Genomic DNA, 57,671 nt, shown 5'->3' on the forward strand with positions numbered 1-57,671 from the left:
ATCCGAGGACACCAAACCAGAACATGTACAGAGTCACACCACCGCTGCTGCCGCACCGCCGATAGGGTGAACCCATGCAGACGCTGCTCGAGCCCCACGTCGATGCCGCCAACCAGCTCACCCGGCGGTGGTGCGGGGTGGCGGCAGACGATGATTTCGTTGTCTCCGGTGCCGGTGTCTGGCCATTGCTCGGCCTGATGGCCGCGGCCGCGGACGGACCCGCGCGGGCTCAACTCGAAGCGGCGGCCGGAATGCCCGGCAGCACGGCACTTTCGGCGGCTCTGCGCCTGATGGACACCATGGGCCAGGCCGTCGATCTCTCGGCCGCGCTCGGCGTGTGGGTCAATCGCAGGCTGCCGCTGAACGACCAGTGGCTGGGCAGCCTACCGCCGGGCACGGTCGATCTGCTCACCGATCAGGCTGCCCTCGACACCTGGGCCGACCGGCATACCCGCGGTCTGATCAGGAAATTTCCACTCCTGATCGATGACTTCACCGAGCTTGTTCTGGCGACCGCGCTGGTAGCCCGCACGATGTGGCTCAATCAGTTCCGCGAGACGCACATGACCCCGGAATCGGGCCCTTGGCAGGGTTCGACCGTGATCGCGTTGTCACGCACCACAGCCGCCCTGTCGGATGCGGCGATACTGGACGAGCCCGATCCGGTTACCCGCGTCGTCGTGCAGGGCACCGCCGATGTAGACGTTCATCTGCTGCAAGGATCCGGAACTCCCGCCCAGGTGCTCACCACCGGGTTGGACGCGCTGTCCGGAGCGATCGAAGCACGTACCCAACTCCCGATCGGCACCGTCGGCCCCGGACTCACTGTGCGCGAGGAGACCTCGCTACGGAATCGGCACCAGCTCCGGCTCAAACTCCCACCCTTCGACGTCCGCTCCGAGCACGATCTCTGCGGCCCGGACCTGGCCGCCCTGTTCGGCGTGACCGCGGCGATGACACCAGGGCACCACTTCCCCGGAATCTCCCCGGCTCCTTTGCGGATCAACAAAGGCGCACAGGACGTGCTGGCTCGCTTCACCGCCGACGGATTCGAAGCCGCCGCGGTCACCGCGTTCAGCATGGCTCCCGGCAGTAAACCTCCCCCGCCCACCGAACACCGGATCACCGTCTGCACCGCGACTTTCGACCGCCCCTTCGGTTTCCTCGCCGTGCACCGCCCCACCGGCCTCGCTATCGTGGCCGGCTGGATCGCCTCCCGGCCCGAGGAGTACCGGCCTCCCGCACGTGAGCAGAGCGCTCCGGTGCCCGGCCATCGGCGTCTATCGCCTGCACGACCGGAACCGGCACCCCGCCACCCACATTCGGCTCCACCACAGCCACATCCAGCACCACCCCGGCCACATCCGGCACCGCCCCAGCCATATCCAGCACCGCCCCGGGCACCGTTCGGGCCGGCCGTGTCCGCACCGCCGATCCCGGCCCCACCACGACCGTCGCCCGCCCCGCCGACACCCCGGCCATCGGCTCGACCCCAGCCACCCGCCCCACCGTGGCCACCGGCGGAGGACTCACCGACGACCCCGCTGCGCCGCCCACCTGCCGACCCGAGTCCGCCCAATTACCAGTGAGACCACCTGGTCGATCTCACGGCATCACGTAGCCGGGCCGTGTTCTTCACGCATCAGTACTCGCCGCGTCCGCATGTGGCAACCGGCGCGGACCGGGCCCCTCATCGCTGAGTGAATCGCCCGGATTGAGAACCCAGCAGGTCTGCAACGACAGACAGCCGCAACCGATGCAGCCGGTGAGTTCGCGTTCGAGGGCTTCGAGTTCGCGTCGGCGCGCGGCCAGGTGGGATTGCCAGCGCCTCGAGATCCGTTGCCAGTCGCGTTTGCTCGGCATCCGGTCCTCCGGCAGCGAGGCGAAGACCTCGGCGACCTCGGTGAGCGGGATCCCGAGGCGCTTGGCGACCAGGATCAGCGACAGCCTGCGCAGCACGTGCCTGCGGAAGCGTCGCTGATTTCCGGAGGTGCGAATCGAGGTGATCAGCCCTTGGTCCTCGTAGAACCGGACCGCGGACGTGGCGATTCCCGCGCGGTGCGCCACCTCGCCGACGGTCAGCAGGTCGGTCGGTGCCGGTTTCCCCATCGGACTCCTTGACTTAAAGTGAACTTGAAGTTCTAGCGTAGCTGCTCGTGACCTCTACCTCGCTCGATGAGCACGAAAAGCCCTCCGATAACGCCACAGTGACGACGAATCCGCCCACCGGCGGCTGGGGTGAGTTGTTGTCCCGCAAGCATCTCGCGAGCGTGGCGATCCTGGCGGGCGGTGTCGCGCTCTACGCGATGAATCTGTATTTCACCGCCGCGCTCATGCCCTCGATCGTCGACGACATCGGTGGCGCCGACTATTACGCGTGGGTCGCTACCGGATTCCTGATGGCGGCGGTCATCGCCTCGATGCTGGTCAGCCGGGTTCTCGGCAACCGTGGCGTCCGGGGCGCCTACCTCGTCGGCTTTCTCACCTTCGGGGCCGGTGCCGCGGCCAACGCGCTCAGCCCGACGATGGAATTGCTGCTGGTCGGGCGCGTCATCCAGGGCTTCGGCGGCGGATTGCTGGCCGGGCTCGGCTATGCGGTGATTCGTGCGGCGCTACCCAGCCACCTGTGGGCCAGGGCCGCGGGGCTGGTCTCGGCGATGTGGGGCGTCGGCACACTCGTCGGCCCGACCCTCGGCGGCGCCTTCGCCCAGTTCGGCGCGTGGCGCTGGGCCTATGCTCTGCTCATGCTCGCGGCCGCGGTGCTGGCGGTGCTCGGTTATCGCGCCTTGCCGCCGCGCGCTGCGGCCCCACCTTCACACAGCCGGTTGCCGCTGCTGTCGCTGGCGCTGCTCACCGCCGCGGCAGCGGTGTTCAGCATCAGTTCGACGGTATCGGCGGGCTGGCCCACCGCGGGATGCATGGCAGCGGGTGCGGTGCTGCTCGGCGTGTTCCTCGTCGCCGAAAAGCGTGGCGGGCCTTCGGTTCTCCCGCGTTCGACCTATCAGCGCGATAACTCGCTCAAGTGGGTGTACCTCACCGTCGCAGCGTTGTGCGCGGGCGTGATGACGGAGAACTTCATTCCGCTGTTCGGCCAGGAACTCGGCGATCTGGCACCGTTTGCCGCGGGCCTGCTCGGCGCCGCGCTCTCCGTCGGATGGGTGGTGTCGCAGTTGTTCAGTGTGAACCTCGGTCCGGCCGCGGCGCGGCGGGCCATCCGGACGGCGCCGGTTCTGCTCACGTGCGGCCTGCTCGTCTACGGATTCGCGCAGACCGACGACGCGGCCGTTGTTCTCGTACTCCTGTGGGCCGCAGCGCTTTTCGTGGCGGGCGTCGGTATCGGCCTGGCTTTCCCGCATCTGAGCGTGGCGGCGATGGCCAGCACGACCGACGAGCACGAGGGCGCCAAGGCTGCGGCGGCGCTGAGCACCACCCAGCTCATCGCCTACACGGTGACCTCCGCCGTCGCCGGCACATTGGTCAACCTCGGCGGGGATTCGGTGCTTGATTCCTCGCGGCTGATGACCTTCGGGATCGCCGCGATCACCGTCGCGGGAACGTTCACCGCGTGGCGGGCGACACCGCGCGGCCGCTGAAACGACTCGGTCCCGGCCGAACTCGGAAGTTCCGGCCGGGACCGTCTCGTAGTCAGCTGATCGTCAGCCGGTGATCTCCCACTCGTAGACCGTGACCTCCGAGGCGCCGGTGGTGTGAACCGGATCGGTGTAGACGATCTCGCGGGCCTGGTCGAGGGACTCGGCCAGCACGATGTAGGCGCCGCCGGTGCCGTCGGTGAAGCGGCCGGTCTCCTGCAGCATGCCCTTGTCGCGCAGCTCGGCGAGGAACTGCTTGTGCGGTTCCACCACGGCCGGATCGAACCGGGGTGTGCGCATGACCATGACCAGGTACTTGTGCATCACTGCTCCGGTTCGGGACGCGGTGCACGGGTGGCCGCCGCGGCGGCACGGACCTGCGGCGCCACCAGCACCACCTGACCGAGCACGCCGTTGACGAACGACGGCGAGTCGTCGGTGGACAGCTCCTTGGCCAGTTCCACCGCCTCGTCGACGGCCACCACCGGCGGCACATCGTTGGCGTGGAACAACTCCCAGACCGCGATCCGCAGGATGGCGCGGTCGACGGCGGGCAGCCGCGACAGCGTCCAGTCCTGCAGGTAGGACTCGATGGTGCCGTCGACCCGGTCGAGGTCGTCGGCGACGCCTTCGACCAGGGTGCGGGTGTAGGCGTGCACCGGCGCGACGGCCTGATCGGTGACCGCCAGCTCGACCCGCTCGTCGATCAGGTCAGCGGGATCGATATCGCGGGCCTCGGCTTCGAACAGCAGATCCACCGCCCGGCGCCGGGCCTTGTGGCGCGCGCCGAGTTTCTTGAATGCGGGCTTTTTGTCCGCGGGCTGGTCCGCCATGCGGCGTCAGGAGTTGACGCGGCTGATGTAGCTGCCGTCGCGGGTGTCGATCTTCAGCTTGTCGCCCACGTTGATGAACAGCGGGACCTGCACCTCGGCACCGGTCTCGATGGTGGCCGGCTTGGTGCCCGCGCTGGAGCGGTCGCCCTGCAGGCCGGGCTCGGTGTGGGTGACCTCGACCTCGATGGAGACCGGCAGCTCGATGAACAGCGCCTCGCCCTCGTGCATGGCGATCTGCACGCCCATGTTCTCCAGCAGGAACCCACCGGCCTTGCCGACGATGTTCTCGCCCAAGTGGATCTGGTCGTAGGTCTCGCCGTCCATGAAGATGTAGTCGGAGCCGTCATGGTACAGGTAGGTCATATCGCGACGGTCGACGGTCGCGGTCTCGACCTTCACACCAGCGTTGAACGTCTTGTCGACGACCTTGCCGGAGACCACGTTCTTCAGCTTGGTCCGCACGAAAGCGGGGCCCTTGCCCGGCTTGACGTGCTGGAATTCGACGATCTGCTGGAGCTGATTGTCGATCTTCAGCACGAGGCCGTTCTTGAAGTCGCTGGTGTCCGCCACTGTCTTCGGATCTCCTCGGTTCTCGGCGACCGGCGTCACTCGACGACGGTCAGGTCTTTGCTGGTGCGGGTGAGCAGTTCCGGGCCCCCTTCGCGCACCACGAGCGTGTCCTCGATCCGGACCCCGCCGCGGCCGGGAAAGTACACACCTGGTTCGACGGTCACCGCCACGCCAGACAGCAGTGTACCCGTGCCCGCTTTGGCGATTCCGGGCGCTTCATGGATCCGCAGTCCGACCCCGTGCCCGAGGCCGTGCACGAACAGCGCGCCGTGCCCGGCGGCGTCGATGACGGCACGGGCGGCGGCATCCACATCGGCGACCGGTACACCCGGGCGCAGGGCTTCGCGACCGGCCGCCTGCGCCTGGCGGACCAGCTCGTAGACCTCGCGCTGCCAGTCGGTGGGCGGGCCGAGCACGAGGGTGCGGGTCATATCGCTGTGGTACCCGCCGACGACGGCACCGAAGTCCAGCTTGACGAAGTCGCCGGCCGCCAGCACCGCATCGGTCGGACGATGGTGCGGGACAGCGGAATTCGCCCCGGCGGCGACGATGGTCTCGAACGCCACCGCCTCGCCGCCGTGCTCGAACATCGCCCATTCCAGGTCGCGGGCCACCTGACGTTCGGTGCGGCCCGGCCGCAGCGCACCGCGTTCGAGCAGGGTGGCGAGCGCGGCATCACCGACCGCGCAGGCAGCGCGCAGCCGTTCCACCTCGCAGGCGTCCTTGACCATGCGCAACTGCTCCACGAGGCCGGGCGTGGCGACCAGTTCCAGGCCGGTGCTCAACTCCTCGAAGCCGCGGTGCTCGTCGACGGTGACCACATGGCTCTCGTAGCCGACCCGGCCCAGCTGCCATTCCCCGGCCAGCTCCATCACCCGGCGCGCGCAGGCCCGCACGATCTCGGCGTGCAGGTCCGGCACCTGTTCGGAGACCTGGGTGCGGTAGCGGCCGTCGGTGCTGATGACGGTGCGTTCCTCGGCATCGCGGGCGTCCCAGGACGAGACCAGCAGCGCGGCGTTCGAACCGGTGAACCCGGTCAGATATCTGATGTTGACCAGGTCGGTGACCAAGAGCCCGTCGATCTCGTTCTCCACCAGCAGACTCCGCAGCGCGCCGCGACGCGCCGCGTAGTCGGGCCGCAGCCCCGCAGCATCAGCAGACATGGATCAACGCTACCGCCGTCGTGCGGGAGGCCCGACACCCGACCAGATTTTAGGAGTACACTTCGAATTACTAGTTCACTCTCAAATAGGTGGTGTCTCCTATGTCAGTGCTGCTCTATCGGCTGGGAATCGGAAGTTTCCGCCGCCGCGGCCTGGTCGTGGTGGTGTGGTTGGCGGTGCTGGCCGGGGCGATCGCGGCGGCGGCCGCGCTGTCCGGGCCGACCTCGGATACGTTCACCGTCCCCGGCACCGAATCGCAGCGGGCCATCGATGTGATGACCGAGCGTTTCCCCGGCATGGCCGCGGGCGGCGCGGTCGCGCGGGTGGTGCTGGTCGCGCCCGAGGGCGCTCGTCTCGCCGATGCGACGCAGACGATCGACCAGGTCCGCGACCGGCTGGCCGCAGGACCGCACATCGCACAGGTGGGCGAACTCGGCGAGGACGCGATCGCCCCGGACGGGCGCACCGGCCTGATCGAGGTGAATTACCGGGTGAGTCGGGAAGAATTGAGTGCAGCCGATCGCGACGCCGTCGCCGAGGCCCTTACCGTCGCCCGGGAAGCCGGGTTCACTGCCGAAGCCGGCGGCGACGCGGCGGCCCCGCCCGACGAGGGCGCGGGCGAAACCATCGGCGTGCTGGTGGCGGCGGTGGTCCTGCTGATCACTCTCGGATCCCTGCTCGCGGCCGGATTGCCGTTGCTGGTGGCGGCCGCGGCACTCACGGTCGGGCTGGCCGCGATCAGCGCGGCCAGCGGATTCGCCGACCTCAACACCGATACCTCGGCACTGGCGCTGATGCTGGGCATCGCGGTCGCGATCGACTATTCGCTGTTCATCATCCTGCGCTACCGGCAGCTGGCGGCCTCCGGCTACCCACTGTCCGAGGCGGCAGGCCAGGCGGTCGGGCGGGCCGGATCCGCGGTGCTGTTCGCCGGGCTCACCGTCATCATCGCGCTGGCCGGGTTGACGGTGGTGGGGATTCCCGCACTCACCCAGGTGGGTCTGGCCGCGGCGTTCACCGTCGCGATGGCGGTCATCGCGGCCCTGACGCTGCTGCCCGCCTTGCTGGGCTGGGGCGGCGAACGACTGGCCCGCGGCACCCGCCGGGACACCACGCCCACGCGCATCACCATGGGCCGGCGATGGGCCGCGGCGGTGGTGGCCTACCGGCTGCCGGTCATGCTCGGCGCGACAGCGATTCTGCTGCTCGCCGCGGTGCCCGCGCTGGATCTGCGGCTCGGCTTCCCCGACGACGGCACCGCACCCGCCGACACCACCCAGCGCAAGGCCTACGACCTGATCGCCGACGGATTCGGACCCGGGGTCAACGGGCCGCTCACCGTCGTCGTCGACGCCGGCGCCGACGGCACCGCGGCCGCCGCGGCGGCTCGGGTACGCACGATCATCGACGGCATCGACGGTGTGGCCGCGGTCGCGCCGCCGGTTCTCGATGCCGCGGGCGCCACCGCACTGCTGGCGGTGATCCCCGAACACGGCCCGGCACATGCCGAAACCGGGGACGTCCTGGCCACCATCCGCGACGAGGCGGGCAACGCCCTGCCCGGTGCGGCCCAGGTCATGGTCACCGGCCAGACCGCCCTCGATATCGACTCGTCGGCGAAATTGCGGGCAGCGCTGCTGCCCTACCTCGCCCTGGTCGGCGGTCTGGCGTTCGTGCTGTTGATCCTGGTCTTCCGGTCCGTGCTGGTGCCCCTGGTGGCGGCGGCGGGCTTCCTGCTCAGCGTGGCGGCCACCTTCGGTGTGGTGGTCGCGGTGTTCCAGTGGGGCTGGTTCAACGATCAGCTCGGGGTGCAGTCCTCCGGCATCATCGTCAACCTGCTGCCGGTGATGCTGGTGGGCATGGTGTTCGGGTTGGCGATGGACTACCAGGTGTTCCTGGTGACCCGGATGCGCGAGGAGCATCTGCGTGGGCAGCGCACCGATGCCGCGATCATCGACGGATTCGCCGCCGGTGCCCGGGTGGTGACGGCGGCGGCGATCATCATGATCAGCGTCTTCGCCGGATTCCTGTTCTCGGCCACGCCGATGGTGCAATCCTTCGGTTTCGCGCTCGCGGCCGCGGTGCTCTTCGACGCCTTCCTGGTCCGGATGACGCTGGTCCCGGCGATGATGTCGCTGCTGGGAGCCCGTGGCTGGTGGCTGCCCGGGTGGCTGGACCGGATACTGCCCGAGATCGACGTCGAGGGGCGCAAACTCGACGAGCTCGCCGCACCCGCTGTCCCCACGGCCGTGGTGCCCGCGCGCGGCGCGCAGACCGTGGACGCGGCCGCTGTTGCAGAATCGAGTCAGCCGCCGTCGCGGGATTGACACAGGGAGTGGGGTACACGGTGAGGTCGTCGGTCGGAGATCAGCAATCCGCAGCTGCCGGAAAGCAAACCTCCCGGCCGGCGGCCGGCCGGTCCCCCGCGCCCGCCGGCACCACCAAGCCGGCGCGCGGGCTGCGTGAGCTCAAGAAGGCCAGGACCGCGGCGGCCATCCAGCGTCATGCCATGAATCTGTTCGAGGCCAACGGTTATGACGCCACGCCGGTGGAGGCGGTCGCGGCGGCGGCCGAGGTCGCGCCGAGCACCGTGTATCGCTACTTCCCCACCAAAGAAGATCTCGTCATCTCCGATGAGTTCGACAACGTCCTGTTCACCAAGCTCGCCGACCAGCCCGCCGATGTGGGCGTCGTGGACGCGGTGCGCGCCGCCTTTCACGGTGTGACCGCGGAGATGTCGGAGGCCGATATCGCGCTCGGGCGCCGCCGCACCCGGCTCATGCTGCAAGAACCGGGCCTGCGCGGGGCCACCCTGACCAACCTGATGGCCATCGAACGCGCGATCGCCGAGCTGGTCGCGCAACGCACCGGACGCGACGGCGACGACCCGGAGATCACCTGGTTCACCGGAGCGGTCGTCGGCATCGCGCTCGGCTACATGCGCCGCTGGGTCGACAATCCGGACCTCGATGTGGTGGCGATGTTCGAAGACGCACTCGACCGGCTCGCCGCCGGCGTGAGTTTCTGACACCGGCCGAAACAAGCTCTGTTCACAGCAGGCGCGGTTATCCACAGACGGGCCGATCCGGGCCCTCGGCCTGCGCTCGAGCTGCGACAGTCGAGGCATGGAAACCTTGGCGTTCGTCATCTTCGGTGCCTGGTGTATCGCGTTGAGTGTCAGCGATATTCGGAGTCGGCGGCTGCCCGATCTGCTCACCGGACCGGGCGCCGTGGGCGTGCTCGGCTACGCGCTGTGCACCGGCGGGCTCACCGGGGCGCTCATGGGAGCTGCCCTGCTGACCGTCCCCTATCTGCTGGTGCATCTGGTGCGGCCGGCCGCGTTCGGGGCGGGCGACGTGAAGCTCGCCGTGGGGCTCGGGGCGGCCGCGGGAATGCACGGCGGGCAGGCGTGGGTCTGGGCTGCGGTCGGCGCGCCCGTTCTCACCGCTGTGTTGGGCGCGGCCGTGCTCATGACATCCGCTCCGATCGACGTGCGGAGCGGATCATTCGTCACGCGGCCGGCACCGTGGAGCGGTAGCGATCCGTTGTGGCGCCGCAGCCGAGCACCGGCGGCCACGACCAGGGCCGGTCCGCTCACCGTGCCGCACGGTCCGTCGATGTGCCTGGCGACGGTGCTCGCCGTGGGGTTCGGGTGACCGCGCGGCAACCATTCGGCGCAGGCGAGGAGGGTGCCGCTGATCACGGTGGACCGGTTTCCCGGCCGGGAGCGTCCACATGGGAAGATGGACGGCGTGCTGCGCTGGATAACTGCTGGAGAATCCCATGGTCCCGCTCTCGTCGCCATCCTCGAGGGGATGGTGGCCGGGGTCGAGGTGACGTCGGACGAGATCTCCGCACAATTGGCGCGCCGTCGCCTCGGGTACGGGCGCGGCGCCCGGATGAAGTTCGAGGCCGACAAGGTCACCATCGTCGGTGGTGTCCGGCACGGTCGCACCATGGGCGGCCCGGTCGCCATCGAGGTGGCCAACTCCGAATGGCCGAAGTGGACCACGGTGATGTCCGCCGATCCGGTCGACCCGGCCGAGCTGGCCGATCTGGCCCGCAATGCCCCGCTCACCCGTCCGCGTCCCGGTCACGCCGACTACTCGGGCATGCTCAAGTACGGCTTCGACGATGCCCGCCCGGTGCTCGAGCGCGCCAGCGCCCGCGAGACCGCGGCCCGGGTCGCCGCGGGCACCGTGGCGCGTGCGTTCCTGCGCCAGGCGTTCGGGGTGGAGGTCGTCTCGCATGTGATCTCGATCGGCACCGCCGCCAACACCACCGGCCACGTCCCGACCGCGGCCGACCTGGACGCGATCGACGCCAGCCCGGTGCGCGCCTTCGATGCCGACGCCGAAGCGGCGATGATCGCCGAGATCGAGGCCGCCAAGAAGGACGGCGATACCCTCGGCGGCGTGGTCGAGGTCGTGGTCGAAGGACTTCCGGTCGGTCTCGGCTCGTTCACCAGCGGTGAGAACCGCCTCGACTCGCGACTGGCCGCCGCGCTCATGGGCATTCAGGCGATCAAGGGTGTCGAGGTGGGCGACGGTTTCGAGACCGCGCGCCGGCGCGGCAGCCAGGCTCACGACGAGATGAAGCCGGGCCCCGACGGTGTGCTGCGCTCGACCAACCGGGCCGGCGGGCTCGAGGGCGGCATGACCAACGGCGAAGCCCTGCGGGTGCGTGCGGCGATGAAGCCGATTTCCACGGTGCCGCGGGCGCTGTCGACGGTCGATATGAGCAGCGGCGAGGAAGCCGTGGCGATTCACCAGCGTTCGGATGTGTGCGCGGTGCCCGCGGCGGGTGTGGTGGCCGAGTCGATGGTGGCGCTGGTGCTCGCGCAGGCGGCGCTGGAGAAGTTCGGTGGCGATTCGCTCGCCGAGACCGCCGACAACATCACCAGCTACGTCAAGCGCATCAGCTCCCGTCCGCATGTGGCGCCGACCGACGCGGACAGTCGGGCGCGATGACCTCCCAGGCCGACCCGCGCGCTCCGCGTGTGGTGCTGGTCGGACCTCCCGGGGCCGGTAAATCGACCATCGGCCGCAAGCTCGCCCGCGAACTCGGAGTGCAGCTCTACGACACCGACGCCGGTATCGAAGAGCAAACCGGACGCACCATCGCCGATATCTTCGCCACCGACGGCGAGGCGGAGTTCCGCAAGATCGAGGAGCAGGTGGTGCGCCGCGCCGTCCTCGACGAACCCGGTGTGGTCTCCCTCGGTGGCGGCGCGGTGCTTTCGGAGAACACCCGGGCGCTGCTGCGCGAGCACACCGTGGTGTACCTGGAAATCAGTGTGGCCGAAGGACTTCGCCGCACCGGCACCAGCAATGCTCGTCCACTGCTCAACGGTGCCGACCCCGGGGCCAAGTATCGCGAGCTGATGCGGCGCCGCCGCCCGCTGTACCGCGAGGTCGCCACGGTGCGGGTGCGTACCGACGGCCGCAGCCCCGGCCGGGTGGTGAAGATGATCATGGGCAAACTGTCGCTGGAGTCGGTGCGCCCGGCCGCGGGCGAGGCCGGCGAGCAGCAGAACCGGCCCCGCAGCACCAACCCCCAGGGCAGCAGCAGATCCCGGGCCCGGCGCAGGTCGAGGGCCAGGGCGGCGGCCCGCCGAGCCGCCCAGGCCGCCGCCAACGGGCAGACCGGTAGCACCGAACAGAACGCGAAGACCACCGCACAGACCACGAAGACCACCGGTCAGTCCGGCGCGGCCGCCGGTCAGCACGCCGCGACGGCGGGTTCCTCGTCCACCGGGCGGTCTCGCCGTGCGCGGGCACGGCGGGCACGCGCTCGCGCACGCACCCAACAAGAACGCACAGAATCGGAGCAGAGCACGTGACAGAGCCGAGTCGTCTCCAGGTCCGCACCGCCGACCCATATCCGGTGATCATCGGCCGCGGCTTGCTCGGCGAGCTCGTCGAGTCGGTCACCGGCGCCGGTTCCGGGGTGCGCACGGTCGCGATCTTCCATCAGCCGCCGCTGGCCGAGACGGCCGAAGTGGTGCGCAAAGCACTGGCCGACACCGGGATCGACGCCCACCGCATCGAGATCCCGGACGCCGAGGCGGGTAAAGACCTGGCCGTGGCCGGTTTCTGCTGGGAGGTCCTCGGCCGCATCGGGTTGACCCGCAACGACGTCATCGTCAGCCTCGGCGGCGGCGCGGCCACCGACCTGGCCGGCTTCGTGGCCGCCACCTGGATGCGCGGGGTGCAGATCGTGCACGTGCCCACCACGCTGCTGGCGATGGTGGACGCCGCGGTCGGCGGGAAGACCGGCATCAACACCGAGGCGGGGAAGAACCTGGTGGGCTGCTTCCACGAGCCCGCCGCGGTCCTGGTCGATCTCGCCACCCTGGAAACGGTGCCACACAACGAGATCGTCGCCGGCATGGCCGAGATCATCAAGGCCGGTTTCATCGCCGATCCGGTGATCCTGGACCTGATCGAGACCGATCCGAAGGCCGCGCTCGATCCCACCGGCGAGGTGCTGCCGGAGCTGATCCGCCGGGCTATCGCGGTCAAGGCGGAGGTGGTGGCCGCCGATCTCAAGGAGGCCGCACTGCGCGAGATCCTCAACTACGGCCACACCCTCGGTCACGCGATCGAGCGCCGGGAACGCTACCGCTGGCGTCATGGCGCCGCCGTTTCCGTCGGCCTCGTCTTCGCCGCCGAACTCGGCCGGCTGGCCGGTCGCCTCGACGACGCCACCGCCGACCGGCACCGCACCGTGCTGGAAAGCGTCGGCCTGCCCACCACCTACGACGCCGACGCGCTGCCGCAGCTGCTGGAGTCGATGCAGACCGATAAGAAGACCCGATCGGGCGTCTTGCGTTTCGTGGTTCTGGACGGCCTGGCCAAGCCGGGCCGGCTGGAAGGTCCCGATCCGACACTGCTGGCCGCCGCCTATTCGGCGATCGCCCGCGACCCGGAACCGGGCTCGGGCGGCGCGATCCTGCTGTAGGGCGCCGCTGATCCCCCGGAGTCCGGCTCCGGGGGATCATCGAGTCAGGACGCTGCGGCTACCGGCTGATGCGGACCGGTCGCGGCGGAACCGTTCTTGCCGCCGAGCCTGCGTCCGAGCGCGATGCCGGCCAGGCCCGGGATGAAGATCAGCAGCACGATGAACGACGCGCCCGCCGTCATTTCGAACAGCAGTCCGTTGTCGTCGAGCATGAATCCGGGCACCATGTCCAGGATCCAGCACACCAGGCCGCTGCCGAGGCCGCCGGCCACCGCGGCCTTCAGCCACGGGATGGTCAGATCGGCGCCGCCGTCGGCGTCCGGGTGCGCGGCCCGGTCGCGGCGGCCATCGAGGAAGCCCCATCCCACGCCCGCGCCGATGATCACCACCAGGCACAGCAACCGCATCCACGCGCCCTGCGTCGGCCAGTTCACCATGCCGAACCCCAGCAGGACCCGCAAGCCGACGACCAGCGCACCGAGCACTGTGGCCCGCAACACCCAAGCTGTCATGCCGACCACCATAACCCTCGGCCCCCTCCCGCAAAACTAGAACCCGTTACAGGAGTGGTGCGTGTCTTGCGCGGGGCGATAACCACCAGTTCACTGCGGCGTTTCCCAGTGATGGTGAAGTGGTCGCGGCACTGGTAGAGACTTCCTGGTCGGTTCTCGACTGTGGAGGCGAAGGCTCGATGGTTCTCGATCTCGGTGTGCAGCCGGCCGGTCGGCACGAGGTATATCCGGACGAGAACGGCAGATTCGGCGCATTCGGCGGACGTTACGTTCCCGAAGGCCTGGTGCCCGCACTGCTCGACCTCGAACACGCCTATCACCAGGCCCGCACCGATCCGGCCTTCACCAACCGGCTCGACACCCTGCTGCGCGAGCGGGTGGGTCGCCCCACCCGGCTGCATCAGGTGCCCCGCTTCGCCGCGTCGCTCGGCGTGCCCGGCGTGCGGGTGTATCTCAAGCGCGAGGATATGGCGCACACCGGCTCACACAAGATCAACAACGCGCTCGGCCAGGCGCTGCTGGCGGTGCGGATGGGCAAGACCAGGATCGTGGCCGAGACGGGCGCGGGTCAGCACGGCGGCGCGGTCGCGGCCGTGTGCGCGATGCTCGGGCTGGACTGCGTGATCTACATGGGCACCGAGGACGTGCGCCGCCAGCCCGGCCCGGTCGCGCGGATGCGGCTGCTCGGTGCCGAGGTGCGGCCGGTCGAGACCGGGACGGGCCGGGTGAAGGAAGCGATCACCGCGTCGGTCCGGGACTGGGTGGGGAATCTGGGCGAGACCCACCTGCTGCTCGGGACAACTGTCGGGCCCGCGCCGTATCCGCGGATCGTTCGCGATTTCCAGACCGTGATCGGCACCGAGGCCCGCGCCGATATCCTGCGCGCCGAAGGCCGGCTGCCCGATCTCGTGCTCGCCTGCGTCGGCGGCGGAAGCAATGCCCTCGGGCTGTTTCATCCGTTCACCGCCGACCGCGAGGTGGAACTGGTCGCGGTCGAGGCCGCGGGCCGGGGCCGGGCCGACGGCGAGCACGCCGCCACACTGACCGCGGGCAGCCCGGGCGAAGTGGACGGCGCCTTCAGCTATCTGTTGCAGGACGCCGACGGCCAGATCCTGCGCACCCACAGCATCGCCGCCGGCCTCGACTATCCGGGCGTCGGGCCGGAGCTCAGCTACCTGCGCGACAGCGGCCGGGTGCGCGCACGGACCGCGACCGATGCCGCCGCCGTGCGCGGACGGCGAGCGCTCGGCCGCACCGAGGGCGTGCTCGCCGGCCTCGAATCCGCCCATGCGGTCGGGCATCTGCTGGAGCGGGCCGAGCGCGGTGAACTGGCCCGCGACTCACTCGTGGTGGTGTGCCTGTCCGGCTCCGGTGACAAAGACCTGGCGATCGCCGCCGACCGGCTCGACCCGAGCGCCTGAGAACCGGCTCAGCCCAGGCCGTCGAGCGCGGCGGCCATCGCGGCACGCGGCGCCGGATGTCCGGTGAACTGCTCGACCTGCCCATAGGCCTGATTGATCAGCATGTCGAGTCCGCTGACGACGGTGTGCCCGGCCGCGGCTACCGCCTCGGCGAGCGGGGTCGGCCACGGGTTGTAGATCGCATCCAGCACCACCGGTGCGGTGGACACCGCCTCGGCCACCGCGGCGGCGGCCGCGGGCGGCACGGTGCTCACCGCGGCACCCGAGCGGGCGGCAGCGGCGCCGACCTCGGCCGGGTCGAAGCCGATGACGGTGGCGGTGAGTCCGAGCCGCTGCGCGAGATCGACCGCGCTCGCGGCCCGACCGGCGTCGCGGGCCACGATCGTCACCGTCGCGGCTCCCAGTTCGGCCAGCGCGAGCAGCGCCGGCCGGGCGGTACCGCCGGCACCGAGGACCACGGCTTCCGACAAGGCCTCGACCCCACCGCCGCGCAGGGCGCCGAGCACCCCGTCGACGTCGGTGCAGTCCGCGCGCCAGCCGTTGTCGATGCGCACCAGGGTGTTGGCCGAGCCGACCAGCTCCGCGCGCTCGGTGCGTTCGGTGGCGTAGGCCAGCGCGGCTTCCTTGCCCGGCATCGTCACCGACAGGCCAACCCATTCCGGGCCGAGTCCGTCGACCAGGCCGGGCAGCTGGTCGGCGGTGCATTCGATGCGCTCATAGGTCCACGGCAACCCGAGCGCACGGTAGGCGGCCAGATGCAGCTGCGGCGAACGCGAATGCGCGATCGGACTACCCAGCACCGCCGCCTTGCGTACCTCGGAGAACTCAGCGGCCACTGTCGAGGATCCCGCTTTCCATGGCGCGGTCGATATTGCGCAGATGCTCGCTGTAGCTCTGAGTGAACAGCGTGGTGCCCTGCTGATCGATGGTGACGAAGTACAGCCACGGTCCCGGTTCGGGTTGCTCCACCGCGCGCAGCGCCGCCGCCGACGGCGCCGCGATGGGCGTGGCGGGCAGTCCGGCCATGGCGTAGGTGTTCCACGGGGTCACCCGGGCCCGGTCGGCGTCGGTGGTGGCGACCTCGGTGGTGTCGAGGGCGTAGTTCACCGTCGAGTCGAATTGCAGCGGCTGGTCCACCTTCAACCGGTTCACGATCACCCGCGCGACCTTGCCCATGTCCTGCGGCAGGGCTTCGCGTTCGACCAGCGAGGCGGCGATGAGCGTCTCGTACGGCGTCAGCCCGGTCTCGGCGCCCGATTGCAGCAGGCCGGTGGATTCGTAGAGCGCGGCGCTGGCGCTGACCAGTTCTTTCAGGATCTGCTCGGGCGAACCGCTCGGGTCGAAATCCCAACTGCCCGCGGCGATCAGGCCCTCCAGCTGACGCGCGCGATCGGGCACCTGGCGCACCGATTCCATCGCCCATTCCGGCACCCCGAGCGCCGCCAGGTCCATGCTCGCGCCCGCGGCTTCCAGCTCCTGATAGGTGACGCAGTCGGTGCCGATGCAGCTGGCCGCGGCGATCTTGGTGTAGATGCCTTCCTTGCGGGCCCCGGTGTTCACATCGTGCTGGTCGTGCAGCTGCCTGCCCTCGGAGATGACCAGATTGCCCACCCGCGACTCCGGCTTCACCAGCGCGGCCACCGCGTCGACGGCCGGACTGTGGCTCGGAATCGCGTAGTAGCCGGGCTGCACCGAGTTCATATTCGAATTGCGCACGGCGGCTTCGTAGAAGGCGGCGCTGCTGGCGACCACGCCCTTCTCGGCCATCGTCTCGGCGATCTCGGTGGCGGTCTCGCCCTGGTTGACCCGCACGACCACCGGAGGCCCGGCGGGACCGGCGAAGTCCTCGGCCGGGGTGTAGCCGTCCATCAGCTTCATCCCCGCGAAACCGGCCGCCCCGACGAACAGGATGGCGAAGACGGCGGCGACGAGCAGCATGGTGCGCCTGCGGCGTTTGCGTTCGGCCGCCTTCCGAGACGCCACCCGGGATTTCTTCTTGGTGCGCGACCCCGGCCGCTGCTTGCCACCGCGGCGCGGTTCGGTCGCTTGCGCGCGAGGCCGCGACCGCGGCGCGCTCTTGGTGCGGGTGGCGGTGCGCCGCACCGGCTCCGGTTCGGGCTCGGGCTCCGGTTCGGGCTCGATCAGGTCATCATCGTCGGTATAGCGGGGAATGACGGTGGTGTCGTCGTCGTCGAGGTAGTTCCACTCCTCGTCCGCCGCACCGGTCGCGTCCGCCTCCACGCGACTGTCTCGCCCCCACGCCTGATCGTCGCGGCGGTAGCGCCGTTCGGCTTCTCGCTGACGGTAGCGTTCTTCGGCCCGCGCCCACCGATCCGTCATGCATCGTCTCCGGACGACGCGCGGCGTACCGCTTCTTCGACCGACTTCAACACCGAACTCCGTTCGTCCAACCATCCTTGCAGGATCGACACGGCAGCCGCTTGATCGATCACCTGCCGCTGGCCGCGTGCGCGAACTCCGCTGTCCCGCAATGCACGTGCAGCTGACACCGTAGTCAAACGTTCGTCGGAAAGCCGTACCGGCACCGGGGCCACCACCGACCGCAAACGGTCGGCGAATGCGATTGCCAGCGTAGCGGCATTCCCCTTTTCCCCGCGTAATGTGCGCGGCAAGCCGACGACGATTTCGACGGCCTCGTATTCCCGCACAATGTCGGCAATCCTGGCGATGTCGGGCCCGGGACCGGCCGCGCGCGGGTTCGGTTTGGCGCGCGGCACGGTTTCCACGGGGGTGGCGAGGATGCCATCGGGGTCGCTGGAGGCCACCCCGATACGCACGCTGCCGACATCGATCGCGATGCGCCTGCCCCGTCCCGGGTCGGTGGCCGGATCCGGCCGATCGCCCCGATGTTCGGTGCTTCCGGGTTCACCCATCAGCCGGCGAGTTCGGCCACCCGAGCCCGGACCGCGGCCAGCCCGGCCGCGATACCCGACGGATCCGAGCCCGCGCCCTGGGCCATCTCCGGCTTACCACCGCCCCGTCCGGAAATAGCCGGACCGAAGCTGGCGACGAGGTCACCGGCCTTGACACCGAGTTCCTGGGCCGGCTTGTTCACCGCGACGACAAACGGCACCTTGCCGTCGGTGTTGCCGAGCAGCACCACAATCGCCGGGTGGGTGCCGAGGCGGCCGCGGACATCGGTGGCCAACGTGCGCAGATCGCCGGCCGCGACGCCCTCCGGCGCTGCGGCGGCGACCAGCAGCAGCTCACCGAGACGTTCGGCGCCCTCGGCCAGAGTGCCCGCGGAGGCGAGCACGGCCGCGACCTTAGTGCGCTCGAGTTCCTTCTCGGCCACCTTCAGCCGCTCCACCAGCTGCTCCACCCGGGCCGGGACCTCATCGGAGGGCACCTTCAGCGCCGAAGCCACACCGGCCAGTAGCGCGCGCTCCTTGGCCAGGTACTTGTAGGAATCCAGGCCGACGAAGGCCTCCACGCGCCGCACACCCGAGCCGACCGACGACTCACCGAGCAGGGTGATCGGACCGATCTGCGAGGAGTGCTGCACATGCGTGCCGCCGCACAGCTCCATCGAGAACGGGCCGCCGATCTCCACCACGCGCACTTGATCGCCGTAGTTCTCGCCGAAGAGCGCGAGCGCGCCCATCTGCTTGGCCTTGGGCAGATCGGTGATGAAGGTGTTGACCGGGTAGTCGGCGCCGACACCGTCGTTGGAGACGGCCTCGATATCGGCCTTCTGCTGCTCCGACAGCTGGCCCTGCCAGTTGAAGTCGAAACGCAGGTAGCCCGGCTTGTTCAGCGAACCGGCCTGCACCGCGTTCGGACCGAGCACCTGCCGCAGCGCGGCGTGCACCATGTGCGTGCCGGAGTGGCCCTGGGTCGCGCCGCGCCGCCAGGCCGGATCGGCCTGGGCGAGCACCACGTCACCCTCGGTGATCTGGCCCTGCTCCACGGTGCACTTGTGCACCCACACCTTCTTGGCGATCTTCTGCACGTCGTTGACCCGCAGTTTCAGCCCGGAGGCGGTGATGGAGCCGCGGTCGGCGATCTGGCCGCCGGACTCGGCGTAGAGCGGGCTGCGGTCCAGGATCACCTCGACGTCGTTGCCCGCGGTGGCCGTGGGCACCCGCACGCCGTCGGCGATGAGCGCCAGCACATGCGCTTCGGAGGTGAGCTCGTCGAAGCCGGTGAATTCGGTGGCGCCGCGGTCGACGAGTTCCTTGTACACCGACAGGTCGGCGTGCGCGTGCTTGCGGGCCTGGGCGTCTTCCTTGGCGCGACGGCGCTGCTCGGCCATCAGCGAGCGGAAGCCCTCTTCGTCGACCGAGAGCCCGGCCTCGGCGGCCATCTCCAGGGTGAGGTCGATGGGGAAGCCGTAGGTGTCGTGCAGGGTGAACGCGTCCGAGCCGGCGATGGTCTTCCCGCCGGCGGCCTTGACCTGGTCGGCGGTGTCGTCGAACAGCTTGGAACCGGTGTTGAGGGTCTTGAGGAAGGCGGTCTCCTCGCCCACCGCGACGGTCTCGATGCGGCTGTAGTCGGTGGCCAGCTCCGGGTACGACGGCGACATCAGCTCGCTGACGACCTTCATGAACTCGCCCATCACCGGCTTCTCGGCGCCCAGCAGGCGCGCCGAACGCACGATGCGGCGCAGCAGGCGGCGCAGCACATAGCCGCGGCCGTCGTTGCCGGGGTTGACGCCGTCGGCGATCAGCATGGCCGCGGTGCGGGCATGGTCGGCGATCACGCGGAAGCGCACGTCGTCGGCGTGCTCGACGCCGTAGGAGCGGCCGGTGAGCGCCTCGGCCTTGTCGATGATCGGGCGCAGCAGGTCGGTCTCGTAGACGTTGTCGACGCCCTGCAGCAGCAGCGCGATGCGCTCGATACCCATGCCGGTGTCGATGTTCTTCTTCGGCAGCACCCCGACCGGCGGATGGCCCAGCTTGGGGCTCAGCTCACCGCGGATGTCCTGCATGAAGACCAGGTTCCAGATCTCCAGGTAGCGGTCCTCGTCGGCGACCGGGCCGCCGTCCTTGCCGTATTCGGGGCCGCGGTCGTAGTAGATCTCCGAGCAGGGACCGCCGGGCCCGGGCACGCCCATGTCCCAGTAGTTGTCCTTGCCGTCGCGGAACTGGATGCGCTCTTGCGGGATTCCGGCGACGCGGCGCCAGATCTCGGCGGCCTCCGGATCGGATTCGTAGGCGGTGACCCAGATGCGCTCCGGATCGAACCCGTAGCCGCCGTCCTCCTGCGACTTGGTGATCAGCTCCCAGGCGAAGGCGATCGCGCCCTCTTTGAAGTAGTCACCGAAGGAGAAGTTGCCTGCCATCTGGAAGAAGGTGTTGTGCCGGGTGGTGATGCCCACTTCTTCGATATCCCCGGTGCGCACGCATTTCTGCACGCTCGTCGCCCGCGGGAACGGCGGGGTCTCCTGGCCGAGGAAGTACGGCTTGAACTGCACCATGCCCGCATTGACGAACAGCAGGTTCGGGTCGTCGAGGATCAACGAGGCGCTGGGCACCTCGGTATGCCCGGCGCGCACGAAATGGTCCAGGAATCGCCGTCGGATCTCGTGGGTCTGCACAGATATCCAGCCTACCGGTGCGGTGCACCCGGTTTTTCATCGCGTCGGCCGACTACCTCACACCGGCTCACTCGCCGCGGACGATGCGGCGCAACTTCTCCACCCGGGGGCCGACCGCGCGCTCATGGCCGTGGTCGGTCGGGTGGTAGTAGTCGACGCCGACGAGTTCGTCGGGCGGATACTGCTGGGCCAGCACGCCGCCGGGATCGTTGTGCGGATAGCGATAGCCCTGCGCGTGCCCCAGCATCGCCGCGCCCGCGTAATGACCGTCGCGCAGATGCGGCGGCACCGCACCGGCCTTGCCCGCCGACACGTCGGCCATTGCGGCCCCGATGGCGGCAACCACGGCGCCGGATTTGGGTGCGGTGGCCAGGTGGATGGTGGCCTGGGCCAGCGCGAGCCGGCATTCGGGCAGCCCGACCAGTTGCACCACCTGCGCCGCCGCGGTGGCGGTCTGCAAGGCGGTCGGGTCGGCCATGCCGATGTCCTCGCTGGCGTGGATCATCAACCGGCGCGCGATGAAGCGCGGGTCCTCCCCCGCGCTCAGCATCCGGGCCAGGTAGTGCAGCGCGGCGTCGACATCGGAGCCGCGGATGGATTTGATGAACGCGCTGATCACGTCGTAGTGCTGGTCGCCGGCGCGGTCGTAGCGCACTGCGGCCTTGTCGACGCTGGCCTCCACCAGATCGACGTCCACGGTGCCGTCCAGCGACGATTCCGCCGACGCTTCCAGCGCGGTGAGCGCGCGGCGCGCATCACCGCCGGCGATGCGCACGATGTGGTCGAGGGCGGCGTCGGTGACGGTGTAGTGCCCGTCGAGCCCGCGCGGGTTCTCGGCGGCGCGGCGCACCACGGCGCGGATATCGTCGTCGGTCAGCGACCGCAGTTGCAGCACCAGCGACCGCGACAGCAGCGGCGAGACCACCGAGAACGAGGGGTTCTCCGTGGTCGCACCGACCAGCAGCACGATCCGGTTCTCCACCGCGGCCAGCAGCGCATCCTGCTGGGTCTTGGAGAACCGGTGCACCTCGTCGATGAACAGCACCGTCTGCTCGCCCGCGGTCAGCCGCCTGCGCGCCAGGTCGATGACCGCGCGCACCTCTTTCACTCCCGCCGACAACGCCGACAGCGCCTCGAACCGGCGGCCGGTGGCCTGCGAGATCAGCGAGGCGAGGGTGGTCTTACCGGTGCCGGGCGGGCCGTACAGCAGCACCGATGCCGCCCCGGAGCCCTCGATCAGCCTGCGCAGCGGTGAGCCGGGGCCGAGCAGATGGTTCTGGCCGAGCACCTCGTCGAGCGTGGCCGGGCGCATACGCACCGCCAGCGGTGCCGCAGCCCCGGGTCCGCGAAAGGTGAGCTCGGTATCGGAGGTTCCGGCCGAGGCCGCGCCCGGAACGTCGAACAACCCATCGCTCATGACGTACCTCCTTCCGCGCCGGGCCGTGTGGTGAGCGACCGCTCGGCCGCGTTCGTAGTTCGCTCGCTCATCGTGGACGACGCTACCGGCCGGGTCCGACACACCCGGGGTGCGGATCGGACTGCCGCGCGGCGGTTCGATTTGCGAGCACTCCGCCGATGGGATGTGATCAATACTCGTGGCTGATAACGTGCTCGTTTCAGATACTGCGGCGGTGCGGCGACGCACGGTCCTGGCAGGCGGTGCGGTCGCGGTGGCCGGGGCGGGCCTCGCGCTCGCCGCGCCGGCCCACGCCGATAACCCGGTCTTCCGCCACGGCGTCGCCTCCGGCGATCCACTGCCCGACGCGGTGATCATCTGGACCCGGGTCACCGTCGCCGACGACGCCACCCCCGGCTCGGGGGCCGGGGCGGCCGCGACCGTGCGCTGGGAGGTGGCGGCCGACGAGAACTTCGCCGCGATCACCGCTTCCGGCGCGGCCACCGCCACCGCCGATACCGACCACACGGTGAAGGTCGACGTCACCGGCTTGGCGCCGGGCTGCGTGTACTTCTACCGGTTCACCGCCCTCGGCCAGAGTTCACCGGTCGGGCGGACCCGCACCGCACCCGCCCTCGGCGCCTCGCCCGACGGGCTGCGCTTCGGTGTGGTGTCGTGCGCGAACTGGGAGGCCGGGTTCTTCGGCGCCTACCGTCATCTGGCCGATCGCGCCGACCTCGACGCCATCGTGCATCTGGGTGACTACCTCTACGAGTACGGCCGGGGCGAATACGGCGGCCGCACCGGCTCGGTCCGGCCGCACGATCCGGCCAACGAGATCGTCTCCCTCGCCGACTACCGCATCCGCCACGCCCAGTACAAAACCGATCCCGACCTGCAACGCCTGCACGCCCTGCTGCCGTTCATCTGCACCTGGGACGATCACGAGTCCGCCGACAATTCCTGGTCCGGCGGCTCCGGCAAGCACGATCCTGCGGTGCAGGGCCCGTGGGCCGACCGCAAAGCGGCCTCGGCGCGCGCCTATCTGGAATGGATGCCGGTGCGGGCGTCGCGTTCGGGTTCGGGTGTGCAGATCTATCGCCGGCTGCGCTTCGGCACCCTGGCCGAGCTGTCGATGCTGGATCTGCGCAGCTACCGCGATCAGGAGGTGAAGCCCGGCGCGGGCTGGCGTGAGGTGGACAATCCGCAGCGCACGCTGACCGGCCGGGCGCAGATGGACTGGCTGACCGCCGGGCTGACGTCGTCGACGGCGCGGTGGAAGCTGGTGGGCAATTCGGTGATGATCGCACCGCTGGTGTTCCCGCCGCTGGATCCGGCGACGACCGCCGCCTTCACCCAGGCGCTGGGCATCCCGCAGTCCGGTCTGCCGGTCAATGCCGACCAGTGGGACGGCTACACCGCCGATCGGGCCCGGCTGTACCGGGCGATCACCGAGTACGGGGTGTCGGACGTGGTGTTCCTCACCGGCGATATCCACTCCTCCTGGGCGGCGGATTTGCCGGTCAACGCCGCCGATCCGGCCGGCCCCAGCGCCGGCGCGGAGTTCGTGGTGCCGTCGGTGACCTCGTCGAGTCTCGGTGAGGTGATGCAGGCGCCGCCGCGCACGGCCGCGGTGCCGGTGGAGGAAGCGATCAAGGGCGTCAACCGGCATCTGCGCTACGTCGAGCTGGATTCACACGGGTTCGGCGTGCTCGAGGTGACTGCCGCGCAGACGCAGATGGACTGGTTCTACGTCGTCGATGTCACCGACCCGCGGACGGGTTTGCGCCACGGTGCGTCGTTCGCGGTACCGGCAGGTGGGCGGATGGAGCCGAGGACTACGCCCGCGAGCTGATCGGTGCTATTCCGCCCAGCGCTCCACGAGCACCGCCGTCATCGCCTCGGCGAAATCGCCGATGACGTCGTCGCCGGTGACGCGCGCGTCCTCGGCGAGGGCGGCCCAGCGGTTGATCAGCGCGTCCGAGCGCGGCACCGACAGTCCGTGTTCGCGGGCGGCGGCGATGCGGCCGTGGTCGGCGGGCAGGAACCAGTAGGTGGACAGCCACACCCAGATCAGGCGCGCTTCCAGGATCTTCTCGGCGAGCAGGGCGTCGTCGGCGAGGGCGGGCCAGACGCCGACGACCTCGGCGCGCCAGGCCTCGACCATATGGGCGGCGCGCTCGCGCGACAGTTCCACATCGCACAGGCAGCCCGGGAAGGAGACCAGCGCGTAGGCGATGTCGAGGGTGGCGTCGCGGAAGCCGCCCCACTCGTAGTCGAGGATGCGGGCGCCCTCGTCGTTGAGGATGACGTTGTCCGGACACAGATCGGACGGGCTGAAGGCCCGGAACCGGCCGCCGGAGAACAGCCGGGAACCGTGGGTGATCTTGGTGGCCAGTTCCTCGGGCACCTCGATGCCGAGTTCACGCAGCAGCAGGGCGGGCACCTCGGCGACGGCGGCCTCGGCCTGCTGGGCGATGCCGTCGATGCGGTGGGCCACATCCACCCGGCGTAGCAGCGCGACGAAATCGGCCTCGCGGCCCACGGTCGCGGCGTGCATCCGGCCCAGGGCCTGCGCGAACGCCATCATGGCGTTCTGGGTGGCCGGTTCGGCGCCCGAGCGCAGCACGGTGGTGAGCGAGGTGTTCTCCCCCAGGTCGCTGAGCACGAGCAGCCGATCGGGCAGGCTGTGCGCGATGAGGTAGGCACCAGGGCGCTGCTCGCGGCTGAGCGCGGTGGTGAACTGGTAGGACACCGCCTCACGCAGGAACGCGGAGTCGATGCTGGCGACGCCCGGGGTGATGCCGACGTTGCGCGGCATCGGTGCGGCGCCGCGCACCTGCTTGAGAATGAGAGTTCGCGGAAGCGAGAAGGCGTTCTCGGCAACTCGCACGCGTAGGACCGTCGTCCTACCACTACCGCTGAGTTCGATCGGATCGCTCAGCTTCACCGGAGCACCCATGCGCTTTGTGAGCAACTGTTGTGCTGCGGACACGACTTCGGTGGCGCGTTCGGCCAATAGTGCGGTCATCACTGATCAAAGTACTCGCATCGGGTCACTTCTAGCGAGCGGTTGGGCAACCTTTCCGTGTCGCTCGGCGTGTCCGCGCGCCGCTCTGGTAGTGCGCGCCGATCACTTGAGACGATGGCTGCCGTGCTGTTTCCTGGTCGTCAACTACCGTGCGCCACACCGCAAACCAGCTGACCCGAAAGGTCGACCACCGTGACCGACACACCATCCGCCACGCCGCAACCGTCCGGCGACAAGCCCGCGCCGGGCGGCGGCACCGGGCCGGCCTCCGGCGGCGACCCGGCCGCGTCCTATCCGTCCGGGCACGGCCGTCACGAAATGCCGGGCGCCGCAGGATACCCGCAGTTCGACGGCCCGGGCGCGGCGCAGTACGGCAACGAACCGGTCGAACCCGCGCCGCCGCCGGATCAGTCGCCACCGCAGCCCACCTACGGCCCGCCGGGAACCGGGCCCGATCCGCAGGCGCCGACCTACGGCTATCTGCACCAGACCGGAACCGGTGTGCCCGCCCCGCTCGATGTGGGCCACGCGCTCAGTTACGGCTGGGAGAAATTCCGGCGAAATCCTGGTCCCTGGCTGGCGGTGAGCGCGCTCGGGCTGGTGATCTACCTGCTGTTCGTGGTGGTCGTGCAGCTGCTCGCGCCGCGCTCGGCGCTGACGGTGCTCGTGCTGTTCCTCGCGGTCATGGTGGGTCTGTGGTTGCTGCAAGCGGCGATGGTGCGCGGTGCGCTGTATGAAACCAACGGCTATCCAGCGACTTTCGGGTCCTACTTCCATATCGGCAACGCGGGCAATGTGCTGCTGACCGCGGTGCTGGCGTTCCTCGCCACCACCCTCGCCTCCGCGCTGTGCCTGCTGCCGGGCATCGCCGTCGGCATGGGCTGCATGTTCTCGCTACATTTCGTCATCGATCAGAACCAGGGTCCGATCGAGGCCATCACGTCCAGCGTCAAACTGGTGATCACCAATATCTGGCCAGTGCTGCTGCTCATGCTGACGGTCCTGGTTGTGGCGCTGTTGGGCCTGCTGGCCTGCGGTTTCGGCCTGCTGGTCGCAGGCCCGGTGGCCACCATCGCCGTCACCTACGCCTACCGCACCATGACCGGCGGGCAAGTCTCGCCGATCTGAGTGGCCCCCGACACGCCGACGGCCGGCCCCCGCAGGAGCCGGCCGTCGGGACGTAAGCCGCTAGCGCTTGGCGGTTTCGGTCTCGGCGGGCACGCCGTCGGCCGAAACCTGGGTCACGCCCTTGACTTCCGGCTTGGCGTCGAGCCCGGCTTCCTTGCGCTGCTGCGCGGTGATGGGCGCGGGCGCGTCGGTCAGCGGGTCGACGCCGCCACCGGTCTTCGGGAAGGCGATCACCTCGCGGATGGAGTCCATACCGGCGAGCAACGCGGTGATCCGGTCCCAGCCGAAGGCGATGCCGCCATGCGGCGGGGCGCCGAAAGCGAAGGCGTCCAACAGGAATCCGAACTTCTCCTGCGCCTCCTCATGGCTGATACCCATCACCTGGAACACCCGCTCCTGCACGTCGCGGCGATGGATGCGGATGCTGCCGCCGCCGATCTCGTTGCCGTTGCAGACGATGTCGTAGGCGTAGGCCAGCGCCGAGCCCGGGTCGGTGTCGAAGGTGTCCATCGACTCGGGCTTCGGCGAGGTGAACGCGTGGTGCACCGCGGTCCAGGCCGAATAGCCCAGCGCGACATCACCACTCGCGGTCGCCTCGGCAGCGGGCTCGAACAGCGGCGCGTCCACGATCCACACGAACGACCAGGCGTTCTCGTCGATCAGCCCGACCTTGCGCGCGATCTCGCCACGCGCGGCGCCCAGCAGGGCACGCTGCGCCTTGGGCGCGCCGGCGGCGAAGAACACGCAGTCACCCGGCTTGGCACCGACATGGTCGGCGAGGGTGGCGCGTTCGGTCTCGCTGAGATTCTTGGCGACCGGCCCGCCGAGCCCGCCGTCCTCGTCGATCAGCACATAGGCCAGCCCCTTGGCGCCGCGCTGCTTGGCCCATTCCTGCCAGGCATCGAGCTGACGACGCGGCTGGCTCGCACCACCCGGCATCACCACCGCGCCGACATACGGCGCCTGGAACACCCGGAACGGAGTGTCTTTGAAGAACTCCGTGCATTCGGTGATCTCCACACCGAAGCGCAGGTCGGGCTTATCGGTGCCGAAGCGCCGCATCGCCTCGTGGTAGGTCATATGCGGAATCGGGGTGGGGATCTCGTAGCCGATCAGCTCCCACAGCGCGACCAGGATCTCCTCGGCCAGCAGGATCACGTCCTCCTGGCGGATGAAGCTCATCTCGATGTCGAGCTGAGTGAACTCGGGCTGACGGTCGGCGCGGAAGTCTTCGTCGCGGTAGCAGCGCGCGATCTGGTAGTAGCGCTCGATGCCGCCGACCATCAGCAGCTGCTTGAACAGCTGCGGGCTCTGCGGCAGGGCGTAGAAGTTGCCGGGCTGCAAGCGCGCGGGCACCAGGAAGTCGCGGGCGCCCTCCGGGGTCGAGCGGGTCAGGGTGGGGGTCTCCACCTCGACGAACTCGTGGCGGGCCAGCACGCGGCGGGCGGCGGCGTTGACCTTGGACCGCAGCCGGATGGCGTGGGCCGGGCCCTCCCGGCGCAGGTCCAGGTAACGATGGGTGAGCCGGGCCTCCTCACCGGGCTGCTCATCGAGCTGGAACGGCAGCGGCGCGCTCTCGTTGAGCACCTCGAGCTCGCTGACGTTGACCTCGATGGCGCCGGTGGGCAGCTCGGGGTTCTCGTTGCCCGCGGGACGCTGTTCGACCACGCCGGTGACCTTGACGCAGTACTCCGCGCGCAGCCGATGCGCCTGCTCGGCGGCCGCACCTTCCCGGAACACCACCTGCGCCACTCCGGAGGCGTCGCGCAGATCGATGAAGATCACGCCACCGTGGTCACGCCGCCGGGCCACCCAGCCGCTGAGGGTGACGGTCTGACCGGCGTGCTCGCTTCGCAGCGAACCAGCCAAGTGGGTGCGCAGCACGATGTTCCTTTCGACGAATGTGGCACCGGAACGCCTCCCGGTGCCAGCCATCGTAGTGAGACACATTCGCCGAGCGGAAACCGATATCGGGTCCGCGCGTGCGAAGCTGTAGCGGACACGTCACAGATAGGGATTCTCATGACCTTCAGCGAGGGTATGCAGATCGACCCGAATCGAGCGTCATCCGGTGGTGGACCCGGGATGGGCGGCAAGCTGGCCCTCGGCGGCGGCGCGGGCGGGCTCATCGTGCTGGTGCTGACGCTGCTGCTGGGCGGCGATCCCGGTTCGGTACTCGGCCAGTTCACCGGCGCCCAGGATGTGCAGTCCCAGCCGACCGCAGGCACGCCTGAGCACTGCAAGACGGCCGCGGACGCCAACCGCTACGTCGACTGCCGGGTGGTGCTCACCGCGCAGAGCCTGGACGCGGTGTGGTCGGCCGAACTGCCGAAACAGACCGGCGTCGAGTACGTGGAGCCGAAGCTGGTGTTGTTCTCCGGCGCCGTGTCGACCGGCTGCGGCAATGCCACCAGCGCGGTCGGCCCGTTCTACTGCCCGGCCGATCAGACTGCCTACTTCGATGTCAGCTTCTTCCAGGAGCTGGTCGACCGGTTCGGTTCCAGTGGCGGTCCGCTGGCCCAGGAGTACGTGGTCGCGCACGAGTTCGGCCACCACATCCAGACCCTGCTCGGCGATATCGGACGCGCCCAGCGCGACCCGCGCGGCCCGGAGTCCGGCGCGGTGCGCACCGAGTTGCAGGCCGATTGCTATGCCGGGATCTGGGCGCATTTCGCCGACAAGATGCCCGCACCGGGCGGCGACGGCCGGCCGTTCCTGGAAAAGCTCACCGATACCGACATCCGCGACGCGTTGTCGGCGGCGTCGGCGGTCGGCGACGACCGGATCCAGCGCGCTGCGCAGGGCCGGGTGAATCCGGAAGCGTGGACGCACGGTTCGTCCGAACAGCGCCAGAAGTGGTTCCTCGCCGGATATCAGACCGGGCAGGTGCAGGCGTGCGACACCTATTCCGCCCGCGATCTGAACAACCCGGCCGCGCACTGAGACGCACCTGAGCCTGTCCTCGGCGCCGCCACCAGCTGACGAAAACAACGGCCTCGCACCGGTTTCGGTGCGAGGCCGTCGTCGTTGACGGGCCGGACGGGACGGAGTTCTAGAACTGGTCCTGGTAGTAGTCGGAGCCGTCGCCCTCGTCGGTATTGGTAGCGCCGATGACCTCCGGCGTGGATTCACCCAGCGGACCGGTGAGATCGTCGTTGCCGGTGCGGCTGCGGTACGGGTCGACGTTGCGTGAGTGCTCGTCGTCGTTGTTGTTGCGCTGTCCCGCGGCGCCGGCCGCGCCGGGGCCGCCCATGAAACCAGAACTCGACGCCGGTGTGGTGCCCAGGCCCGAACCCATCGGCATACCGGCGACGGGTGCGCGCATACCGCCGGGCAGCGCGACACCGCCCGGTGCGCCCGAGGTGCCGGGCAGGGACGGAATGCCCGCCACTCCGCCGCTGCCGCCGCGGCCCACCGAGCCGCCGCCACCGCCACGACCGAATCCGCCCGTGCCGAACGCCCCGGTGCCACCGCCGGTGCCGGCCGATCCGCCGCTGCCGTAACCGGCCGCGCTGGTCGACAGGCCATTGGTGCCGCTGGCGCCGGAATCGAAGCCGGCCGCGGTGGTCGCGACCTCTTCGGCCTGGGCCATGAGCGGTTCGCCGACGTTCTGCATGACCGCCTGCGCGATCTCCTGGGGCGCCGGGCCGTTCTGCCCGACCAGCTGACTGACCAGCCCGTTGAGTTCGGCGGTCTTGCCTGCCAGATCACCGCGAGTGGCGTTGACGACGCTGACCGCCTGGCCGAGATGTTCGGTGGCCGTGGCCATCAGCGTGGCCTGCGCGGGCGGGGTCATGATCACCGGCGCGAGCGCGACGGCCTGGCTGGCGAACGAGGTGGCGATTGTGGTGAGCTGCGCGTTGCCCTGCTGCACGACGGCGGCCGCGCGCTGGGTGAGCTCGGAGATGTCGATGCCGCGCTGGCTGGTCTCGTGGCCTTCGCTGTTGGCTTTCTGGCCGGCGTCCTGGGCTGCGGTGGCGGCCTGGCTCTGCCAGACCTGTTCGACGGCGCCGAGGCTGCCCTTGCCGACCTGCATCGCCATCTCGATGACCTTGGAGGACTGGCTCAGGATGGCGGTGGGGTCGAAGGCACCCATGACGCCGGTGCCGAAGCTGCCGAGCAGATCCAGGATCGGCTTGAACAGCATGTCGATACCCGGCAGCGCGGGCAGCGCGATACCGCTCATCAGGGCACCGACCGGGTCGGCGGGCAGGGCAGGCAGCGCCGCAGCGGCCGGGGCGGCCGCCGCACCCGCGGCCGAGGCGGCACCGGCGGCCGAGGATCCGCCGAGCACATTGCTCACCGCACCGCCGGCCTGCCCGAGCACACCCTGGGCCGCCTCGAGGACCGGAGCCGCGGCGTGGTTGATCACCGCTTCGGCATCACCGATCAGCGCCGACGCCTCCGGCGGCAGACCGCTGAGCACATCGTCGGGCGCCGACACGGGCGCACCGAGACCCGACAGCCCCGGCATGCCGACCGGTGCCGCGCCGATACCCGGCCCCTCGTCGGTGATCTTTTGTGCCAGTACGAATTCCGGCGGCTCGATCGGCGGCAGATCGGCAGGCAGCTGCGGCATCGGCAGATCGAGAACCGCCTGCTGCTCGAACGGCACCGACGACGCCTGCTGCGCGGCCGCGGCGGCCTGATCGCGGACCTGCTCGACCAGCGACTGTTCGGCTTCCGGCGCGATCACGCCGGAGGCACCCGAGGAATCCAGCGGCTTCACAGGGCACCGCCGATCTCACCGGCGACCTTGCCGAGATCGCCGGCATTACCGAGATCGGTGACGTCGTAATTGGTCGCCGAGCTGAACGCCGCCTGCGACAGCTTGGCGTACTTGTCGGACAGATCCTGGATATCGCGTGCCTGCAAGACCTGGGCCGCCGCGAACGACAGCAGATAATCGGCGCCGATCAGCCCGAACACCGGAGTCATCGCCGAGACGCTGGCGACCACATCCATATTCCCCGCCCCGGCGATATCGCCCGCGATCGCCGCGTTCGTGGCACCGAACGCGCGGAGCCCTTCGGTTTCTACCGAGACATCACTCATGGAGCTGCCCCCCAATCCTCATCAACATCAGTGTCGTCAACATCGCGTTGTTCGAACGTCCGCTCGTCTGCCCCTACAGCGCAAGTTCACCCGACAGCACGGCCGCTTCGGTTGCGGCCCAATATAGCCGACGACACCGACACCGCTCGACCCCTCTCGCACGCGCGCAGCAAAACTGGAACGTGTTGCAATTTAGAACAAGTTCTATATCCTCTGTCACATGAAGGTCGCAGTGACCGGCGCAGCCGGGTACCTTGGCACGAATTTGCTCCCCCTGCTCGCCGATCGCGGACACGAGATCACGGCGATTGATCGCGTCGTGCCGCAGCAGCCCGGCCCGGCGGGCGTCACCTGGGTCTCCGCCGACGTCCTCGACCCCGAATCCATGCGCTCGGCGCTGGCCGGCGCGGAGATCGTCTACCACCTGGTCGCGGTGATCACCCTGGCCGAGAAGAACGACCTGGCCTGGCGGGTGAACACCGAGGGCGTGCGCGTGGTGGCCGAGGCCGCGCTGGCCACCGGCGTCCGGCGGATGGTGCACGCCAGCTCCATCCACGCCTTCGACCAGTACACCTGCGGCGGCAGTATCGACGAGACCTCGGTGCGCTCGACCGACCCGTCGCTGCCGGTCTACGACCGCTCCAAATGGCAGGGCGAGATCGAGCTGCGCGCGGTCATCGAGCAGGGCCTGGACGCCGTGCTGTGCAATCCGACCGGCGTCTACGGCCCGCGCGATCTGAGCTCCCCGCTGTCGCGGATCAACCGCACCCTGCGCGATGCCTCGATGGGCCGGGTGCCCGCGATGATCGGCGGCGGTTTCGACCTGGTGGACGTGCGCGATGTGGCCGAGGGCCTGATCCTCGCCGGCGAAAAGGGCCGCACGGGTGAGAATTACCTGCTCGGCGGCGAAATGACCTCGATGCTCGATGTCTGCCGCACCGCGGCCGAGATCAACGGCAAGAAGGGCCCGCGGTTTGTCATCTCGCCCAAGGTGATCACCGGGCTCATGCCGGTACTCGAGCCGATCGGCAAGCGCCTCGGCACCGACATCGTCTCCAAGGCCGCCATCGGCGCGCTGGTGTCGGCGCCGATCGTGGACCACGGCAAGGCGACTCGCGAACTCGGCTACCAGCCGCGCCCGCTGACCGAAACGGTGCGCGACCTGGTCGCGTTCTTCGCCGATCCGACCGGCAGCACACCGCCGCAATCGCGGCAGATCGCTTGACACCGGTTAGAACGCATGTTCGACTAGCGGGGTGCGGTGGCAAAGCCAGACCCTGGACGCCGACGACGGCGCGCTGCCCGGCCTGGACCGGGCAGGCTTCGTCCGAACTGTACAGACCCCCGAATTCGACGGCATCACTTTTCACGAGGTGCTCTGTAAGAGCGCGCTGAACAAGATGCCCGAGGAGTCGGGGCTGCCGTTCCGGTGGACGATCAACCCGATGCGCGGATGCTCGCACGCCTGCCGGTACTGCTTCGCCCGCGGCACCCACGAATACCTGGATCTGGATGCCGGTTCGGATTTCGACAACCAGATCGTGGTCAAGACCAATATCGCCGCGGTGCTGCGGCGCGAACTCGCCCGCCGCAGCTGGCATCGCGAAACCGTCGCCCTCGGTACGAACACCGATCCCTATCAGCGCGCCGAGGGCCGATACCGGCTGATGCCCGGCATCATCCGGGCCCTCACCGATTCCGGTACTCCGTTCTCCATCCTCACCAAGGGCACGCTGCTGCGCCGCGACCTGCCGTTGCTCACGCTGGCCGCACGTCAGGTCCCGGTGCATATCGGCGTCTCGCTGGCCATGCTCGATCCCGACCTGCATCGCAGCGTCGAACCGGGCACCCCGGCGCCCAAGGCCCGGCTGGAGCTGGTGCGCGCACTCGCCGACGCCGGTTTCGAGGTCGATGTGATGGTGGCCCCGGTGATCCCCTACCTCACCGACAGCAGCGCCCACCTCGACGAGCTGTTCGCCGCCATCGCCGCGGCCGGCGCGCGCAGCGTCGTCGCCTTTCCCATGCATCTGCGGGGCAGCACCCGCGGCTGGTTCCTCGGCTGGCTCGCCGAGACCCATCCGGCGCTGCTGCGCCGCTACCGCCAGCTCTACGGCCGCGGCGCCTACGTCACGCCCGAATACTCGCGCTGGTTGCGCGGCCGCATCGACCCGCTGCTGGAACGACACCGCCTCACCCGCGACGTCGCCGAGCCCGCCGAGACGGCGGCCCAGGCTCCGGCGGCCGCCGATCCTCAGCTGGCCCTGTTCGCCTGACGGTCGCGCCGCGCTGACGTGGTGCGACGCGCCCACGATCCACGCGCTTTCCCGGCACCCCACCCGCCGAGCGGAGTAGGTTGGCCAGGGGCAGCTCTCTTCGACAGGAAGTGAAGCAGGCACATGGATTACCAGCACGACACCGCAGGCCGCACGGGCGAAGCCGGCTCGGCGGTCCGGCCCGGTGCCACCGCCCTGGATCGCGTGGTGATCCGGTTCGCGGGTGATTCCGGCGACGGCATGCAGCTGACCGGCGACCGCTTCACCCATGAGGCGGCCGCCTTCGGTAACGACCTCGCCACCCAGCCGAGCTTCCCCGCCGAGATCCGCGCGCCCCAGGGCACGCTGCCCGGTGTCTCCTCGTTCCAGATCCAGATCGCCGACCACGACATCCTCACCGCAGGCGATCAGCCCGATGTCCTGGTGGCGATGAATCCGGCCGCGTTGAAAGCCAACCTCGCCGATCTGCCTCGTGGCGGCACCGTCATCGTCGATACCGACGAATTCACCGCCCGCAACCTGGCCCGTGTCGGCTACACCAGCGATCCGCGCACCGACGGCACGCTGGCCGATGTGGTGGTGCATGCGGTGCCGATGAGTTCGCTGACGCTGGCCGCCACCGAATCGGCCGACGTCGGCAAGAAGGCCGCCCAGCGCGCCAAGAATATGTTCGCCCTCGGCCTGCTGTCGTGGATGTACGGGCGCGAGCTCGGCGGCACCGAACGGTTCATGCGGGAGAAGTTCGCCGGCTCCCCCGCCGTCGCCGAGGCCAATATCCTGGCCTTTCACGCCGGCTGGAACTACGGCGAGACCACCGAGAGTTTCGCGACCACCTACACCGTCGCCCGCGCGGCCCTGCCGCCGGGCACCTATCGGCAGATCACCGGCAACACCGCCCTCGCCTACGGGTTGATCACCGCGGGGCAGCTATCGGGCCTACCGGTCTTCCTCGGTTCGTATCCGATCACCCCGGCCTCCGACATCCTGCACGAACTGAGCAGGCACAAGGGTTTCGACGTCACCACCTTCCAGGCCGAGGACGAGATCGCCGGCATCGGGGCCGCGCTCGGCGCCGCACTCGGTGGCGCGCTCGGCGTCACCAGCACCTCCGGGCCCGGGCTGTCGCTGAAGAGCGAGACCATCGGGCTGGCGGTGATGACCGAGCTACCGCTGGTGATCATCGATGTGCAGCGCGGTGGACCGTCGACCGGCCTGCCGACCAAGACCGAGCAGGCCGATCTGCTCCAGGCCCTCTACGGCCGCAACGGCGAATCGCCGGTCGCGGTGCTGGCGCCGCGCTCACCGGCCGATTGTTTCGACACCGCGGTCGAGGCGGCCCGCATCGCGCTGACCTATCGCACACCGGTGCTACTGCTGTCCGACGGCTCGATCGCCAATGGTTCGGAGCCGTGGGCGATTCCGCGGGTGGACGAGCTGGCGCCGATCGATCCCGGCTTCGAGACCGAGGCCACCGGCGACGGCCCGTTCCAGCCGTATGCCCGCGATCCGGAGACGCTGGCCCGCCCGCTCGCGGTCCCCGGAACCGCCGGTCTCGCCCATCGCATCGGCGGGCTGGAGAAGTCCGACGGCAGCGGCGAGATCTCCTACGATCCGGCCAACCACGAGCTCATGGTTCGGTTGCGCCAGGCCAAGATCGACGCCATCACGGTCCCGCCGGCCGAGGCCGACGACCCGGACGGGCGCGCGGAGCTGCTGCTGGTGGGCTGGGGCAGCTCCTACGGCCCGATCGGCGAGGCCTGCCGCCGGGCCCGGCGCCGCGGCGTCCCGGTCGCGCATGTGCATCTACGTCACCTCAATCCGCTTCCACCGAACCTGGGCGAGCTGCTGCGCGGCTACCGCACCGTCGTCGCGCCGGAAATGAACGGCGGCCAGCTCGCGACGCTGCTGCGGGCGCGCTACCTGGTGGATGTGCGCCCGTGGACCAAGATCGCCGGCACCGCGTTCTCCGCGCAGGAACTCGTCGGCGTCATCGACGCCGCGCTCGACGGATCACTCGACGACATGGAACAGGACAAGGCCTTCGCCGCCCGGGCGCGGGCCACCTACCGCAGCCCCGGGGGCCGCTCATGACCATCATCGACACCACCGGCGCCTTCCTCGGCATGCCCGACGCTTCGGGCACCGCGGCGGTGCCGCGCTCGGACACCCCGCACAAGGCCAAGGATTTCGCCTCCGATCAAGAGGTGCGCTGGTGCCCGGGCTGCGGCGACTACGTCATCCTGGCGACCGTGCGCGGCTTCCTGGCCGAGCTCGGGGTGCGCAAGGAGAACCTGATGTTCGTTTCGGGGATCGGCTGTTCCAGCCGGTTCCCGTACTACCTCGACGCCTACGGCATCCATTCCATCCACGGCCGGGCACCCGCCCTCGCCACGGGTCTGGCGGTGACCAGGCCGGATCTGTCGGTGTGGGTGGTGACCGGCGACGGCGACGCGCTCTCGATCGGCGGCAACCACCTGATCCACGCGCTGCGTCGCAACGTCAACCTGACGATCCTGCTGTTCAACAACCGGATCTACGGCCTGACCAAAGGCCAGTACTCGCCCACCTCCGAGCCCGGCAAAGTCACCAAATCGACGCCGATGGGTTCGGTGGATCACCCATTCAACACGCTGTCGGTGGCCCTGGGCGCCGAAGCCACCTTTGCCGCGCGAGCGCTGGATTCCGATCGCGCCGGGCTCACCGAGGTGTTGCGCGCGGCCACCGCGCACCGGGGCACCTCGTTCGTGGAGATTTTGCAGGATTGCCCGATCTTCAACGACGGCTCCTTCGACGTGCTGCGCCGCGGCGACAGCGCGGCCCGGCTGATCGCGTTGCGCGACGGGCAGCCCATCGTCTTCGGTGCCGATTGCGAATTCGCGGTGGTGCGTTCCGGTTTCGGTCTCGCGGTGGCCCGCACCGCCGACGTCGACGAGCGTGAGATCGTGGTGCACGACGCCCGAGCCGACTCCCCCGAGTACGCCTACGCGCTGTCGCGGTTGTCCGATCAGGACCTCTCCCATGTCGTCACCGGCGTCTTCCGCGACGTCAGCCGCCCCACCTACGACGACGCCGTGCGCGCCCAGACCGCGGCGGCGAAGCAGGGCCGCCGCGCCGATCTGCAAGAACTGCTGACCGGTACCGAAACCTGGACGATCTGAGCGGCTCAGGCCGGCTTGGCGAACCCCAGATCGATCACCGCGGCGCGTTCGGCGTCGAGTTCGGCGACCGAGGCGTCGATGCGCGCGCGGGAGAACTCGTCGATCTCCAGGTCCGGCACGATGGTGTATCCGCCGTGCGCGCAGGTCACCGGGAACGAGCTGATCAGGCCCTCGGGCACGCCGTAGGAGCCGTCGGAAGGCACCGCCATCGACACCCAGTCGCCGGCGCTGCCGAGCACCCAATCGTGGATGTGATCGATCGCGGCGCTGGCGGCGCTGGCGGCCGAGGAGGCGCCGCGCGCCTGGATGATGGCGGTGCCGCGCTGCTGCACGGTGGGCAGGAAATCCTCGCGCACCCAGTCGGCGTCCACCACCTCGAGCGCCGGGCGTCCGGCGACGGTGGCGTGGCTGAGATCGGGGTATTGGGTCGCCGAATGGTTTCCCCAGATCGCGACCCGCTCGATCGCGGCGGCCGGGGCGCCGGTCTTCTTGGCCAGCTGGGCGATGGCCCGGTTGTGGTCGAGCCGGGTCATCGCGGTGAACCGTTCGGCCGGCACGTCGGGGGCGTTGGACATGGCGATGTAGGCGTTGGTGTTGGCCGGGTTGCCCACCACCAGCACCTTGACGTCCTCGGCGGCGCTGGCGTTGATCGCGGCGCCCTGATCGGTGAAGATCGGGCCGTTGGCGGCCAGCAGATCCCCGCGCTCCATTCCGGCGGTGCGCGGCCGGGCGCCGACCAGCAGCGCGATATTCGCGCCGTCGAAGCCCTCCCACGGATCGTCGCTGATATCGACCGATTCCAGCAGCGGGAAGGCACCGTCCTCCAGCTCCATCGCGACACCCTCCAGCGAGGCCACCGCGGCCGGAATCTCGAGCAACCGCAGCCGGATCGGGGTGTCGGGGCCCAGCATCGCACCGGAGGCGATCCGGAAGAGCAATCCGTAGGCGATCTGGCCGGCCGCGCCGGTCACGGCGACGGTCACGGGCGCGGGTCGGGCGGCAGCACTCACAGCGACTCCTCAGCGGTCGGCCGGATGATCTGGCGTTTTCCACCCTATCCAGCCGCACCGCCGATATCGGCCGACGGTGAGGTAACAGACACTTCAGCTCAGTTCGGCGACTTCGCTATCAGTGAGCACGACCGGTGAAACGTAATCCTTGGCCCGGACCAAGGTCACCGCGCGGTAGAGCGGACGCTCCCCCAGCCCGGCATCGCGCGCCTCGGCCCGTAACTGCTGCACCAGCATGCCCGAGACCGCCACCGCGGTCGCCAGATGGCTGGCGGCCAGAGCGTCGGCCAACTTGCGCAGGCCGAGCAGGTGCAGTTCGCGGCCGCTGCCCGCGTCGGTGTACATGGCCAGCGGGATGATTTGCGTGTCCGGCCCGGCCGTCACGCGCAGCACGATCCGGCTCAACCGGGCCGGATACACCAGGATCTCCACCCCGGTCGCCTCGGCGAGCGGAATCCGCCGCTCCCCGAACAGCGTGCGGGCATGAATCGTGGTCCCCTGCAACCACATCCGGCGGCGGCGCAACGCCAGCGCGTAGCCGACGGTGGGCGCGCCGACCACCAGTCCGATGAGCACTGCGATCGGCCAGCTCACCCAGACCGCGGCCAGCAGGGCGGCACCGATGCCGACGCCGATGGCCGCCAGGGTCAGCCGGCGCAGCATCGGGGCGTACACCTCGGGAGCGACCAGGTCCAGCCCGATCGGCGGATCGGATTCGCCCGGTGCGGGAGTCGGTTGTGTCACGGTCGCGCAGTCGTCCTCACGGCGGGATATGTCCCGGGCACCGTACTACCCCGCGCGGTGCAATGCGGCGGTAACCGCGCCGACCACCTCGCCGAGCGGGATCTGGCGCTGGTCGCCGGTGCCCATGTCCTTGAGCCCGATGGTGTGTTCGGCCAGATCACGGTCGCCGAGCACCAGGGTGAACCGGGCGCCGGAGCGGTCGGCCGCCTTCATCGCGCCCTTCACCCCGCGGCCGCCGTAGGCCAGGTCGACCCGCACGCCCGCGGCCCGCAGCTGCGCGGCCAGCACCACCATCCGCTGGGTGGCGGCCTCGCCCAGCGGGACGCCGAAGACCTCGCAACGCGCCGGATCGCCCGCCGACTTGCCCTCGGCGGCCAGCGCCAGCACCGTGCGGTCGACACCGAGACCGAACCCGATACCTGACAGTGCCTGGCCACCCAGCTCGGCCATCAGGCCGTCGTAGCGGCCGCCGCCACCGATCCCGGACTGGGCGCCGAGCCCGTCGTGGACGAACTCGAAGGTGGTCTTGGTGTAGTAGTCCAGCCCGCGCACCATCCGCGGGTTCACCACATACGGCACGCCCAGCGCGTCGAGGTGGCCGAGCACCTGCTCGAAGTGCGTTTTCGCCGATTCGGACAGGTGATCGATCATCAGCGGCGCGTTGGCCGTCATCTCGCGCACCTGCGGGCGCTTGTCGTCGAGCACCCGCAGCGGGTTGATCTGGGCGCGGCGGCGGGTCTCCTCGTCCAGCGGCAGCCCCAGCAGGAACTCCTGGAGCAGCTCGCGGTATTGCGGGCGGCAGGTCTCATCGCCCAGCGAGGTGATCTCGAGGCGGAAACCGTCCAGGCCCAGGCCGCGGAACCCGGCATCGGCGACGGCGATGACCTCGGCGTCCAGCGCCGGATCGTCGATGCCGATGGCCTCGATGCCCACCTGCTGGAGCTGACGGTAGCGACCGGCCTGCGGCTGCTCGTAGCGGAAGAACGGGCCGGCATAACACAGCTTGACCGGCAGCTGACCGCGGTCGAGTCCGTGCTCGATGACCGCGCGCATCACCCCCGCGGTGCCCTCGGGCCGCAACGTGACGCTGCGATCCTTGCGGTCGGAGAAGGTGAACATCTCCTTGCTCACCACGTCGGTGGATTCGCCGACGCCGCGGGCGAACAGTTCGGTGTCCTCGAAGACCGGCAGCTCGATATGCCCGTACCCGGCGAGTCGGGCGGCGCGGATCAGGCCGTCGCGCACCGCGACGAACTCGGCCGAGCCGGGGGGCACGTAGTCCGGCACCCCCTTCGGGGCGGAGAATCTGCTGGTCTTGGTCACGATGGTCCAGTTTCCCTCACCACCGGGCCTCGAGTCCAACCGGTTTGTCCGCGCCGGTCACGGCGGGTGCCGGGCGGTCTCAGGTAGAGATGGCACACTCTTAGCCGAACATGACACTTTCGTAGTGAGAAAACAGCGCACGGCCGGTCCCCCGGGTCCGGCCGCCGCACGGGAGGAACGTGGTAGTGCCGAGCAACGAACAGCGTCGAGCGGCAGCGAAACGCAAGCTGGAGCGCCAGCTGGCCAACCGGGCCGCGCGGGCGCGCAAGCGCAAGCAACTCACCATCGCGATGTCGGCCCTCGGCGTCGTCGTCGCGGTCGCGGCGGTGACCGGCGTGTACTTCCTGACCCGCGGTGACGACAGCGACAACACCGCGGCGGAGACGCCGGACGCCTCGCTGTCGAGCACCCCGATCGCCGCGCCGCCCCCGCCAGCGCAGGCCAAGCCCGCCACGGTCAGCTGCGCCTACCCCGACAGCCCCAAGCCCGCCGACAAGCCCGCGCAGAAGCCGCGTACCGAGGGCATCCAGACCTCCGGCGACAATGCGACGCTGAGCATCAGCGTGGAGACCAGCCAGGGTCCGATCGGCCTGACCCTCAACAACGCCGAATCGCCGTGCACGGTGAACAGTTTCGCCAGCCTGGCCGGTCAGGGCTTCTTCGACGGCACCAGCTGCCACCGCCTCACCCAGGGCCCCGGCCTCGAGGTGCTGCAATGCGGCGATCCCACCGGCACCGGCATGGGTGGTCCGGGCTACCAGTTCGACAACGAGTACCCCACCGATCAGTACGCCCCCGGTGACCCGGCCCTGCAGGAGCCGATCGCCTACAAGCGCGGCGTCATCGCGATGGCCAACGCCGGACCCGGCACCAATGGCAGCCAGTTCTTCCTGGTCTACGGCGATTCCCAGCTGCCGCCGAACTACACCATCTTCGGCACCGTCGACGAGACGGGCCTGGCCACCCTGGACAAGATCGCCCAGGCCGGTCAGGACGAGTCCAACGGCCCCGGCGACGGCAAGCCGAACCTGCCGGTGACGCTGAATTCGGTGCGCATCGACTGACCTGCGGCCGTCGGCGTTCGGGTCCGGTATCGCAGCGCGCTACCGGGCCCGAACTGTATGGCCTGAACCCGCTACCGCGCCGCCATCGTCCGGTCCCACCAACCACGCACCGAAGATCATCCGGCGAGTTCGGTTCCGTGCCGGAAATGTGCGATATATGCTGAGGGGCGGCCCGCTGGCAGGACTGGGCCGAGTGTTCTCGGGTAATCTCGTAATACGGAGTGCGCGTAGCGAAGTCGGCTGCGCGACTCCCGGTGTTCGCACAGGCGGGCCAGGGATCGCCGGGCGGGCACCGTTCGCATGGCGGTTGTATCGATGACGTAAGAAGTCGATGACATATGAAGCGGCGTTCATGACGAAGCACCACAATCATCCATAGGGATCACCGCAGCATCGGGAGCAGCCATGTCCGAGGAACTGGACGATATCGGCCGGGAAACCGCGGCCATGATGAAGACCATGTTGCAGATCGCGACCCTGGTCGCGCTCAAGACCCGGGAACGTGGTCAGAAGGAAGCCGAGGCCAGAGCCAAGCTCACCGAGGCCAAGATCAAGGAAGCGCGCGAAGCGCAGGTTCGTGAGGCCCGCGAATCCAAGTCCAAGGATCCGCGCAATATGGAACTGGCCCAGATGATTTCCCGGCCCGCGCCGGAGAAGACGCTAGGTCAGGAAAAGGTGATGGGCGGCCAGGAGAAGGTGATGGGCCTGGCCCAGCAGGCGACAGCGACCGTCGAGCGCGAAAGCATGCCCTATCGTGGCGTTTCGCTGCACAAGGATCGGCCCTCGCTCCCCACACCCAGCGGCGGGTCCGTCGCCGCGGCGGCGGCCAAGGCCGCCATCCGGTACGACTCGCCGGAACGTCGCGCCGCGCTGGCCGCGCATCTGGCCAAGATCGGTATCGCACCCGAGATCGCCGCCGTGCGTATGTTCATGGAGATCGGGCAGGCCAAACCGCCCATCGAGGCCATCCGCACCCGCCCCGAACCGGGCCTGGAAATCCTCACCGGGCGAGACCAGGAGCGCACGCGCGGGCTCGAACGTACGCGCTGACCAACCCCGTTCACCGGCGCCCGTCGAATCCGGCGGGCGCCGCGTCGTATTCGCCGCGGGTCAGGTGGTACGGCTGTATTCCTCGGGGTTGCTGAACAAACCCTCCGGGTAGGTTTCGACCGGCAGCTTCGTGAGCATCTCCTTGTGCCCGTGCCGCACACTGCAATATTTGAACGGCCCCTTCGGGTCGAACAACACCGCCATGTGTTTGTCGGCATGGTTGAGCAACCAGATGCTCATACCGGTGGTCGGGTCCTGACGGTAGAACTCGAAGGCCCGCCACACCGCTTCCAGGCGCGCCACCGCTTCGGTGTGCCGCCACCATTCCGGGCACCACACGGTGTCGTTGATGTCGGTGACCTGCCGTTGATACAGCCCGGTCAGGTAGTTGTGCACGAACTCCCCGACATCGTGGTATTCGGTTTCCGGCTGCTCATTGCTGGTCAAGTGGACGAACCTCCTCGATCTGGCCGGAGCCGGCACCCGGTTCCGGTGACGGTATTGCCTTGGTCAGCGACGGTTGCGGAATCAGATCGGTGATCACGGTCTTGCGCTGCGGATCGTGTTGCTCGATCGACTGCTGCACCGCTGCCGCGTAATCGCCCTCCCACCAGGGGACCGTGCGCACCAGAACCGGCGGCGCACCGGACGGGAAGACGATGACCCGCCCGCGCGGCAACGTCGCCAGCGCTTGCACGGTGAAGGTCTTCGACGAACCGAGCGAGCGCGAATAACTCTTGCTGCCCTTGGATTCCGATACCGACGCCGAAATCGAGGAATGCTCGCCGATGGCCTCGGAACGCTCGCGCAGGAAGTTCGTATCGTCGACGCCGCTGCCGAGCACCTTGATATTGGCCGCCGACCACAGCGCGTTCATCCCGGCCTCACCCCAGCAACGCACGCCCTGCGCCCACGATTGCAGCACCGTCATCACCACGATGCCGCGCGAACCGAAGTGGCTGTACTGCTTGGGCAGATCCTTCCAGCGCACCACATTGGCCGCCTCGTCCAGCACCGCCAGCAGCGGGATCGGCAGGCGCCCGCCGGCCGAGCGCGCGGCCTTGCGCATGGCGATATCGATGACCGCCTCGGTCAGCGCACTGACCAGCGGTGACGCCGAACCGCGGCCCTCGAGCGACAAGCTGTAGAGAGTGCCGTTGCGTTCGATGAAGTCCAATTCGTCGAACTGCTGGCGGCTTGCGCCGGGCGTGACCCACGGATGCACGTTGGTGAGCTTGAGGCAGCGCACCATCTTCTTGGCTGTACCGAAGATGCCGCTGCGGGTGCGGTCGTCGGTGTTGTACTGCGAGGCCAGGCCGGAGGCGGTGAAATCGTGTCCGGTATCGCGCAGCAGCTGAATCGGTTCGATATTGCCCGGATTGGTCACCCACTCCCAGACCTGAGTGATCGGCTTGCCACCGACGGCCGCGGCCAGGAACAGCCCGGCCAGCAGATCTTCGGCTTCCGGGTCGAAGAACGCGTCGCTCTTGGCGTCGGAACCGTCGTCGCCGTCGGCGAAATGGCCGGCCAGCCGGGCCGCGCGCATTTCGCACCCTTCATGGCGGGCATCCACCCAGCCCAACGGATCCCAGTACCAGCCGGCCTCCTCACCGGCCACGCCTTGCGGGTCGAAGACGAAGGTCGGTGAACCCTTGGCCGCGCGAACGTCGCGGGTCGCGTCGACCACGTCGCGCTTGTTCGAGGTGGCCAGCACCGGGCCGATGGCGGTGAGGATGGCGGGGATGACGCGGGAGGTCGATTTGCCCTGGCGCGGACCCCAGATATCGAGATGCAGATCCTCGTACGAGCCGTACAGCATCACACCGTCGGCGACACCGATGCCGATCGGCACACCGGGCGCATCGTCGTAGCCGAGGCGCACGCCGAGCTGCTTGGCCTTCTCCCGCACACCGGCCTCGGTGAGTGAGGCGATGGCACTGCCGTTGCCCATCACGTCGGCCTTGTCGTCGACGCCGAGCCTGCCCTTGTTGCGACGGGCCTGCAGCCGGCGCCGGATGACGAGGACGGCGACGCCGGTGGCGAGGACGAGCAGCAGGATCACCGTCGCACCGCGCGGCCACTCGAGTTTGCCGCGAATCAACCCGGCCACGATCTCGATCGGGTTGATCGGGATGTCCTGGCGAGTCACGGCGAGCATATTGCCCAGATGCAGGGCCAGCCACAGCGTCGCGAGGATGCCCCCCACCACGTAGATCAGGATGAGGGTGCCGTCGGGACCGACGACTGCCGGATCCTTCACCGGTTTCTTTTTCGCCATACCTGCCTCCTGATTCCCGTGTGGAAAGCGTTGTCACCGATAGCCATCGAGTCGCCAGCCGTCCGGGGTGCGGACGACGGTGGCGATGACGGTGGCAGGTGGAAGGGGCTCCTCGCGCCCGTCGGGGTAGACCACGGTCTGTTCGATACCGATCTTGAACTGCTGCACGTTCGGATCCGCGCCGGTCGGCGCCTTTTCGCCGGACGCGAAGGTGAAGGCATCGATGCGGGCGCCCGCGCCGGCCCATTCCGCCCAGCGCAGCGTCGGTTTGGGGGTCTCGCCTGCCGCGGTCGTACCTTCTATCACTCGAATCAAGCTGGGGCCGAGCCATTTCCGTGCCCGAACCAGCGACGCGCCCTGATCCTCGCTGACCGGTTTCCAGGTGTAGATCTCCCGCAGCGCCGCCACCGCCACACCTTCGGGGGTGACCGGGTCCGGTGCCGGAACAGCTTCGAGCTGGCGGGTGGTCGACGTGGCGGGCCCGCTCCCCGGACCTGCCTCGTCGTCCGCGTCGCGACCACAGGCCGCGCTCAGCATCGCGATGCCCGCCACCAGCACCACCACCAGTTTCGCCTGCGCCGATACCCTGTTCTTCCAGGCTAACCGCCCCGGCCGCCGGTTCGGGTCTGCCGCACGCGTGTTCACAGCACTCTCCTCGCTCGTGCGTCGCCGGGGACGGGTGCCTCGGCCACTCCACCGGCGGAATCGGCGGTCGTGCCCGGCGCCGAGCGGATCATCTGCCCGCCACCGGCATAGACGCCGACCTGCGCGGGGCCACGCGGACCGAAATCGCTGAAGACCAGATCACCCGGTTCGATCGCACTCAACGGCACCTCCACCCCGGCCTCCCACTGTTGTTCGGCGGTGCGCGGCAGCGTGATCGCTCCGGAGGACGCCGCGAACACCGCCGCCGCGGTCAGACCGGGACCGTCCAGGCCGCCGCCGGTGGGCCCCTGCGGGCCGCCACCACCCCAGACGTACGGGGTGCCCAGCCAATCGTGGGCGGCCTCGACGACCTGACTGCCGTCGGTCCCCTCCCCCGGGACGAAGCGGCCCAGCGATCCGGGCGCCCGGTACTCCGGCTCCATGGCCAGGATGTTCGCCACGTACGGATGGGTCTCGGAGTAGTGCGCGGCAACCTGATTCGGCATGCCGCCGGAGGCGAGCACCGCACCCTCGCCGGCGTTGTAGGCGGCCAGCGTCAAGGAGACCAGGTCGCCTTGCACGCGGCCCTCCGCCATCCAGCCGGAGATCTTGTGCGCGATGGCGCACATGTAGCGGCCCTGGCCGACGATGGCGTCGCCGTCGTCCCAGACGCTGGCCACACCGTTGCCGTCGGCGTCGATCACATACGGTTGCCCGTCATCGGGATTGATGCTCGCCGCCGTCCCCGGCAGGAACTGCGCCAAGCCCTGCGCGCCTGCCGGTGAGGTGGCGCCGCGCCGGAAACCGGATTCCTGCCTGCCCTGCGCCGCCAGCAGCGACGGGGTGATCTCCGGGCAGATCGAGCCGGCTCGCCGGTACCAGATCTCGAGTTCCGGCGGCACCTTGCCGTCGGCCAGCGCACCGCCCGCGCTACCGAACCCGCGCACACAGCGCGGATCGGCGGAAAACGCGCGCGCGCCACCGACATCGGGCGTCGGCGCGCCGTCGAGCCACGGCATCGGGTCGATCTGGCGGCCACCGGTGAACCGTCCGCCCGGCACCACCTCGAAATGCAGGTGCGGGCCGCTGGATTCGCCGGCCGAACCGACATAGCCGATGTGCTGGCCCGCCCGGACCGTCTCGCCGACCCGGACCAGCACCCCGCTGTCCCACATATGCCCGTACACCGCCGAATACGCGCGGCCGTTGGTGTCGACCGAGTCGACGACGATCCAGTTACCGAAGCCGGAGGCCGGACCGGCCGCGACCACCCGGCCGTCGCCGACCGAGAAGATGGGGGTGCCGTCGGCGGCGGCCATATCCACACCCTTGTGCCCGCCGCCGCGGGAACCGAAGACATCGGAAATGCTGTAGGTCCCGGTGGCCAGCGGCAACGTCCGCCGCAGCGAACCCACACCCGCGGCCAGTGACGGCGTCGCGGTGACGGCCGGATTCGCCTGGGCCGAAGGGGTAGCCGAGCTGGGCGACGCGGCACCGGCCGCCCGCGGATCCCCGGGCGCATAACCACCCAACGGCGGCAACATCGTCTGTGTCGGGCCGAGTACCTCGCCGCCCTCGCACGGATCGTCCACCGAGGGCAGCACGATCACCACCACCAGCATCATCAGCCCGAGCGCTGCTCCGACGACGAGCGCCAGGACCGAGCGCACGTTCATGACACCCTCGCAGGGTTCACGTGCGGCGCCGGGCTTCGTTGAGGGTGTCGGCCAGCGCCCGGTTCATCTCCGCGGCGGCCGCCAGCTGCTGCTGCAACAGGGCGACCTTGCGCCGCAACGCCACCGCGTCCATGCGCTCCAGGCTGGGGCCTTCGGCGGCCCGCACCCAGTTGCGCACCGAATTGGTGTGCACGCCGATCTGTTCGGCGACCACCCGGCACGCCTCGGACTCACTGCGCAGCTTGCCGGTCAGCGCGATGACCTGCTCGACCGCGGCATCGCGTACCTCGGGCGACACCTTGCGATAGGACCGGTGCGGCATCATGCTGCGCTCCCACCCGCCGAATCCGGGCCACCGGGGTCGGGATCACCCGCCGGGCCCGGTACCCGGTTGAACTCGTCGAACCGCTGATTGGTGTCGTGGATTCCGCTTTCCTTCTCCGACAACGTGAACTCCATGTGGAACGGAATTCCGGGCCGGCGATCCTCACCGATCTTGAGCAGGAACTTGCCGGTACCCGGCGGGGACGGTCGTACCTGACCGGGTTTGAGCGCCTCACCGGTCAGGGCCTGCGGCGCCGACCAGCCGGTGACCATTTCTTCCTCGGCCGCGGTGAACGGGATGGTGCTGTCGAGGCGTTTGATCTCCTCGGCGGGCAGGGCGCCGAAGATCTTGGCGCGGGCACGTTCGAGGAAGCCGAGTGCCTTGGCGATGGCCGCTTCCGAGCCCAGTGACTGCAAGTCCTTGATGGTGTGGCTGATCATGATCAGCGCGGTGGCGATACCGCGTTGCAGTCGGGTCAGCTCGTCGACGCGATCGACCATGAAATCGCCGAGGCCGAGCACCTGCCACAGCTCGTCCATCACGACCTGGAAGTAGCGTTGCGGCGCCATGCCCGCGTCGGTCAAGGTGTGCGCGGCCTCGACGGCGGCGAATCCGTCGGCCCAGCAGGCCAGCATGACCGCGGCCTTGAGCTTCTTGTCGCCCTGCGGGATATGCGAGACGTCGATGCAGACGGCGACCGAATCGGTATCGATGGGCACGGTGGTCTGGCCGTTGAAGACCGCGCCGAACGGGCCCTGGGTGAGCGCGCGCAGGGAGCGGCGCAGATTCTTGATCGCCACCTGGTATTCGGATTCGCTGTCCGCGCCCGCGTCCAGCATCAGTTCCTCGCCGCCCGCGACGATCACCTCGAGCAGGTTATCCATGATGGGCGGCTTGTCCGGGGTGAAACCACTGCCCGGGCGGTACAGGATGCGCAAGGCGGTGGAGATCAGCGTCTCCTCGAAATCGCGCACTCGCGCACCGCGCACCAGCTCGACCAGGCCGGCGATCAGCGTCACCTGCCGGGCCCGCAGATCCTGCAACACCTGCAATTGCAGGGCAGGAAGATGATCCAGCTTGGGCACCACCTGACCGAGGACGCCTGCGGCCAGCGGGTTGAGTTTGCCGTGCCCGTAACCGAGATCGATCACCTGGCCGCCGACCAGTTCCACCATCTTGCGGTAGTCGGGTTTGACGTCGGCCAGGATCAGTGGCGTGATGCCCTGGGCGATGCCGCCCAGCACGATCCGGCGCACCAGCGACGACTTACCGAAACCGTTGAGCCCGAGCACGAACAGGCTGGGCGCGGTGATGAAGCTGCCGCGCATGAACCAGTTCATCGGGTCGAAGCACACCGGCGCCCCGGTGTGCAGATGCGAACCGAGCGGGGTGCCGATCAGCGGCGCGCCCGCACCCACCGACCACGGCCACAGACCCGCGACCTGCGCGGTGGTGGCGCGGTATTCGACCGGGCGGCCCACCACGTTCATCCGGCCGCCGCCCGGGCCCGCATAGCCGCGGTCGGTGAGCTGGGCGGTCTGTCGGTCGAACCCGTCCTCGAAGACCTGTTCGGCGCGGGCGGCGTAGTTGCGGCGGCGGATGTCGTCGGTGCGGATGCGGAAGGTGGCCCACGCCGCGCGCAGCCCGGACTGCTCGCGGCTGATCATCTCCAGCCGGGCGCGGGTGTCGTCGTCGAGCAGTGGCGGACCGGACTGCTGACGCTTGTCCGCCTTGGCTTTCGCGCGCTGGGCGGCCCGATCCTGTTTCGGGCTGCGCATCGCGCGGTCGGCAGTTTTGTCGATTTTCACCGGCCGCGCACGGGCCGTGCCGGTGCGCTCGGGCCGGCCGCGCCCACCGCGACCGGCTTGCGCGGCGGGCCTGTCGGTCGCCGGTGTCTCGGCACGCGAGCGATCACCGTCGGTGCGCGGCGCACCGGTGCGCGGGCGTTGTCCGCCCGTGCGGGTGCTGCGCCGGTCCCGGGTGGATTCCTCCCGCGTGGTGTCGCGCCGACGCTCGGGGCGGGCCCATTCGTCGTGGTCGGTCTCGGTCCGCCGGGTCCGGCGAACGGCGTCCTCGCGCTCCCGTACGGGTGGCTCGTGCTCGCGTGCCATCAATCGCTCACCCCGCAAGTGCTTTCGGAATCGTCGCGTGTTCGGGCAGGATCACTCCGCAGCCGAGTGAGGCCGCGAAGGCCGCCGCCTGGTAGCGGTAGCACCGCCGGATCTTCAACCGCGCCTGGGTGGACAGGTCGCGGGTGATCGCCTCGATCCGCGGCAGATCGCCGCGCAGGGGCTCGGTGATGGTCACCAGCGCCCCGAAGCGGGTCACGCCGTGGCCGCGCGCCTGCTCCTCACGGGCCTGCTGGGTGGCGCCGACCCGCAGGGTCGCCGACGCGGAGACGACTCCGCGTTCGCTCTGCTGAGCCACCAGCGCGTTCTTGAAGTCGTCATCGACGATCTCGGCGGCGTCGGCGGCTGAATGCGGACGGTACACGATGGCGATACGCTTACGCGGCACTTCGGGATTCGGCGCAAGCAGGCGCTGCAACACGCGTTCGTCGACCGCGCCCTCGGGGGCCGCGTCCATCTCCCAGGTGACCGAGCGGCCACCGTCGTGCACGAAGTGATCCCATTTCTCGTCGTGCGAGATCGGGCCCGCGTCGGCCCAGTCCAGGCCGTGGCCTTCGGGTTCGCCCGCGGCGACCTCGAGATCGGCCTGCGCGGCCGGGTCGTAGCTGCGCCGGATGAACGAGATCACCTCATCGGCCGACATCGGCTGCGCGCGCACGCCGGCCTCCGCCAGCGCCGCGCAGATGCCGGGCAGCCTGCGCCCGATCTCCACCGCTTCCTCGGCCGGGTTCTTGCGGCGTTCGGCGGTGGTGGCCTTGAAGGTGATCGCCACTCGCGGCAGCAGTTGCACCCGCTCCTGCGGCAATTCGGTGGCCAGCTCGTACATCACCTGCTGGGCCAGCTCCGGCGCCTCCGGCCGGGTGATGGTGGAGACCTCGGTGAGCAACCGGTTGCCGGTCTCGGGCACGGTGTCGATCACCGGGACGACGGCGACGATGTCGCTGGTCTGGCCCACCGAAGCCAGGAAGGTGCCCCAGGCGGAGACCCAGCGGTCGATCACCGGCTGGTCGACCGCCTCATGGCCCTGCGGCCAGGCCCGCAATACCACGGTGTACTGGGCGAACTGCGGCAGATGGATCATGCCGAAGCTGTAGCCGCCCGCGTCGATGCCTTCGTACAGCTTCGACGGAGCCAGCAGGCCGGGCAGCCGGGTGACCCCGCCGGGGATCCGGGAGAACCGGCCGCCGCGATACACATGCTCGCCGCGACTGCGCGAACGCATCCAGTTGAACATCATCAATCCCGTCTCGTAGCCGGAGCGGCCCCCCGTCCGCCACACCAGTGGAACCATGACCGCAACGCCGACGCCACCCACGATCAGCCCCCATTGGAAACCGCCCACCATCGCGGTGATCAGGGCGGTGATCACGACGACGAACCCGAGCACGGTCTCTTCCCAGCGCAGGCCGAAGAGGCCGGCGCTGCGCGGTTTCTGCCACAGGCCGTAGGAACGGCGCTCGTAGGTGTCGAGGTTGGTCATCGCGGAATGGTGCTCCTCCCGAGGTCGGGTGAGCGGTTGGCCCAGCGGTCGCCCGCGACATCACCCATGACTTGATCTGCCCGGTTCATCCCGGAGGTCGCGGCCCTGGCCGCACCGATCCGGCCCGCGGCGCGCGCCGCACCGGACGGTACCCCGGCCGCGCCCGCCGGTGCGCCGGAGGCCCGTGGCGGTTGGCCGCTCGCGCCCCCGCCACCACCACGCGGCGGCGGTGCCGGTCGAGGCGCACCACCGCCACGTCCGCCGCTACCACCGGGCGGCGGACTACCCGCACCGCCGAAGTATCCGGCCGAGCCCGGCGCGGCCGCACCCTTGACGCCGACCGCCTTGGTTCCGGCGAGGGCACCGATACCGGCCGCGGCCAGCAGGGTTCCGCCGGTCGCGGTCAGACCCGAACCGCCGCTGCCGACAATCGCCACCGCCGGGGTGACCAGTCGCATCAGCGCGGGCAGCACGAACGCCACACTGCACAGCAGCACGATCGAGACCAGCATGCGCTGGGCCTGTTCGGCATCCGGCAGCCCGGAGGTGGAGGTGAGTTCGTCGACGTGGCCCGCGGTGGTGAACGCGATCATGTAGACGATCGCGGCCACCGGTTTCCACAGCATGAACGCGATGATCCAGCCCACCAGCTTCTGATAGGACTGCTTACCGGTGTTCATGCCCGAGGCCGCGGCCGCCAACGGCAGCACACCGGCCGCGATCACCAGCAGGCCCTGCCGGACGATGGCGAGCACGATCTGAGCGAGCGCGCCGAGCAGGCCGACGATCGCGATGATCAGCACCAAGCCCGGTGAGAAGGCTTGCAGCTTACTGGTTTTCACCATCAGCTCGGCCAGGTTCTTGGCATTGCCGTTGGTGGAGTCGGTGATGATCCATTCGGCGAAGCGGTCCGAGGCCACCGTGCCCGCGACGATCACCGCACCGAGCATCCAGGAACTGAACACCACGCGCGCGAACATCCGGAACGATTCGGCCGCCTCGTTCATCACGGCCCCGCGTCTGGCTTCGGCCAATCTGAGGCCGGAGATCATCACCGACGCGATCAGTAACAGGATCTGTACCTGATAGGTGTAGTCGTTGATCTTGGTGAACAACGAACCGGAATCGCTGACGGCCTCGTTGGGCACCTTCATCCAGAAGGTCAGCGCCAGGATGATGGCCTCACCGAGACCGTTCATCAGCGAGTCGACGACCTTGCCGAACGTCGAATCCCACGCCTTGTCCTTCACCGCCGTCGCGGCCTGGCCCGGATGGGAGGCGGCATTGCCCGCCTTGCACACCGCCGAGGCCGCGTCACCGAGCGAGACGCCGGGAATGCCGACGTTGTCGAGGGTTTCGTGGATTTCGTTGCACGCCTCGTCGAAGCCGTAGGTCTGGCCGTAGGCCACCGTCGGCGTCGCGATCATCACCGTGAAGATGACCGCGAAGATCGTGACAATACGCCTCACCATGTGAACCCCTCGGTCTCGAGTTTCCGTCACCATGCCGTCCACCCCTCGAGCGATTCGATGTATTCCGCCGGCGGGTTCTCCGAGGTGGTCGGCTTCAGCCGCCAGTCACCGGCGTCCCACACCATGATCATCCGCATGGCCACCCACAACTGCTTGCCATCGACCACCTGTGCGCGCGTGGCCAGGCGCACGATGGCCATATCGTCGGCGTAGTCGTCGACCTTGAACGCGTCAGGGGCGACGAAATACCGTGTGACACTTTCCGGTTGCTGCTCCGGAAGCCGGTCGGCCTCCAGCGCGCGATCATAGGCCGCGATCTGCTGAGCCGAGGCCCGCACCTGCCGCACGTACAGATCCCGGTGCGCCGGACGGGCATTGAGCCGGTAGGTGATCTGCGCCGCGGCCAGCGCCGCACCCTGCGGGGTGTGCGCGTAGCCCACCGCCAGACCGTCCTCGATGCGCGTGGGCCCATCCGAGGTGGAGAACGGCACCGAGGCGCCGTAGACGCGCTGCCAGCCGCGCGGCTGCGTGGTTCCGGCGGGTGCCGCGGTCAGCCAATCCGGATCCGAGGGCTTGGCCTGCAACTCAGGGTTCTGCGGAAGCGGCTGTCCCGCAGGGTTGTTCGGGATATCGACGCGACGGCCGAAGATGTCGACCTCCGGTTCGGCGAAGCCCTCCGCCCCGGCACCCTCGACCACCGACACGCTGCCCTGTCCCGCCGGCTCGTCGTCGCCGCCGAGGTAGACGAAGACACCGACGATCACGATGAGCGTCAGCACCGCCGCGGAGGCGACGAGGCCGAAGGAGACGCGATCGCGCGCGTACGGCTCCTTCTTCTCGCTCACTGCGGTGCCTCCAATATCACGATGTCGCTGGGTAATTCGTCGATGGCATCGACTCGGGGTTCGGCCGAGTCCGGGTCGGGCAGTCGTAACCTCCAGTCGTCGCCGGACCATTCGACAACGGTGTGGTTCACCGCCATCGAACTGTCCGAATACTCGGTATAGACGTCCACGGTGGAGCGATCCTCGCTATACCCGGTGATCTTGTAGCCGAGCAGTCGCGGGGCGTACTCCGGTGACGCCGGCCCGGTGATGGACAGCAGTAATCGGTTGACCACCCAGTCGTCCTTACCCGGCCCGGGCATCACTTCCGCCGCGACCACCTTCGGCCACTGGCTGTCGGTGGCCACCGACAATCGCACCGTATGGGTGATGGCGGCGACCGCGGCGCCTGGCGGCGAATGATCGAAGCCGGTTGCCGCGCCGTCGGATTCGCGCTTCGGACCCTGGTCGGTGTGCGGCAGGGCCACTCCCTGGAAGGACTCCCAGCGCACGTTCGACGGCGGGGTGGACAGATCGGGGCCGGCCTTGTCGCCGTCCGCGCAACCGACCGCGGCCAGCAGCATCGTCGCGGCGAAAGCGCCCGCGGCCGGACCGCGGACGCCGCGCCACCTCGCCTGGCGGCATACGGACGCACACACTGTGGACGGTTCATCCCCGCGGGTGCGGGGAGCATCGATCCGGCAAAGCCGGCCTACCCGAGTTCGAGGCTGTCGTCTCATGCAGGCAGGAAGGCCAGCGCGATACCGGAGGCCGTGCTGGCCACCCCCGCGCCGAGCAGGCTCATGAGGACGCCGTGCGAGGAGTCGTTCATCGCCAGGTCGCCGCGGAACGCGATCCACAGCTTGCCCGCCGACACGATCATCCAGGCCAGGCAACCGATCAGCACGAACCACAGCAGCCAGTTGAGCAACTGCATGATCGGCTCCACGACCTCGGCCGGCATCTGTTTGTAGGCCAGCATTTCCATGGCCCGCATACTGGACATCGTCGACCTCACGTCCCGATGACGGCGTTCATGATGGTGCCCGCGCTGGTGGCGACCACACCGCCGATCATGGCGCCCGCCACCATCTTCGGCGATTCCAGGCCACCGCCGGTCCACTTCTCCCAGGCGAATTTACCGCCGGCATAGGTGATGCCGCAGATGCCCGACAGCAGCACGAACCAGGTCAGGTAGCGCACCAGCTGCAAGATCTTCTCCGAGCCGGGAGGCGCCTCGGGCGTCGGATTGCCCACCTGGGCGAGAACGGTGCCGTATGTGTCCTGCACGGCGAGGAGGATCGTGCTCATCGGGTGCCTTTCTCGATGGGTGGAGGGGTGGATATCGACGGCATCGCACGCAATTCGCTCATCAGTGCCCCGGCGGGTTGGTGGTCAGGGGCGGCCGGTCCCAACCCGGCTGTCCGGTACCGGCGCCATTCGGGCCCCAGGCACCGGGCTGCTGGTTCCAGCCCGACGGCGCGGGTCCCGGTAGCGGAACCGAATGCGGCCCTGGCACGTTCCAGCCGGGCGGTTGTCCCTGCGCCGCCCACCCGTGCGGGGCGGGGACGTGGCGGCGATCGGAATTCGACACCCGCACCAGGACGAAGGCCACCACGCCGATCGCGGCCAGCGGCAGGCCGATCACCAGAGCCCAGAATCCCCACCGGCTCGCCTGCAAACCGGCATCCGCCGCGGGCGGAGCCTCCGGCGTCGGATTGCCGACCTGCGCCAGGATCGCCTGAGCGCCCTCGTGTAGCGCCAGCATCGTGCTCACAGCGCCCCCTCCTCATTCGCTTCGTCCGCGATGGCCTCTCGTGCCGCCGCGACGATCTCGGTACCCAGTTCCCGCAGCTCCAGCGGAACCTCGTCGAGCGGGTCGATCCGCCGCTTCTTCAGCGGTGGCTCCACTCCCGGCGCCCAGACCGGCAGCTTCTCCGGTTCGACCAGGGTCCATTCCTCGTACCACGGCACCTGCCACATGCGCCCGGCCAGCGAGCCGACGACCTCGCGGTAGCGGCGGATCTCGGCGGGCATGCGACCGGGGCGCGCGGCCACGGTGATCAGTCCGAGCACCTCCGACGGCCCGGCGAAACCGGCGTGGTGCTGGCGCAGCAAATCGTGGGCGCGGGTCAGCCCGGCGATGGTCTCCCGGCACACCAGCACGACGAACGGAGATTCGCGGTCGAAGACGCCGGGCCAGCGGCGGCCCGAATCCGCCGCGGGCGCAAGCACGTGCGCGAGGCTACTGGCTCCGGCGCCACCGTGCACGCCGAGCAACCACACCAGCGGCGCCCGCCCGGCACCGGGTACCGGACGGTCCCAGATGGGCGCGCGCCGCGACTCCGGCGGGGCGATCACCCCGGCCGGTGCGGGTTCGGGCCTGCGGCGGCGAAGATTCATGGCGGCGGTCATGATGCCACCCCGGCGAGCAGACTCCCATACGCTCGACGCGTCTTGTCGTCGAGCGAGATGTGCCGGACGAGTTCACCGCGCGCCAGATGCGCGTCGTAGGGGATCTCGACGATGTCGCGAACCCAGCCGGACAGATGTTCACGCAAATGGTCGGCAACTCGCGAGTCGACGCCGGGCTGCTGATGCGAGATGACGATGGTGGTGTCGCCGACGATGCCGCTGCCCGGTCCGTCGGCGCTGTCACCGAACTCGTCGTCGAGCCATTCCAGGGTGACCCGCAGCCGGTTGGCGGCATCGGTGCGCGCCGGAATGGCAAGTACCAGAGCGACATCCGCGTCGTCGAGCAGCGGCCGCAGCTGCCGTCCGGCAATCGGGTGGCCACCGTCGTAGACGGCGGTGTAGCCGGCGTCGTCGATGGCGCGGGCGACCGTGAGATAACTCGCACGCCTGCGCAGCGGTGCGGCATCGCGCCACAGCAGTCCGAACCCGGAAGTCGACCGCGACAGGCACTCCTTCAACGGGGCCGGCTCGTCGCCGCCGCGGCCGTAGAGCCACGACTGCAGACTGATCGGATGCAGATGCTCGTCGGCACCGCGCAGCCCGAGATCACTGCCCGCCGCCGTCGCGTCCACCGCGACGGTCTGCGCGCCCGACAATGCCAGCTCACCCGCCAGTCCCAAGGCCGTCGTGGTGGTTCCGGCGCCACCGCAGCCGCCCACCACCAACACCGGCCGGTGCCCGGCGCGTGCGCCGCGCGCGGACCCGTGTTCGCCGCGCAACCGCACCACCGGAGCCTTCCTGCGCCCGGAGCGGTCCGACGGTGCGTCGGCATCCGGCGCATCGTCGAGCCAACGGCTCCAGTCGTCTCCCATTGCTCTGCTCTCCCTCTATCCGGCCGTGATACCCGTGATGAGGGTGCGGCCGCCGATCACCGCGGTGGTGACCATCTGCTTGCTGTACGTGGCCGGCTGACCATCGGGCCGGTATTCGGTGACCTCGACCGAGTAGCGGCCCTGATCGAGGGTCACGATGCGCACACAGTGCGTGGTGCCCGCGGCGATGCTGTCGATGCCGCGCTGGATCACCGACGCCGGTGAGACCGGCGCGCCGGGAGCGACGACTTCGCGCGCCAGCACCGCGGATCGGTCCACGTAGTAGGCGTATTGGAAGCGCAGGATCGCGTCGGGGCCGGAATCGGTCCCGCCCGCCTCCGCGCTGCGCACCACCTCGTCGGTGCGTTCGGTGGGACACCGCTGGGCCGGGCCCGCGGTGGATTCGAAGCTGCCCGCGGTGAACTGGACCGCGGTCTCGTCACCGGCCCGGCGCTCACCGGAATCACCGAGCAGATACAACACCCCGGCCGCGGCGGCGGCCAGCAGCAGCACCGTCGCGATCAGCACGACGAGCGCGCGCGCCCGGCCACCGCCGGAACTCTTCCCGGCGGTGCGCAGATCGCGGGCCGCGCGGAGCCGGACCGGTTCGGCGACCTCCTCGGGATCGTCGTCGGGCCACGGGAACCGGACCACGTCACCGTTGCGCGGGGTGTAGTCGTCATCGGGGCCGGGGGCGCGATCGGCCACCCAGTCCGACCAGCCGCCGGTGAATTCGCTGCGCCGCACGGGCGGCTCGGGAGGCGCGACCGGCTGTTCGTCGGGAATGTAGTCGGGGTACCTCGCGGGGCCGTCGTCCTCGTCCGCGATCGGCGCGCTCTCCTCGGCCGGGCGTGCCGGAGCGCTCGACCCGGTCTCCGGCTCGAGTGCGCCGTACCAGCGATTGAGCTGTTTGTACGACTTCAACATTCCCCCATTCCCGCAGATCGGGGCGCGTGGTGTCGCATCGTCGAACCCTCTCGGCGATCAGTTCGTGGAGAACGGGTAGGTGGTGGATGTGTCGGGTCGTTCGGTCGTCGCGATCGGTTCGATGGTTCGGTCCGCAGTCGCGCCGCCAAAGGAGGCGCCGTCGACTCCTGTCCCAAACGGGAATTGTCCCGTACCCGATTGGTCAGGTGAAGTCGACGCGCCGGGGCCGGGCTCGGCGAATCCCGGCGCGGGCGTCGAGGGCCCCTCGCGCGCGGTCTCCGAGCCCGGTAGGGGCGCAGTATCGGAACCGAAGGTGCCGGCCAGATCCCTGGCGACGGCGGCGAACCACTCGGCCACGAACGTCGTCGGAGCGTCGCCGTCGGCCGAGACCGTTGCCGTGCCGTAGGCACCGTGACGCTGGACGGTATCCCAATACCGCACCCAGGTGGTGGTATTGAGCAGTTCTTTGTTGTCGGTGATGTTCTGCACCACCGCGTCGAAGGCCTGGTTGACCAGGCGAACGCCGGTGGTGGGCGGGATGAGCTGCGGGACCGCACCCACCAGTTTGGTACCGAGTGAGACCAGCGCGGCGGGCGGGTTGCTCAGCCCGGCAGTTGCCAGATCGGCGAGGGCGGCCGGATTCAGCACCGTGCGCACCACGGTGACCACCGCGTTGAGTCCGATCATCCCGACCTTGAGAAGGGCGCGCAGGGCGGCCGGAATGTCGAGCGGGGTGCGCGGATCGGCGGCCTCGGCCAGGCGCTGGGAGATCGACTTCTTCGGC

Annotated in this window: 52 protein-coding genes and 1 pseudogene (1 of these 53 only partly in view); 18 read left to right on the plus strand and 35 right to left on the minus strand. The window is 69.4% G+C overall.

The annotated features are described in order from the left end of the window. The first annotated feature begins 74 nt into the window (after positions 1–74). Positions 75–1,589: a serpin family protein gene (locus NOCYR_RS17550; RefSeq protein WP_014351741.1), complete on the plus strand. Its 1,515-nt coding sequence runs from the start codon at positions 75–77 to the stop codon at positions 1,587–1,589. Positions 1,590–1,635: 46 nt separating this feature from the next. Here the strand turns inward: NOCYR_RS17550 and soxR are convergent, their stop codons facing one another. Continuing rightward, positions 1,636–2,109 carry a redox-sensitive transcriptional activator SoxR gene (gene soxR / locus NOCYR_RS17555; protein WP_014351742.1) on the minus strand — a complete coding sequence of 158 codons (474 nt, stop codon included), beginning with the start codon at positions 2,107–2,109 and terminating at the stop codon, positions 1,636–1,638. A gap of 47 nt (positions 2,110–2,156) precedes the next feature. Between soxR and NOCYR_RS17560 the strand changes: the two genes are divergently transcribed. Continuing rightward, a complete protein-coding gene (locus NOCYR_RS17560) occupies positions 2,157–3,593 on the plus strand; it encodes an MFS transporter (protein ID WP_231855949.1) in 1,437 nt (478 codons plus the stop codon). Between the two features lie 63 nt (positions 3,594–3,656). Here the strand turns inward: NOCYR_RS17560 and NOCYR_RS17565 are convergent, their stop codons facing one another. The 4 genes from NOCYR_RS17565 to NOCYR_RS17580 are packed head-to-tail and all read right to left on the minus strand — an operon-like array spanning position 3,657 to position 6,156. Continuing rightward, positions 3,657–3,914, minus strand: a complete 258-nt coding sequence (locus tag NOCYR_RS17565; RefSeq protein ID WP_014351744.1) for a YciI family protein — start codon at positions 3,912–3,914, stop codon at positions 3,657–3,659. Beyond that, positions 3,914–4,423, minus strand: coding sequence for a transcription antitermination factor NusB (nusB, locus tag NOCYR_RS17570; protein WP_014351745.1), 510 nt, complete (start codon positions 4,421–4,423; stop codon positions 3,914–3,916). The genes NOCYR_RS17565 and nusB overlap by 1 nt, the downstream gene beginning before the upstream one ends. Positions 4,424–4,429: 6 nt before the next feature. After that, a complete protein-coding gene (gene efp, locus NOCYR_RS17575) occupies positions 4,430–4,993 on the minus strand; it encodes an elongation factor P (protein ID WP_014351746.1) in 564 nt (187 codons plus the stop codon). Between the two features lie 35 nt (positions 4,994–5,028). Then, on the minus strand, positions 5,029–6,156 hold the full coding sequence (locus tag NOCYR_RS17580) for a M24 family metallopeptidase (RefSeq protein WP_014351747.1): 1,128 nt from the start codon (positions 6,154–6,156) through the stop codon (positions 5,029–5,031). A 101-nt stretch (positions 6,157–6,257) separates the two neighbouring features. Between NOCYR_RS17580 and NOCYR_RS17585 the strand changes: the two genes are divergently transcribed. The 6 genes and pseudogenes from NOCYR_RS17585 (at position 6,258) to aroB (ending at position 13,119) form a co-directional block, all read left to right on the plus strand. After that, positions 6,258–8,483, plus strand: coding sequence for an MMPL family transporter (locus tag NOCYR_RS17585; protein WP_014351748.1), 2,226 nt, complete (start codon positions 6,258–6,260; stop codon positions 8,481–8,483). A 20-nt stretch (positions 8,484–8,503) separates the two neighbouring features. Continuing rightward, positions 8,504–9,184, plus strand: coding sequence for a TetR family transcriptional regulator (locus NOCYR_RS17590; protein ID WP_014351749.1), 681 nt, complete (start codon positions 8,504–8,506; stop codon positions 9,182–9,184). A gap of 97 nt (positions 9,185–9,281) precedes the next feature. After that, the gene (locus NOCYR_RS27955; protein ID WP_014351750.1) at positions 9,282–9,812 is read left to right on the plus strand and encodes an A24 family peptidase; all 531 of its coding nucleotides are present in this window, start codon (positions 9,282–9,284) and stop codon (positions 9,810–9,812) included. Positions 9,813–9,908: 96 nt separating this feature from the next. Beyond that, entirely contained in the window at positions 9,909–11,126 is a 1,218-nt protein-coding gene (gene aroC, locus NOCYR_RS17600; RefSeq protein WP_048834251.1) for a chorismate synthase, read from the plus strand. Beyond that, positions 11,123–11,644 (plus strand): annotated as a pseudogene (locus NOCYR_RS30550) (shikimate kinase); the annotation flags it as partial. The gene aroC and the pseudogene NOCYR_RS30550, both read left to right, overlap by 4 nt. Positions 11,645–11,994: 350 nt before the next feature. Further along, the gene (aroB, locus tag NOCYR_RS17610) at positions 11,995–13,119 is read left to right on the plus strand and encodes a 3-dehydroquinate synthase (RefSeq protein ID WP_014351753.1); all 1,125 of its coding nucleotides are present in this window, start codon (positions 11,995–11,997) and stop codon (positions 13,117–13,119) included. A 44-nt stretch (positions 13,120–13,163) separates the two neighbouring features. On the opposite strand, the gene NOCYR_RS17615 is transcribed toward aroB, so the two are convergent. Next, a complete protein-coding gene (locus tag NOCYR_RS17615; protein WP_228792663.1) occupies positions 13,164–13,631 on the minus strand; it encodes a B-4DMT family transporter in 468 nt (155 codons plus the stop codon). 179 nt (positions 13,632–13,810) lie between these two features. On the opposite strand from NOCYR_RS17615, the gene trpB reads away from it, so the two are divergent. Then, positions 13,811–15,052 (plus strand): tryptophan synthase subunit beta, encoded by a 1,242-nt coding sequence (gene trpB, locus NOCYR_RS17620; protein WP_014351755.1) that lies wholly within the window; start codon positions 13,811–13,813, stop codon positions 15,050–15,052. 8 nt (positions 15,053–15,060) lie between these two features. Here the strand turns inward: trpB and NOCYR_RS17625 are convergent, their stop codons facing one another. From NOCYR_RS17625 to NOCYR_RS17645, 5 genes are all read right to left on the minus strand, one after another. Next, positions 15,061–15,888 carry a shikimate dehydrogenase gene (locus NOCYR_RS17625; protein ID WP_014351756.1) on the minus strand — a complete coding sequence of 276 codons (828 nt, stop codon included), beginning with the start codon at positions 15,886–15,888 and terminating at the stop codon, positions 15,061–15,063. Continuing rightward, complete coding sequence (gene mltG / locus NOCYR_RS17630; protein ID WP_014351757.1) at positions 15,878–17,392, minus strand: endolytic transglycosylase MltG; 1,515 nt, start codon at positions 17,390–17,392, stop codon at positions 15,878–15,880. Before mltG ends, NOCYR_RS17625 begins: the two co-directional genes overlap by 11 nt. Beyond that, positions 17,389–17,946: a Holliday junction resolvase RuvX gene (gene ruvX / locus NOCYR_RS17635; protein ID WP_014351758.1), complete on the minus strand. Its 558-nt coding sequence runs from the start codon at positions 17,944–17,946 to the stop codon at positions 17,389–17,391. The genes mltG and ruvX overlap by 4 nt, the downstream gene beginning before the upstream one ends. Further along, positions 17,946–20,612, minus strand: coding sequence for an alanine--tRNA ligase (gene alaS / locus NOCYR_RS17640; RefSeq protein ID WP_014351759.1), 2,667 nt, complete (start codon positions 20,610–20,612; stop codon positions 17,946–17,948). Before alaS ends, ruvX begins: the two co-directional genes overlap by 1 nt. 67 nt (positions 20,613–20,679) lie before the next feature. Further along, entirely contained in the window at positions 20,680–22,029 is a 1,350-nt protein-coding gene (locus tag NOCYR_RS17645; protein WP_014351760.1) for a replication-associated recombination protein A, read from the minus strand. A gap of 214 nt (positions 22,030–22,243) precedes the next feature. Between NOCYR_RS17645 and NOCYR_RS17650 the strand changes: the two genes are divergently transcribed. Then, complete coding sequence (locus NOCYR_RS17650) at positions 22,244–23,863, plus strand: alkaline phosphatase D family protein (protein ID WP_014351761.1); 1,620 nt, start codon at positions 22,244–22,246, stop codon at positions 23,861–23,863. 6 nt (positions 23,864–23,869) lie between these two features. Here the strand turns inward: NOCYR_RS17650 and NOCYR_RS17655 are convergent, their stop codons facing one another. Beyond that, positions 23,870–25,039 (minus strand): phosphotransferase family protein, encoded by a 1,170-nt coding sequence (locus tag NOCYR_RS17655; protein WP_048833486.1) that lies wholly within the window; start codon positions 25,037–25,039, stop codon positions 23,870–23,872. 192 nt (positions 25,040–25,231) lie between these two features. On the opposite strand from NOCYR_RS17655, the gene NOCYR_RS17660 reads away from it, so the two are divergent. Further along, the gene (locus tag NOCYR_RS17660; RefSeq protein WP_014351763.1) at positions 25,232–26,167 is read left to right on the plus strand and encodes a hypothetical protein; all 936 of its coding nucleotides are present in this window, start codon (positions 25,232–25,234) and stop codon (positions 26,165–26,167) included. A 60-nt stretch (positions 26,168–26,227) separates the two neighbouring features. Here NOCYR_RS17660 and aspS read toward each other — a convergent pair whose 3' ends face one another. Beyond that, positions 26,228–28,051 carry an aspartate--tRNA ligase gene (gene aspS / locus NOCYR_RS17665; RefSeq protein ID WP_014351764.1) on the minus strand — a complete coding sequence of 608 codons (1,824 nt, stop codon included), beginning with the start codon at positions 28,049–28,051 and terminating at the stop codon, positions 26,228–26,230. Positions 28,052–28,189: 138 nt separating this feature from the next. On the opposite strand from aspS, the gene NOCYR_RS17670 reads away from it, so the two are divergent. Then, a complete protein-coding gene (locus NOCYR_RS17670; protein ID WP_014351765.1) occupies positions 28,190–29,110 on the plus strand; it encodes a neutral zinc metallopeptidase in 921 nt (306 codons plus the stop codon). A 109-nt stretch (positions 29,111–29,219) separates the two neighbouring features. Here the strand turns inward: NOCYR_RS17670 and NOCYR_RS17675 are convergent, their stop codons facing one another. Together NOCYR_RS17675 and NOCYR_RS17680 are read right to left on the minus strand one after the other, a co-directional pair. Continuing rightward, complete coding sequence (locus tag NOCYR_RS17675; RefSeq protein ID WP_014351766.1) at positions 29,220–30,896, minus strand: hypothetical protein; 1,677 nt, start codon at positions 30,894–30,896, stop codon at positions 29,220–29,222. Continuing rightward, the gene (locus NOCYR_RS17680) at positions 30,893–31,222 is read right to left on the minus strand and encodes a type VII secretion target (protein ID WP_014351767.1); all 330 of its coding nucleotides are present in this window, start codon (positions 31,220–31,222) and stop codon (positions 30,893–30,895) included. The genes NOCYR_RS17675 and NOCYR_RS17680 overlap by 4 nt, the downstream gene beginning before the upstream one ends. 220 nt (positions 31,223–31,442) lie before the next feature. Here NOCYR_RS17680 and NOCYR_RS17685 point away from each other — a divergent pair, with 220 nt between their 5' ends. The 4 genes from NOCYR_RS17685 to NOCYR_RS17700 all read left to right on the plus strand — a co-directional run bounded on the left by NOCYR_RS17685 (position 31,443) and on the right by NOCYR_RS17700 (position 36,653). After that, positions 31,443–32,447, plus strand: a complete 1,005-nt coding sequence (locus tag NOCYR_RS17685) for an NAD-dependent epimerase/dehydratase family protein (protein ID WP_048833487.1) — start codon at positions 31,443–31,445, stop codon at positions 32,445–32,447. Between the two features lie 31 nt (positions 32,448–32,478). Further along, positions 32,479–33,495, plus strand: coding sequence for an Rv2578c family radical SAM protein (locus NOCYR_RS17690; RefSeq protein WP_014351769.1), 1,017 nt, complete (start codon positions 32,479–32,481; stop codon positions 33,493–33,495). Between the two features lie 123 nt (positions 33,496–33,618). After that, the gene (locus NOCYR_RS17695) at positions 33,619–35,586 is read left to right on the plus strand and encodes a 2-oxoacid:acceptor oxidoreductase subunit alpha (RefSeq protein ID WP_014351770.1); all 1,968 of its coding nucleotides are present in this window, start codon (positions 33,619–33,621) and stop codon (positions 35,584–35,586) included. Then, positions 35,583–36,653 (plus strand): 2-oxoacid:ferredoxin oxidoreductase subunit beta, encoded by a 1,071-nt coding sequence (locus NOCYR_RS17700; protein ID WP_014351771.1) that lies wholly within the window; start codon positions 35,583–35,585, stop codon positions 36,651–36,653. The genes NOCYR_RS17695 and NOCYR_RS17700 overlap by 4 nt, the downstream gene beginning before the upstream one ends. A gap of 5 nt (positions 36,654–36,658) precedes the next feature. Here NOCYR_RS17700 and NOCYR_RS17705 read toward each other — a convergent pair whose 3' ends face one another. The 3 genes from NOCYR_RS17705 to hisS form a co-directional block, all read right to left on the minus strand. Next, complete coding sequence (locus NOCYR_RS17705) at positions 36,659–37,663, minus strand: malate dehydrogenase (RefSeq protein WP_048833488.1); 1,005 nt, start codon at positions 37,661–37,663, stop codon at positions 36,659–36,661. 93 nt (positions 37,664–37,756) lie between these two features. Further along, the gene (locus NOCYR_RS17710; RefSeq protein ID WP_014351773.1) at positions 37,757–38,407 is read right to left on the minus strand and encodes a hypothetical protein; all 651 of its coding nucleotides are present in this window, start codon (positions 38,405–38,407) and stop codon (positions 37,757–37,759) included. Positions 38,408–38,452: 45 nt separating this feature from the next. Then, positions 38,453–39,730 (minus strand): histidine--tRNA ligase, encoded by a 1,278-nt coding sequence (gene hisS / locus NOCYR_RS17715; protein ID WP_014351774.1) that lies wholly within the window; start codon positions 39,728–39,730, stop codon positions 38,453–38,455. Positions 39,731–39,915: 185 nt separating this feature from the next. Between hisS and NOCYR_RS17720 the strand changes: the two genes are divergently transcribed. Both NOCYR_RS17720 and NOCYR_RS17725 read left to right on the plus strand, forming a co-directional pair. Continuing rightward, on the plus strand, positions 39,916–40,794 hold the full coding sequence (locus NOCYR_RS17720; protein ID WP_014351775.1) for a peptidylprolyl isomerase: 879 nt from the start codon (positions 39,916–39,918) through the stop codon (positions 40,792–40,794). 405 nt (positions 40,795–41,199) lie between these two features. Continuing rightward, entirely contained in the window at positions 41,200–41,844 is a 645-nt protein-coding gene (locus tag NOCYR_RS17725) for a hypothetical protein (protein WP_014351776.1), read from the plus strand. Between the two features lie 60 nt (positions 41,845–41,904). Here the strand turns inward: NOCYR_RS17725 and NOCYR_RS17730 are convergent, their stop codons facing one another. The 17 genes from NOCYR_RS17730 to NOCYR_RS17810 all read right to left on the minus strand — a co-directional run. Further along, the gene (locus NOCYR_RS17730; protein ID WP_014351777.1) at positions 41,905–42,291 is read right to left on the minus strand and encodes a DUF4913 domain-containing protein; all 387 of its coding nucleotides are present in this window, start codon (positions 42,289–42,291) and stop codon (positions 41,905–41,907) included. Further along, entirely contained in the window at positions 42,278–44,122 is a 1,845-nt protein-coding gene (locus tag NOCYR_RS17735; RefSeq protein WP_014351778.1) for a type IV secretory system conjugative DNA transfer family protein, read from the minus strand. Before NOCYR_RS17735 ends, NOCYR_RS17730 begins: the two co-directional genes overlap by 14 nt. A gap of 33 nt (positions 44,123–44,155) precedes the next feature. Continuing rightward, on the minus strand, positions 44,156–44,767 hold the full coding sequence (locus tag NOCYR_RS17740) for a hypothetical protein (protein WP_148280675.1): 612 nt from the start codon (positions 44,765–44,767) through the stop codon (positions 44,156–44,158). Next, entirely contained in the window at positions 44,764–46,443 is a 1,680-nt protein-coding gene (locus NOCYR_RS17745; protein WP_014351780.1) for a peptidoglycan DD-metalloendopeptidase family protein, read from the minus strand. Before NOCYR_RS17745 ends, NOCYR_RS17740 begins: the two co-directional genes overlap by 4 nt. Before the next feature lie 16 nt (positions 46,444–46,459). Next, positions 46,460–46,768 (minus strand): transposase, encoded by a 309-nt coding sequence (locus tag NOCYR_RS17750; RefSeq protein WP_014351781.1) that lies wholly within the window; start codon positions 46,766–46,768, stop codon positions 46,460–46,462. Next, positions 46,765–48,879, minus strand: a complete 2,115-nt coding sequence (locus tag NOCYR_RS17755) for a hypothetical protein (protein WP_014351782.1) — start codon at positions 48,877–48,879, stop codon at positions 46,765–46,767. Before NOCYR_RS17755 ends, NOCYR_RS17750 begins: the two co-directional genes overlap by 4 nt. A gap of 7 nt (positions 48,880–48,886) precedes the next feature. Next, the gene (locus NOCYR_RS17760; RefSeq protein ID WP_014351783.1) at positions 48,887–50,377 is read right to left on the minus strand and encodes an SCO6880 family protein; all 1,491 of its coding nucleotides are present in this window, start codon (positions 50,375–50,377) and stop codon (positions 48,887–48,889) included. Further along, entirely contained in the window at positions 50,374–51,849 is a 1,476-nt protein-coding gene (locus NOCYR_RS17765) for a hypothetical protein (protein ID WP_014351784.1), read from the minus strand. Before NOCYR_RS17765 ends, NOCYR_RS17760 begins: the two co-directional genes overlap by 4 nt. Positions 51,850–51,875: 26 nt before the next feature. After that, positions 51,876–52,694 (minus strand): hypothetical protein, encoded by an 819-nt coding sequence (locus tag NOCYR_RS17770; protein WP_014351785.1) that lies wholly within the window; start codon positions 52,692–52,694, stop codon positions 51,876–51,878. Beyond that, complete coding sequence (locus NOCYR_RS17775; protein WP_231855950.1) at positions 52,691–53,332, minus strand: hypothetical protein; 642 nt, start codon at positions 53,330–53,332, stop codon at positions 52,691–52,693. The genes NOCYR_RS17770 and NOCYR_RS17775 overlap by 4 nt, the downstream gene beginning before the upstream one ends. Positions 53,333–53,409: 77 nt before the next feature. Next, on the minus strand, positions 53,410–53,679 hold the full coding sequence (locus tag NOCYR_RS17780; RefSeq protein WP_148280676.1) for a hypothetical protein: 270 nt from the start codon (positions 53,677–53,679) through the stop codon (positions 53,410–53,412). An 8-nt stretch (positions 53,680–53,687) separates the two neighbouring features. Continuing rightward, entirely contained in the window at positions 53,688–53,984 is a 297-nt protein-coding gene (locus NOCYR_RS17785; protein ID WP_014351788.1) for a hypothetical protein, read from the minus strand. Positions 53,985–54,045: 61 nt separating this feature from the next. After that, a complete protein-coding gene (locus NOCYR_RS17790; protein ID WP_014351789.1) occupies positions 54,046–54,450 on the minus strand; it encodes a hypothetical protein in 405 nt (134 codons plus the stop codon). Further along, positions 54,447–55,088: a hypothetical protein gene (locus NOCYR_RS17795; RefSeq protein ID WP_014351790.1), complete on the minus strand. Its 642-nt coding sequence runs from the start codon at positions 55,086–55,088 to the stop codon at positions 54,447–54,449. The genes NOCYR_RS17790 and NOCYR_RS17795 overlap by 4 nt, the downstream gene beginning before the upstream one ends. Beyond that, positions 55,085–55,960, minus strand: a complete 876-nt coding sequence (locus NOCYR_RS17800) for a MinD/ParA family ATP-binding protein (protein WP_014351791.1) — start codon at positions 55,958–55,960, stop codon at positions 55,085–55,087. The genes NOCYR_RS17795 and NOCYR_RS17800 overlap by 4 nt, the downstream gene beginning before the upstream one ends. 15 nt (positions 55,961–55,975) lie before the next feature. Beyond that, complete coding sequence (locus tag NOCYR_RS17805; RefSeq protein ID WP_048833490.1) at positions 55,976–56,887, minus strand: hypothetical protein; 912 nt, start codon at positions 56,885–56,887, stop codon at positions 55,976–55,978. A gap of 57 nt (positions 56,888–56,944) precedes the next feature. After that, positions 56,945–57,671: the final stretch of a cutinase family protein gene (locus NOCYR_RS17810; RefSeq protein WP_048833491.1), read on the minus strand. 962 nt of this gene lie beyond the right edge of the window; 727 of the gene's 1,689 nt are visible here — the last part of the coding sequence; the start codon falls outside the window, past its right edge; it ends in the stop codon at positions 56,945–56,947.

This window comes from Nocardia cyriacigeorgica GUH-2 (assembly GCF_000284035.1).
GTDB classification, from domain to species: domain Bacteria; phylum Actinomycetota; class Actinomycetes; order Mycobacteriales; family Mycobacteriaceae; genus Nocardia; species Nocardia cyriacigeorgica_B.

Excerpts from the sequence above, each read along its gene's own strand:
- NOCYR_RS17765 (WP_014351784.1), bottom strand. The coding sequence starts at position 51,849 with ATGGTGAGGCGTATTGTCACGATCTTCGCGGTCATCTTCACGGTGATG.
- NOCYR_RS17565 (WP_014351744.1), bottom strand. The coding sequence starts at position 3,914 with ATGCACAAGTACCTGGTCATGGTCATGCGCACACCCCGGTTCGATCCG.
- NOCYR_RS17750 (WP_014351781.1), bottom strand. The coding sequence starts at position 46,768 with ATGATGCCGCACCGGTCCTATCGCAAGGTGTCGCCCGAGGTACGCGAT.
- NOCYR_RS17655 (WP_048833486.1), bottom strand. The coding sequence starts at position 25,039 with ATGACCGCACTATTGGCCGAACGCGCCACCGAAGTCGTGTCCGCAGCA.
- NOCYR_RS17795 (WP_014351790.1), bottom strand. The coding sequence starts at position 55,088 with ATGACCGCCGCCATGAATCTTCGCCGCCGCAGGCCCGAACCCGCACCG.
- NOCYR_RS17745 (WP_014351780.1), bottom strand. The coding sequence starts at position 46,443 with ATGAACGTGCGCTCGGTCCTGGCGCTCGTCGTCGGAGCAGCGCTCGGG.
- NOCYR_RS17615 (WP_228792663.1), bottom strand. The coding sequence starts at position 13,631 with ATGACAGCTTGGGTGTTGCGGGCCACAGTGCTCGGTGCGCTGGTCGTC.
- NOCYR_RS17700 (WP_014351771.1), top strand. The coding sequence starts at position 35,583 with ATGACCATCATCGACACCACCGGCGCCTTCCTCGGCATGCCCGACGCT.
- NOCYR_RS17725 (WP_014351776.1), top strand. The coding sequence starts at position 41,200 with ATGTCCGAGGAACTGGACGATATCGGCCGGGAAACCGCGGCCATGATG.
- NOCYR_RS17680 (WP_014351767.1), bottom strand. The coding sequence starts at position 31,222 with ATGAGTGATGTCTCGGTAGAAACCGAAGGGCTCCGCGCGTTCGGTGCC.
- soxR (WP_014351742.1), bottom strand. The coding sequence starts at position 2,109 with ATGGGGAAACCGGCACCGACCGACCTGCTGACCGTCGGCGAGGTGGCG.
- NOCYR_RS17760 (WP_014351783.1), bottom strand. The coding sequence starts at position 50,377 with ATGACCAACCTCGACACCTACGAGCGCCGTTCCTACGGCCTGTGGCAG.
- ruvX (WP_014351758.1), bottom strand. The coding sequence starts at position 17,946 with ATGGGTGAACCCGGAAGCACCGAACATCGGGGCGATCGGCCGGATCCG.
- NOCYR_RS17670 (WP_014351765.1), top strand. The coding sequence starts at position 28,190 with ATGACCTTCAGCGAGGGTATGCAGATCGACCCGAATCGAGCGTCATCC.
- trpB (WP_014351755.1), top strand. The coding sequence starts at position 13,811 with ATGGTTCTCGATCTCGGTGTGCAGCCGGCCGGTCGGCACGAGGTATAT.
- nusB (WP_014351745.1), bottom strand. The coding sequence starts at position 4,423 with ATGGCGGACCAGCCCGCGGACAAAAAGCCCGCATTCAAGAAACTCGGC.
- NOCYR_RS17585 (WP_014351748.1), top strand. The coding sequence starts at position 6,258 with ATGTCAGTGCTGCTCTATCGGCTGGGAATCGGAAGTTTCCGCCGCCGC.
- mltG (WP_014351757.1), bottom strand. The coding sequence starts at position 17,392 with ATGACGGATCGGTGGGCGCGGGCCGAAGAACGCTACCGTCAGCGAGAA.
- NOCYR_RS17685 (WP_048833487.1), top strand. The coding sequence starts at position 31,443 with ATGAAGGTCGCAGTGACCGGCGCAGCCGGGTACCTTGGCACGAATTTG.
- NOCYR_RS17580 (WP_014351747.1), bottom strand. The coding sequence starts at position 6,156 with ATGTCTGCTGATGCTGCGGGGCTGCGGCCCGACTACGCGGCGCGTCGC.
- NOCYR_RS17780 (WP_148280676.1), bottom strand. The coding sequence starts at position 53,679 with ATGTCCAGTATGCGGGCCATGGAAATGCTGGCCTACAAACAGATGCCG.
- NOCYR_RS27955 (WP_014351750.1), top strand. The coding sequence starts at position 9,282 with ATGGAAACCTTGGCGTTCGTCATCTTCGGTGCCTGGTGTATCGCGTTG.
- NOCYR_RS17800 (WP_014351791.1), bottom strand. The coding sequence starts at position 55,960 with ATGGGAGACGACTGGAGCCGTTGGCTCGACGATGCGCCGGATGCCGAC.
- NOCYR_RS17785 (WP_014351788.1), bottom strand. The coding sequence starts at position 53,984 with ATGAGCACGATCCTCCTCGCCGTGCAGGACACATACGGCACCGTTCTC.
- NOCYR_RS17805 (WP_048833490.1), bottom strand. The coding sequence starts at position 56,887 with ATGTTGAAGTCGTACAAACAGCTCAATCGCTGGTACGGCGCACTCGAG.
- NOCYR_RS17550 (WP_014351741.1), top strand. The coding sequence starts at position 75 with ATGCAGACGCTGCTCGAGCCCCACGTCGATGCCGCCAACCAGCTCACC.
- NOCYR_RS17735 (WP_014351778.1), bottom strand. The coding sequence starts at position 44,122 with ATGGCGAAAAAGAAACCGGTGAAGGATCCGGCAGTCGTCGGTCCCGAC.
- NOCYR_RS17645 (WP_014351760.1), bottom strand. The coding sequence starts at position 22,029 with ATGAGCGATGGGTTGTTCGACGTTCCGGGCGCGGCCTCGGCCGGAACC.
- NOCYR_RS17695 (WP_014351770.1), top strand. The coding sequence starts at position 33,619 with ATGGATTACCAGCACGACACCGCAGGCCGCACGGGCGAAGCCGGCTCG.
- NOCYR_RS17755 (WP_014351782.1), bottom strand. The coding sequence starts at position 48,879 with ATGGCACGCGAGCACGAGCCACCCGTACGGGAGCGCGAGGACGCCGTT.